Origin of the sequence: Prevotella dentalis DSM 3688 (genome assembly GCF_000242335.1) — a bacterium.
Classification (GTDB): domain Bacteria; phylum Bacteroidota; class Bacteroidia; order Bacteroidales; family Bacteroidaceae; genus Prevotella; species Prevotella seregens.
Genome location: NC_019960.1, coordinates 691433 through 749103, shown reverse-complemented (window position 1 = coordinate 749103; position 57671 = coordinate 691433). Strand labels below are relative to the sequence as shown.

49 protein-coding genes and 1 tRNA gene (2 of these 50 running past the window's edge) are annotated in these 57671 nt (G+C 55.2%); 28 read left to right on the top strand and 22 right to left on the bottom strand.

Features of this window, described 5'->3' with window-relative positions:
- Positions 1–289 carry the final stretch of a hypothetical protein gene (locus PREDE_RS03045; protein ID WP_015298421.1) on the top strand. Its footprint begins 680 nt before the window's first position, so 289 of the gene's 969 nt are visible here — the last part of the coding sequence; its start codon lies beyond the left edge, outside the window; it ends in the stop codon at positions 287–289.
- A 37-nt stretch (positions 290–326) separates the two neighbouring features.
- Entirely contained in the window at positions 327–1883 is a 1557-nt protein-coding gene (locus PREDE_RS03040) for an OmpP1/FadL family transporter (protein WP_005843441.1), read from the top strand.
- 102 nt (positions 1884–1985) lie between these two features.
- Here the strand turns inward: PREDE_RS03040 and PREDE_RS03035 are convergent, their stop codons facing one another.
- The 5 genes from PREDE_RS03035 to dnaN are packed head-to-tail and all read right to left on the bottom strand — an operon-like array spanning position 1986 to position 8288.
- On the bottom strand, positions 1986–3662 hold the full coding sequence (locus PREDE_RS03035; RefSeq protein ID WP_005843442.1) for a trypsin-like peptidase domain-containing protein: 1677 nt from the start codon (positions 3660–3662) through the stop codon (positions 1986–1988).
- Between the two features lie 10 nt (positions 3663–3672).
- On the bottom strand, positions 3673–5364 hold the full coding sequence (gene recN, locus PREDE_RS03030) for a DNA repair protein RecN (protein ID WP_005843443.1): 1692 nt from the start codon (positions 5362–5364) through the stop codon (positions 3673–3675).
- A 6-nt stretch (positions 5365–5370) separates the two neighbouring features.
- Entirely contained in the window at positions 5371–6264 is an 894-nt protein-coding gene (gene porD / locus PREDE_RS03025; RefSeq protein ID WP_015298419.1) for a type IX secretion system protein PorD, read from the bottom strand.
- 21 nt (positions 6265–6285) lie between these two features.
- Positions 6286–7152 carry a 3'-5' exonuclease gene (locus PREDE_RS03020; protein WP_005843446.1) on the bottom strand — a complete coding sequence of 289 codons (867 nt, stop codon included), beginning with the start codon at positions 7150–7152 and terminating at the stop codon, positions 6286–6288.
- Positions 7153–7160: 8 nt separating this feature from the next.
- Entirely contained in the window at positions 7161–8288 is a 1128-nt protein-coding gene (gene dnaN / locus PREDE_RS03015) for a DNA polymerase III subunit beta (RefSeq protein ID WP_005843448.1), read from the bottom strand.
- 204 nt (positions 8289–8492) lie between these two features.
- Here dnaN and PREDE_RS03010 point away from each other — a divergent pair, with 204 nt between their 5' ends.
- Complete coding sequence (locus PREDE_RS03010; RefSeq protein WP_390183293.1) at positions 8493–8909, top strand: DUF3127 domain-containing protein; 417 nt, start codon at positions 8493–8495, stop codon at positions 8907–8909.
- 277 nt (positions 8910–9186) lie between these two features.
- Here the strand turns inward: PREDE_RS03010 and PREDE_RS03005 are convergent, their stop codons facing one another.
- The 13 genes from PREDE_RS03005 to PREDE_RS02945 form a co-directional block, all read right to left on the bottom strand.
- Positions 9187–11178 (bottom strand): fructose-bisphosphatase class III, encoded by a 1992-nt coding sequence (locus PREDE_RS03005; protein WP_005843454.1) that lies wholly within the window; start codon positions 11176–11178, stop codon positions 9187–9189.
- Between the two features lie 48 nt (positions 11179–11226).
- A complete protein-coding gene (locus tag PREDE_RS03000; RefSeq protein WP_005843456.1) occupies positions 11227–12393 on the bottom strand; it encodes a glycosyltransferase in 1167 nt (388 codons plus the stop codon).
- Positions 12394–12397: 4 nt separating this feature from the next.
- A complete protein-coding gene (locus PREDE_RS02995) occupies positions 12398–13588 on the bottom strand; it encodes a glycosyltransferase (RefSeq protein ID WP_005843458.1) in 1191 nt (396 codons plus the stop codon).
- Positions 13589–13613: 25 nt separating this feature from the next.
- Positions 13614–14771 carry a diaminopimelate decarboxylase gene (gene lysA / locus PREDE_RS02990; protein WP_005843460.1) on the bottom strand — a complete coding sequence of 386 codons (1158 nt, stop codon included), beginning with the start codon at positions 14769–14771 and terminating at the stop codon, positions 13614–13616.
- 76 nt (positions 14772–14847) lie between these two features.
- A complete protein-coding gene (locus PREDE_RS02985; RefSeq protein ID WP_005843462.1) occupies positions 14848–16164 on the bottom strand; it encodes an aspartate kinase in 1317 nt (438 codons plus the stop codon).
- Positions 16165–16237: 73 nt separating this feature from the next.
- Positions 16238–16951 carry a cell division ATP-binding protein FtsE gene (locus PREDE_RS02980; protein ID WP_005843463.1) on the bottom strand — a complete coding sequence of 238 codons (714 nt, stop codon included), beginning with the start codon at positions 16949–16951 and terminating at the stop codon, positions 16238–16240.
- A gap of 31 nt (positions 16952–16982) precedes the next feature.
- Complete coding sequence (hisIE, locus tag PREDE_RS02975; RefSeq protein WP_005843464.1) at positions 16983–17621, bottom strand: bifunctional phosphoribosyl-AMP cyclohydrolase/phosphoribosyl-ATP diphosphatase HisIE; 639 nt, start codon at positions 17619–17621, stop codon at positions 16983–16985.
- Positions 17622–17633: 12 nt separating this feature from the next.
- Entirely contained in the window at positions 17634–18401 is a 768-nt protein-coding gene (hisF, locus tag PREDE_RS02970) for an imidazole glycerol phosphate synthase subunit HisF (protein ID WP_005843465.1), read from the bottom strand.
- On the bottom strand, positions 18398–19114 hold the full coding sequence (gene hisA, locus PREDE_RS02965) for a 1-(5-phosphoribosyl)-5-[(5-phosphoribosylamino)methylideneamino]imidazole-4-carboxamide isomerase (protein ID WP_174264883.1): 717 nt from the start codon (positions 19112–19114) through the stop codon (positions 18398–18400). Before hisA ends, hisF begins: the two co-directional genes overlap by 4 nt.
- Positions 19115–19138: 24 nt before the next feature.
- Positions 19139–19732, bottom strand: a complete 594-nt coding sequence (hisH, locus tag PREDE_RS02960) for an imidazole glycerol phosphate synthase subunit HisH (RefSeq protein ID WP_005843467.1) — start codon at positions 19730–19732, stop codon at positions 19139–19141.
- Between the two features lie 6 nt (positions 19733–19738).
- A complete protein-coding gene (gene purU / locus PREDE_RS02955; RefSeq protein ID WP_015298418.1) occupies positions 19739–20602 on the bottom strand; it encodes a formyltetrahydrofolate deformylase in 864 nt (287 codons plus the stop codon).
- A gap of 171 nt (positions 20603–20773) precedes the next feature.
- Positions 20774–21295: an FHA domain-containing protein gene (locus tag PREDE_RS02950; RefSeq protein WP_005843470.1), complete on the bottom strand. Its 522-nt coding sequence runs from the start codon at positions 21293–21295 to the stop codon at positions 20774–20776.
- Positions 21296–21299: 4 nt separating this feature from the next.
- A complete protein-coding gene (locus PREDE_RS02945) occupies positions 21300–22325 on the bottom strand; it encodes an HU domain-containing protein (RefSeq protein ID WP_005843471.1) in 1026 nt (341 codons plus the stop codon).
- 202 nt (positions 22326–22527) lie between these two features.
- On the opposite strand from PREDE_RS02945, the gene PREDE_RS02940 reads away from it, so the two are divergent.
- On the top strand, positions 22528–23319 hold the full coding sequence (locus tag PREDE_RS02940; protein WP_005843475.1) for a DUF4738 domain-containing protein: 792 nt from the start codon (positions 22528–22530) through the stop codon (positions 23317–23319).
- A gap of 366 nt (positions 23320–23685) precedes the next feature.
- On the opposite strand, the gene PREDE_RS02935 is transcribed toward PREDE_RS02940, so the two are convergent.
- The 4 genes from PREDE_RS02935 to PREDE_RS02920 all read right to left on the bottom strand — a co-directional run bounded on the left by PREDE_RS02935 (position 23686) and on the right by PREDE_RS02920 (position 29356).
- A complete protein-coding gene (locus PREDE_RS02935; protein ID WP_005843477.1) occupies positions 23686–25386 on the bottom strand; it encodes a putative transporter in 1701 nt (566 codons plus the stop codon).
- Positions 25387–25464: 78 nt separating this feature from the next.
- The gene (locus PREDE_RS02930; RefSeq protein WP_005843480.1) at positions 25465–26766 is read right to left on the bottom strand and encodes an NCS2 family permease; all 1302 of its coding nucleotides are present in this window, start codon (positions 26764–26766) and stop codon (positions 25465–25467) included.
- A 42-nt stretch (positions 26767–26808) separates the two neighbouring features.
- A complete protein-coding gene (gene nudC / locus PREDE_RS02925) occupies positions 26809–27627 on the bottom strand; it encodes an NAD(+) diphosphatase (RefSeq protein ID WP_005843482.1) in 819 nt (272 codons plus the stop codon).
- A gap of 43 nt (positions 27628–27670) precedes the next feature.
- Positions 27671–29356, bottom strand: a complete 1686-nt coding sequence (locus tag PREDE_RS02920; protein WP_235777462.1) for a bifunctional metallophosphatase/5'-nucleotidase — start codon at positions 29354–29356, stop codon at positions 27671–27673.
- A 271-nt stretch (positions 29357–29627) separates the two neighbouring features.
- On the opposite strand from PREDE_RS02920, the gene PREDE_RS02915 reads away from it, so the two are divergent.
- The 24 genes from PREDE_RS02915 to PREDE_RS02795 all read left to right on the top strand — a co-directional run.
- The gene (locus PREDE_RS02915; RefSeq protein WP_005843487.1) at positions 29628–30251 is read left to right on the top strand and encodes a cytidylate kinase-like family protein; all 624 of its coding nucleotides are present in this window, start codon (positions 29628–29630) and stop codon (positions 30249–30251) included.
- Positions 30252–30756: 505 nt separating this feature from the next.
- Positions 30757–30951: a hypothetical protein gene (locus PREDE_RS02905; RefSeq protein WP_005843489.1), complete on the top strand. Its 195-nt coding sequence runs from the start codon at positions 30757–30759 to the stop codon at positions 30949–30951.
- A 43-nt stretch (positions 30952–30994) separates the two neighbouring features.
- On the top strand, positions 30995–32680 hold the full coding sequence (locus PREDE_RS02900) for a hypothetical protein (RefSeq protein ID WP_005843491.1): 1686 nt from the start codon (positions 30995–30997) through the stop codon (positions 32678–32680).
- A gap of 490 nt (positions 32681–33170) precedes the next feature.
- Positions 33171–34121, top strand: coding sequence for a DUF6261 family protein (locus PREDE_RS02895; protein ID WP_244879148.1), 951 nt, complete (start codon positions 33171–33173; stop codon positions 34119–34121).
- An 841-nt stretch (positions 34122–34962) separates the two neighbouring features.
- Positions 34963–38007 (top strand): SusC/RagA family TonB-linked outer membrane protein, encoded by a 3045-nt coding sequence (locus tag PREDE_RS02890; protein WP_015298413.1) that lies wholly within the window; start codon positions 34963–34965, stop codon positions 38005–38007.
- A 14-nt stretch (positions 38008–38021) separates the two neighbouring features.
- A complete protein-coding gene (locus PREDE_RS02885; RefSeq protein WP_005843506.1) occupies positions 38022–40163 on the top strand; it encodes a RagB/SusD family nutrient uptake outer membrane protein in 2142 nt (713 codons plus the stop codon).
- 165 nt (positions 40164–40328) lie between these two features.
- Complete coding sequence (locus PREDE_RS02880) at positions 40329–41501, top strand: hypothetical protein (protein WP_005843508.1); 1173 nt, start codon at positions 40329–40331, stop codon at positions 41499–41501.
- A 41-nt stretch (positions 41502–41542) separates the two neighbouring features.
- Positions 41543–41731 (top strand): hypothetical protein, encoded by a 189-nt coding sequence (locus PREDE_RS02875; protein WP_005843510.1) that lies wholly within the window; start codon positions 41543–41545, stop codon positions 41729–41731.
- Between the two features lie 190 nt (positions 41732–41921).
- Complete coding sequence (locus tag PREDE_RS02870; protein ID WP_235777463.1) at positions 41922–42836, top strand: tetratricopeptide repeat protein; 915 nt, start codon at positions 41922–41924, stop codon at positions 42834–42836.
- 59 nt (positions 42837–42895) lie between these two features.
- A complete protein-coding gene (locus PREDE_RS02865; RefSeq protein WP_015298412.1) occupies positions 42896–44137 on the top strand; it encodes a tetratricopeptide repeat protein in 1242 nt (413 codons plus the stop codon).
- A 1-nt stretch (position 44138) separates the two neighbouring features.
- On the top strand, positions 44139–45479 hold the full coding sequence (locus tag PREDE_RS02860) for a DEAD/DEAH box helicase (RefSeq protein WP_005843516.1): 1341 nt from the start codon (positions 44139–44141) through the stop codon (positions 45477–45479).
- A 213-nt stretch (positions 45480–45692) separates the two neighbouring features.
- Entirely contained in the window at positions 45693–46760 is a 1068-nt protein-coding gene (gene serC, locus PREDE_RS02855; RefSeq protein ID WP_005843518.1) for a 3-phosphoserine/phosphohydroxythreonine transaminase, read from the top strand.
- A 28-nt stretch (positions 46761–46788) separates the two neighbouring features.
- Positions 46789–47706 carry a 3-phosphoglycerate dehydrogenase gene (locus PREDE_RS02850; protein ID WP_005843520.1) on the top strand — a complete coding sequence of 306 codons (918 nt, stop codon included), beginning with the start codon at positions 46789–46791 and terminating at the stop codon, positions 47704–47706.
- A gap of 116 nt (positions 47707–47822) precedes the next feature.
- The gene (locus tag PREDE_RS02845) at positions 47823–49070 is read left to right on the top strand and encodes a DUF1015 domain-containing protein (RefSeq protein WP_005843522.1); all 1248 of its coding nucleotides are present in this window, start codon (positions 47823–47825) and stop codon (positions 49068–49070) included.
- Positions 49071–49103: 33 nt separating this feature from the next.
- Positions 49104–49688, top strand: coding sequence for an IMPACT family protein (locus tag PREDE_RS02840; protein WP_005843525.1), 585 nt, complete (start codon positions 49104–49106; stop codon positions 49686–49688).
- Positions 49689–49757: 69 nt separating this feature from the next.
- Positions 49758–49845 (top strand) — tRNA-Ser (locus tag PREDE_RS02835).
- A gap of 377 nt (positions 49846–50222) precedes the next feature.
- Entirely contained in the window at positions 50223–51410 is a 1188-nt protein-coding gene (locus PREDE_RS02830) for a replication initiation protein (protein ID WP_005843527.1), read from the top strand.
- Between the two features lie 27 nt (positions 51411–51437).
- Positions 51438–51956 carry a DUF4494 domain-containing protein gene (locus PREDE_RS02825; RefSeq protein WP_005843529.1) on the top strand — a complete coding sequence of 173 codons (519 nt, stop codon included), beginning with the start codon at positions 51438–51440 and terminating at the stop codon, positions 51954–51956.
- Positions 51953–52630 (top strand): YggS family pyridoxal phosphate-dependent enzyme, encoded by a 678-nt coding sequence (locus PREDE_RS02820; RefSeq protein WP_005843531.1) that lies wholly within the window; start codon positions 51953–51955, stop codon positions 52628–52630. The genes PREDE_RS02825 and PREDE_RS02820 overlap by 4 nt, the downstream gene beginning before the upstream one ends.
- A 6-nt stretch (positions 52631–52636) precedes the next feature.
- Entirely contained in the window at positions 52637–53113 is a 477-nt protein-coding gene (locus PREDE_RS02815; RefSeq protein WP_005843533.1) for a Fur family transcriptional regulator, read from the top strand.
- Positions 53114–53129: 16 nt separating this feature from the next.
- Positions 53130–54413: an adenylosuccinate synthase gene (locus tag PREDE_RS02810; RefSeq protein ID WP_005843535.1), complete on the top strand. Its 1284-nt coding sequence runs from the start codon at positions 53130–53132 to the stop codon at positions 54411–54413.
- A 2-nt stretch (positions 54414–54415) separates the two neighbouring features.
- Positions 54416–55789, top strand: a complete 1374-nt coding sequence (gene hisS / locus PREDE_RS02805; protein ID WP_005843537.1) for a histidine--tRNA ligase — start codon at positions 54416–54418, stop codon at positions 55787–55789.
- A 12-nt stretch (positions 55790–55801) separates the two neighbouring features.
- A complete protein-coding gene (locus PREDE_RS02800) occupies positions 55802–56803 on the top strand; it encodes a rhamnogalacturonan acetylesterase (RefSeq protein WP_005843538.1) in 1002 nt (333 codons plus the stop codon).
- A 709-nt stretch (positions 56804–57512) separates the two neighbouring features.
- Positions 57513–57671 carry the beginning of a Fur family transcriptional regulator gene (locus tag PREDE_RS02795; protein WP_005843542.1) on the top strand. It continues 261 nt past the right edge of the window, so 159 of the gene's 420 nt are visible here — the first part of the coding sequence; the start codon lies at positions 57513–57515; the stop codon falls past the right edge of the window.

The window sequence follows — 57671 nt, the reverse complement described above, 5'->3', positions numbered from 1 at the left end:
CCGTTTCGGCCGCTCGGCGGGCATCAACGGCAACGGCCCCACCAGCAGCTATACCTCGCGTAGCAGCCGCAACCGCTCGTTTGGTGGCCGGATGCCAAGCCGGCAGATGCCCACTTACAACGATCAGGGCAGCTTTGGCCGCAGCACGCGCTCCATGTCGTCTCCCAGTTTCGGTGGCGGCAACATGGGCGGAGGGAGCTTCGGTGGCGCCCGTTCGTCGGGCGGCGGCTTCGGCGGTGGCCATTCCTCTGGCGGTGGCGGCGGTCATTTCGGTGGCGGCCGGCGTTAATTCAATACAAAATGTCATGTTAAAATAAAACGAACTTATGAAAACTCAATATGTTTTGATGGTAGCACTGGCACTCATGGCAGTGCCCATGGCTGCCCAGGAGACTTATCAGGATACCAAACTGGTGGATAACGACCTGAATGGTACGGCCCGTTATGTGGGCATGGGAGGGGCCATGGAGGCACTGGGGGCCGACATTTCGACTATCAGCACCAACCCGGCGGGCGTCGGTCTGTTCCGTTCCAGCCAGGTTAGCCTGTCCGGAGGCTTGGTGACCCAGCAGGGAGAGAAGACCTCGAACGTCTCTTACGGCAACATTAACATCGGTATCAAAGGCAACAAGACGAACGCCAGTTTCGACCAGATAGGGTTGGTCTATTCCATGCGCTCGGGCGAAAGAGGCTACCTGAACTTTGCTTTCAACTATCACAAGAGCCGCAACTTCGACCAGATTCTCACGGCCGGAAGCAGCTTGAGCAATGCCTCGCAGAATAAACTGTCGGCCGTGAAATATCCTTATGCCAACAAACTCAACTGGAACGGCGTGGATGCCAACTACGCCGAGCTGATGACACCCATCCTCGATGCCAACGGAAAGCAGACGGGCATGGACTATCTGAATGGCACGGCCTACGCATTCGGCCAGTATCAAAAGGGATATATCGGCGAGTACAGCTTCAACCTGAGCGGCAATATCAAGGACAGGGTGTTCCTTGGAGTGACCTTTGGACTGCACGATGTGAACTACCGCAGCAACAGTTACTATACGGAGAATCTGGAGAAAGGCGCAACTTCGGAGTCGTGGGAGGACTTGCGCATCGACGGCAGCGGCTTTGACGTGAAGGCGGGAGTTATTTTCCGCCCGATTGATGGCTCGCCATTCCGCATCGGCGCCTATGTAAACACACCGACGTGGTACGACCTAAGCCTCGACGGCGCCAACGACATCACCATGACTGATGCCGCCGGACACGTCGATAAAGGGAAGCATGCCAACTACGACTTCAAGGTGTTCACACCATGGAAGTTCGGCGCCAGCCTGGGCCACACCATCGGTAAGGATCTGGCTCTGGGCCTTACTTATGAGTATGCCGACTATGGAAGCATAGACAATCGCATCAACGACGGGGGCTATTATGACTATTGGGATGGCAGCTACTACGAGAATACGTACAGCGACAACGGCATGAACGACCACACGTCGGCCACGCTCAAGGGCGTGAGCACCATCAAGGCGGGACTCGAGTACAAGCCCGTCGACAACTTTGCCATCCGTCTGGGCTACAATTATCTGAGCCCGATGTTCAACAAGGACGGCTATCGCGACGGCAGTATCTCGTCTCCCGGTTCGGCCTATGCCACCTCTACCGACTATACCAACTGGAAAAGCACCAATCGGATAACCTGCGGTTTCGGCTACAGCATGAAGAAATTCTTCGTGGATTTGGCTTATCAGTACACGCAGACCAACGGCGATTTCTATCCTTTCATGAGCTATTTTGCCAACAATGCGGCCGACAGCAATATCGCAAGCGCCGTAAAAGTGAGCAACAAGCGCCATCAACTTCTGCTCACAATGGGTTACAAGTTCTAAAGGAATCATTGCTACGCGGCATAAACAAGAAAAGGACGCGCCCCAGTCGGGGCGCGTCCTTTTCTTGTTTGGGCTTCCTCTTGCAGAGGCTACGCCTATACCTTATTTATTATACTTGCTGATGAGACCGTCTGCACGGGAATCTCCCAGTTCCTTGGCTTTCTGAAGGGAGAGCAGTCCGGCCTCCTTCTGCTTGCTCTCACACTGTGCAATGCCCATAATGATATAGAGGTCGGGGTAGTCTTGGGTAATCTGCAGCCCCAGATTACAGGTCTTGATGGCATCGGCGGGCTGGTTGATGCGCAGCTGCAGACTGGCCATCTCGGCATAATAGGTGGGTTCCGTGCGGTTCAGCACAATGGCGTGGGCTATGTCGTTCAGGGCGATCTGGTACTGGTGAAGCTTCATTTCGCACCTGTACTTCGTGTAATAGAAGTCGTGCGTGCCGCGATAATTGATGAGTGAATCGTAGGCAAGATAGTCCACAAAGGCCTTGCGGTATTCGCCCGTAGCGTCGTAGGCGCGGGCACGGGCCAGCACATACGGAGCCGATGCCGGCCCTTTCTGCACGTTGACCGCCGAATCCAGCAGAGCCATGGTCTCTGCCAAGGGTGCCTTGAGCTGTATCTTGCACTGGGCAGCCTCATAGAACACTTCGCCATAGTTCCCCAATGCGGTCTTCTGCAACTCCATGAACTGCTCGTAAGCCTCCTGATATTTCTCTTGGGAAAAGAGGATTTGAGCCTGCAAATGCTTGTAGACGGGCAGGGGGGTCAGGCTGTACGCCTGTTGGGCCAGCTCCAGTGCCTTGGCCAGCGACCACTTGGTGTAGGTGGAATCAACGCCCGTGAGCAAGGCATGGTACACTGCCTTGGCATAGTCCATGTAGGCTTGGTCTTTCTTCTCCGCCCGTTTCACCTCCAGTCCATAGGTGGCATCTGCCAGGTCGAGCTTGCCCTGGCGCAGGTATTGGTTAGCGCGGGTGTTGTAGCCTTCGGTCGAAGTGGGAAACTTCTGAATGAACTCGTCGATGTAAGCCGCAACCTTGGCGCTGTCAGTCTGCTGTGCAGCAATCATGAGGGTGAGTGTGGCTTGTTGCTCATCGTCGGGCAAGGCGGTGCGTATGCCCGTTGCCCGCATGGTGCGGTCGTTGAGCGTCAGGCCGTTTATCTCGAAAGTGGTGGTGAGACGAGCGTCTGAAGAGAAAGCCTGTCCGCCGTTTTCAGGCCGCTGCATGATGCCCAACAACCGACCTGCATCGTCGACAATGGGGCACCCCAAGGCGGTGGAGCTGATGTCTACATCGTTGAAAACATAGTAGTTGTTACTGGTCATGAACTTCTCAATGCGCTGTGGAGTCAGTCTCGTGACGGTCGGTTTCTTAGGACTGTAATCCACCAAATAGACCGATGCCGGGGCCTCGTCGCTGGTGGTTATAGGCAGACTCTTGAGTGCCTTGCCCTGCACACGGAAGCGGCACACGTCGTACAGCTCGGACACGCCCAGCATGGCTTCCACCTCGTGTTGCCTGCCTTGCATGTCGATTACCACGGCCCTTTGCGCGCCATCAAAGGGATGCCACATGGCGATGGCCTCGTTGTCTTTCCCCGTAAACACGCCATGGGTGGAGCTGTGAATGGTGCCGTCGGCATTGAAAGTGGTCAATGTGAAGACGCTTTGAGCGGCTTGTTTCACTGCGGCCGGCTGGCTCCATGCACCGGAAGGAGCCAAGCAAACGGTTGCAATCAACAAGGAATATATCTTGAATCTTCTCATCATATTGGAATCTTTACTTCGTGTTTGTTGAGTCGGCATCCGAAGCGGCACTGGCCAGGAGCGTGCGGGCATTCTCCATAGCAGCCTCGGTGATACTGCTGCCGCTGAGCATTTGTGCCAGTTCGGCAATGCGCTCGTCGAGCGTCAGCATTTGCATGTGGCTCACGGTGCCCTGTGCTGTCTCTTCCTTGCTCACCTTATAGTGGGTGGTTCCCACGGCCGCGATTTGAGGAAGATGGGTAATGGAGATCACCTGCCGGTTGCTGTCGCCCATCTCACGCATGATTTGCGCCATCTTTTCAGCCACTCGTCCACTGACGCCCGTATCAATTTCGTCGAAGATAATGGTGGGCAACCTCACGGCTTTACTAATCATAGCCTTGAGCGAAAGCATGACCCGCGCAATCTCTCCACCCGAAGCAACCTGGGCGACGGGCTGGAGCGGGGTGCTGCTGTTGGCGCTAAACAAGAACGAAACTTTGTCTATTCCCGACGGCGAGCACTCCTTGACGGCGAGCCCTATGGAGAATCTGACGTTGGGAATACCCAGTGGAGCCAGTCGCTGTTGCATCTCGGCTTCTACCTTGGCAGCCGCTTTCTTGCGCACGTCGCTTAGTTCACGTGCCCGTTCCATGCACGCATTGTAGGCTTGGTCTACGGCTGCCTTGAGTTCCTGCAACCGTTCTTCACCGCCGTCAATGTTCTCCAATTCGCCATGAATGCGGTCGCGTTGCGCAATGAGATCCTCAACACTGTCCACGTGATACTTCTGTTCCAACCCGTAAATCAAGTCCAGACGGTTGTTGAGCACCTGCAGTTGCTGCGGGTCGAAGTCGACATTCTCGTTCTGTAAGTCGATTCCACGCGCCAAGTCCTTGAGCTCGATATAGGCCGATTCCAGCCGCTCGGCCGTGTCTTTGACTTCGGGAAACACCTCCTTGATGTCGTTCATGCGTCCGGCGCTCAGCTTCACCAGCTCCAATGCGCCGGCCGATTCGCCAGAGAGATTCTGCTGAGCATCGAAGAGCGCGCTCTTGATGTCCTCAACATGGCTTAGTGTTTGTGCCTGCTGTTCCAGTTCAGACTGCTCGCCGGCCAGCAGTTGCGCCTTGTCAAGTTCGGCAAACTGAAACCGCAGAAACTCCTCATTCTCATGACTCCTTGCGTTGTCGGAAAGAAAGGCCTCGTATTCACGTTGCGCCTGACGGTAGTGTCGGTAGCTGTCTGCATAGGCCGCACACAACTTTCCATTGCCGGCAATGATGTCGACGACGTTGAGTTGGAAGTCCTCTTTTTGCAGCAACAGGTTCTGATGCTGGCTGTGAATGTCGACCAACTGCTCGCCCAAGTCGCGCATTACATTCAGCGACACTGGTGTATCGTTGATGAAAGCACGGCTCTTGCCGTTGGCATTCACCTCACGGCGGATGATACAATCGGTGGGTTCATAGTCTATATTGTTCTCGATGAAGAACTCTTCCATGTTGTATCGCGCCAGATTGAAGTGAGCTTCAACCACGCATTTGCTGCATCCCGCCTTGATTTGCTTGGTGTCTGCCCGCTGTCCGAGCAACAGGTGTATGGCTCCAAGGATGATGCTTTTGCCGGCGCCCGTCTCGCCTGTAATCACGGAAAAGCCGGGGCAGAAAGCGATGTTCAGTTCGTCGATGAGCGTAAAGTTCTTGACGTAGAGTTGCTTTAACATAAAGATTTATTGCTTGATTTTCTCCCAAGAGTTGTTTTGGGAGGCATTGATAGAGAAGAGAATGTCGTAGACAGCCTCTTTCTCTTTCTGCGTGCCCTTGCCTTTGTAGATGTTGGCCAGCTCGTCCCGCTTGTAGTCTGTCCAGATTTGAGGAAGCATGCTCGACGGTTTGTTCTCATGGCTTTTCTTCAATCCGTTCTCGAGGGCGGCGGTCACCTCCGTGCGTCCGCGCTCAGCATTGTTGGCCATTTCGTCCAATCCCTTGCGGTAATAGTCGTATTGCAGTTGCCGGAACGGCTGCATGGCCCCGTCCAGATAGTCATTAATGATGGCGAAACGGTTGCGGTCGCTGTCGAACGACTTCCACCCCGTGAACTCAAGGTTCTGTGCATTGTTGGCCAAATTCATGCAACGCTGCAGCACATCCTCGCCTCCCATGGGGGCGAAGCTGTCCAGATTGAGGCCAATAAAGAGGTAAGCGTAATAGGCAAAGAGGGCCGTGAGCTGGTTGTCCACCGTTTCTTCGTTCCACTCAAGCTGGTCGAACTGGGCAAAGCGGAAGTTGAAGTCGTTGTCCGTATTGCTGTACAGCGTTGTGGTATAGGCGGAATTGTAGACAGGACGGTTGGCCTGAATGAGCGCCTTGCAGGTGAAAAGGCCTGTGGTTTGGTCGTATTTTGTAACGGTGATATTGAAGCTACAGGAGATGCGTTCCACCTTTTGGAATTGCAGATGCGTCCACTGACGGTCGTTGACAAAGGTCTGCAACGTCTGCTGCAGGTTGTCGAAGACCGACGCATCTGTACCCTGAATCTGATTGTGGTTCACCGTAATCTTGGCATCAAGCTCCTGAGCCGTGGCGGGTAGAGCCGCAAGGAGACCGATGCAGAGGGTGGCCAAGAGAGATTTGCAGTTCACGTTTTATTTCACATTCATGTTCAGCTTTGCCTCGCGCAGGCGGATGCGGGTAAGCACCTGCTTGGTGTTGAGCGTGAATTCCGACGACAATATCCAGCTGAAATAGCCCGGATCGCGGTGGAGCACATCGGTGACCACCCACCCCTTGTACTTGCCGAAGTTGAACACTTCCTGCCGACGGGGCTTGCCCTGGGCGTCGAGCAGCGGGTTTCCCTGGCTGTCTTTCATGTCTTGCCAGATGATACGTCCGGCGAAATCCACGTTGTCGTTGTTCCTTGAGAACTCGGCCAGCGTGTCCATGTCGTTGGGCAGGGCCCGGTCGGGCTCCTCGGCCGTCTCGGGATTGTACATGTCGAGTTCGCCCATGAGCACCTGATAGGTGGCCTCTGTGTCCTCGTTGGCCTGATGGGCACGGAAGTCTTCTTCCATCTTGCGCCCAGTGTAGAACTTGTAGGCCGCGGCCAGCGTGCGCTGTTCCATCTTGTGAAAGATGGTTTGCGCGTCAATGAGCCGGCAGCGGCTGAAGTCGAAGTCGATGCCCGCCCGCAGGAATTCCTCGGCCAGCATGGGTATGTCGAACCGATTGGAGTTGAATCCGGCGAAGTCGCAGCCGCCCAGTTCTTCGGCCAGATTCGCGGCCACCTGCTTGAAAGTGGGCGCATCTTTCACGCTGTCGTCGGTGATGCCCGTCAGGTCCTGCACAAACTGCGGGATGGGTTTCCCGGGATTGATGAAGAGATTCCTGCGCGCTTCATCACCGTCGGGCATCACTTTGATGTACGACAGCTGGATGATTCGGTCGTTGACCAAATCCAATCCCGTTGTCTCCAGGTCGAAGACAATCAGCGGTTTGGTAAGATTGAGCTTCATTCCGCCCCTCAATCGTTAAGCAGCAACGGCATGATGAGCATCAGCACATCCTCGTTCTTCTCCGACTGCGTGACGGGCAACACGATGCCGGCACGGCTTGGGTCGCCCAGCTGCACCTTGATTTCTTCGGTGTCGATGGAGTTGAGAATCTCGGTGAGGAAGTCGCCTCGGAAGCCGATTTGCAGGGGCTGGCCGTTGTATTCGCATACCAAAGTCTCCTTGGCGCTGGTGGCAAAGTCGAGGTCTTCGGACGAAACCTCCAGCTTGCCGGCCTCCAGACGGAAGCGCACCAGCTGACTGCTCATGCTGGCAAAGGGCAGGATGCGGCGGATGGCACTCAGCAGAGCCTTGCGGTCGATGGTGAGTTCGTTGGGGTTGTCCTTGGGAATGGCTGCATTGTAGTTGGGAAATACGCCCTCGATGAGGCGGCAACGGAGCAGCCCTTCGGCAAAGCGAATCTCGGCGGCGCGGCCGTTGAACTTCACCACCACGTCGCCACTTTCCTTGCCGAGCCCGTTCTTCAGCAGGTTGGCGGGCTTCTTGGGCAGGATGAAAGAGGCGGGCGTTTCGCTCTTGATGTCATAGTTGCGGCAGCGCACCAGCTTGTGCCCGTCGCTGGCTACAAAGGCCAGACAGTCGGCCGTGAGGTCGAAATAGATACCGTTCATCACGGGTCGAATCTCGTTATTATCGGTGGCAAAGAGCGTGCGGTTGATGTTTTCGCAGAGCACGCCGGCATCCATCGTGATGACGTGAACGTCGTCTGTGAGCGGCTCGCTCTGCGGATACTCCTGCGCGTTCTGGGCCGTGAAGTGGTACAGACCGTTCAGATAGCCCACGGTCACCTCGTAGGTGTCCAGGTTCACCTCGAACGTGAGCGGCTGTTCGGGCAGCTCTTTCACGGCGTCGAGGATGGTACGGTTGGGGATAGCAAAGTCGCCCTCGGCGTCAAATTCGTCAAGAGGCATCGAGGTCTGCATCACGTTCTCGCTGTCCGAGGCCGTGATGGTAATCTGCCCATTGTGAATCTGGAACAGAAAACTCTCGAGTATCGGCAGTGAATTCTTGCTGTTAATCACTTTGGCCAAGGTCTGCAGCCTGCTGCTAAGCGCTGTGCTGGATAAAGTAAATCTCATGAAGGTATGTCTTATAAATGTTTTCGTCTAATCCATGACAAAGATAATAATAAAAAAGGAGAAAAGAAACGCCGGCCCGTATATTTTTCTTCTTTTTTGTTTTTTAAGGTGGAAAAGTTTGCTCTTTCCCAATAAAATTCTTAATTTCGCACGTAATATGTAATTGATAACACTAATATATATCAAACAATGGCATTACAAGGAATAGAAGTCGAGGGGGTAATCATCAAGGAGTATCCGGCCAAGGAAGGCACTTCTGCGCGTACAGGCAACGCCTGGAAGTCTCAGGAGTTTGTGATTCAGACCAAGGACCAGTACCCACGGGCCTGTCTTTTCAGAGTGTTCGGCGCAGACAAGCTGGCCCAATTCAACATCCATCAGGGCGACACAGTCCATGTTTGGCTGGACATCAACGCCCGCGCCTGGCAGGACAGATACTTCAACGACATCAGCGCTTTCCGCGTGGATCACGTTGATCCCAATGCCGTGGGCGGCGAAGCACCGATGGCAACTCCGGCCAGCCAGATTTCGTCGGCTCCCGCAGCCGCAGCTCCCGCAACGCCGGCAGCCGATGCACTGGGCACCGCCAACGGTGACGCCACCGACGACCTGCCTTTCTAAATCCCCATAAAAGACATGAAAAACCGGCCCTTGGAGCAGTGCTCCAAGGGCCGGTTTGCTGTTATTGGGGTGTGACAAGCCTACGGTGTCTCTGCCAAGCGGCCGGAATGGCTGTGCGGCCACGGCGTAAAGGCGTGGCGAACAAGCCGTAATCGCACGGCCGTTCCAGCGTAATCGCAATGCCAAAAAGGCGTAATCGCGCAGCCAAAAAGGAGCAATGAAAACGCCTCCGGGGCGTGCAGGCTGCGGGCCGGCTCGGCGGAGGCGCGCCCGACGGCTATTTGCGGCCGTCGTTTTCGTTGATGTAACCGTGGCGATAGGCAAAGAGCAACTCCTCCAAGTCCTCGATTTGGGCGTTGAGTTCGTGGCCCTTGTCGGTGTCGGCCACCAGCATGCGGTGGGACGACATCTCGACAATCTGCGTGGTCGACTTGATGTCGGTGCCCCGCTGGATGGCGTCTTCGGTGCTTGTGAAAGGCTCGTGCTGCACCAGTTGGAAGCCTCGACTGTGGTACACGAGCGTGTATCCGGCAATGCCCGTCTCCTTGTGATAGGCCTGTGAGAAGCCGCCATCAATGACCATCAGCTTGCCGTTGGCCTTGATGGGGTTCTCTCCCTTGCCGACCTTTACGGGCACATGGCCGTTGATGATGTGGCGGTTGGCGCCGGTTACGTGGAACGCATCCATGATGTAGTCGCACACATCCTCGTTGTCTCTGAACAAGAAGTAGTTGCCTTTCTTCTCTTCATGTGTTTCTTTTTCCTTGATAAAGTAGCGTTCAAAGGTGGCCATCTTCGACTTGTCGAAGAGCGGACTGTCGGGCCCGCACCACAGATAGAGGAAGTAATCCGTGGCATAATCCTTTTCAACAGGGTTGGAATCCGACTGAAAAGCCGTGCGGATGAGCTGCCCGATGTCGGTCATCAGCTCCAGTCCGCTGCTCCTGTGGCCGGGCAAAGTCTCGACGGCTTTCAACTTTCCCTGGCCGTCAAGGGGCACGGAAGCGTGGAAAAGCAGGTTGTCGTTGTAGATGCCGTACATGCAGCCGTGGGCCAGCATCAGGCGGATGTGCTTGTACAGTTTCTCGCTCACGGTAAAGCTGTGGTGCAGTTTGCTGATGAGGTCGTGCTCCTCCGGCGTCAGCACGTCGGGGTGTTGCGGGTCTATCGTGGGGAATTGGCAGCTTGAAAGCTTGTACTCCTTGCCCTCGAGGCGGATAGTTCCCTTCTCATAGTCGATGAAATCGAGCAGCCGCCGGTCCTGCATGTTCCAGTTGGGGTGCTTGGCGTAGAGCTGCGCCTCGAGCTTAAACTCCATGACGGCTATGGCCTTGTGCATCTTGGCCGTGAGCCGCAAGGTCTTCTCGTCGATGTGATCGGCCCCGCCCGACAGCTTGGGCACGAACTCCGCACAGGGGTCGTCGGCGTAAACGTCCATGGCAAAGGTGGCCAGCGGCACCAGGTTGATGCCGTAGCCCTCTTCGAGAGTAGTGAGATTGGCATAGCGCAGCGACAGTCGGATGACGCTGCAAATACAGGCCTCGTTGCCTGCTGCGGCCCCCATCCAAATGACGTCGTGGTTGCCCCACGTGATGTCCCAATGGTGATAGGTGGCAAGCATGTCCATGATTCGGTGGGCGCCGGGGCCGCGGTCGTAGATGTCGCCAAGCAGGTGAAGCCGGTCGATGGCCAGCCGTTGAATCACGTTGGAAATGGCAATAATGAAGTCGTCGGCCCGTCCGGTGGCGATGATCGTGTCGACAATGACGTTGATGTAGGCCGTCTTGTTGGTGTCTTCGGTGCGCTCGTGCAGCAGTTCCTGGATGATATAGGAGAAGTCGGCGGGCAGCGACTTGCGCACTTTGGAGCGTGTGTACTTGCTGGAAACGTCGCGGCAGACGGCCACAAGATGGTGCAACGTGATGTGATACCAGTCGTCTATGTCCTCTTCGGAGGCCTTGACGAGGCTCAATTTCTGCTCGGGATAGTAGATTAGGGTGCACAATTCGCGCTTTTCCGACTCGCGCAGGGTGGTGCCGAAGAGCTCGTTCACCTTGCGTTTGATATTGCCCGAGGCATTCTTCAGGATGTGCTGGAAGGCCTCGTACTCGCCGTGGATGTCGGCAAGGAAGTGTTCAGTAGCCTTGGGCAGGTTCAGAATGGCCTGAAGATTGATGATTTCGGTACTGGCTTCGGCTATCGTAGGGAAGGTGTTGGCAAGCAGTTGCAGATAGCGCATGTCCTTTTCAATGTCATAGTGTCTCTTCATACTATAGCTGATTATAAAGTGGTGAATCCCTGATGTATGCGTGCCGGTCTATTCGGGCCAGAGCTCTGTCTTGGTCATGGCCGCCTCCAGTCTGCGGGCCTCGGTGTCGTCGCGGGGTGGAAGGGGCATGAATCCTTCGGTGAGGCCCAGCATGCGGCCCATCACTGCCATCGTTCTCGCACAGAAATCCTCTATGCCAACGAGCTGGAAGAGTTCCTTGAGGCGGTCTTCATCTACGTCGTGATACCTCGTCAGCACATAGGCATCGACCAGATGCTGCAGTGGAGCCCGGCGGTGTTCCAGCTCGTATTTGAGGTTCAGCATGCCTATGCAGAGCCTGCGTTCTTCGGTTTCGCCCTCCTTGATGTTCTCGTTGAACTTGTTGCGCAACAGGATATTGCGCGACAGTATCTTCCCGTCGGGAAGGCTGCCCGAGGCGTAGATGGTGTTGCTGGCAAACCGTTCAACGTCTTCAATAACGAGGGTGGGGGCTGCAAATTGTATTCTTTCCAGTCCTTTTTTCAATGTTTCGTCTACGTGCTCATCGGCCGCATAGAGCCATATCATGCGCCAGTCTTCCCCTGCGAGTTCTGCCAATTCCTGCCTCACGGCGGCGCAAAGCGACGAGTCGCGCAGGGCATCGTCGTCGACACCCAGCTGCAGCAGGTGGGCGACGGCCTGCTTGGAGCGGTCGGTCAGGAGCAGCCGGGCATTGGTGTCCATGACCTTGCGGTAGAGCCTCTGTATCGCCAAGCAGAAGTCGTCGAACTGAAACAGACTTGTGAGCACAGGGTTCTTGATAAGGGCCACCCGCGGATTCCAGCCCAGCCGAACGAAAGTTTCGTATTCCAGCTTGCCGCACACATGCACGGCCGAGGCCAGCCGCACCATCCGTCTTTGCAGGGTCATGAGGCGAACCGTGCGGTGCTGTCTCATCATCCAGGGCTGAAGCCCGCCCAATGGGGTGTAGACCGTGGGGATATGGAGCTTGTGGGCCTTGGCCAGCAGCTTGGCGGCACCGGCATTCCAGCATCCGAAGACGTGCACCAGATGGAACTCGGCGAGTGGGGGCAGGGCCACCCGATGGCGCGGGGCGGCCAGCGTCACTTTGGCATTGGCCTCCAGGACCTGCGCCAGCTGGCTGACGAGCTCGTGGTGGATGCCCACTTCGTCGAACTCGGCAGGGATGTAAAGAAGATAGTTGAGTTGGGACATGAACTCACAGTTTATGGGTCGTGAAGTTGAGTTTGTCGGCCATACGGTGGCGGACGAGGTAGCCCAAATGGTGCCATATCAGGCTCGCCTCGAAAGGAACAATCTTCAGGAGGGGCACGTTCTCGCCCATGGCCTTGAGCGCGCGATGGGCAAAGCAAAGGCGCAGACCCAGTGTGGCCAGCAGGGCAACCCCGGCGGCGGCGAGTATCCACACGTTGCCCGTCAGGGTGGCAACGGCGATGGCCGTCAGTTGCAACAGATAGTTGAGGTGCAGGGCTGTCTGGTCGAGATTGAAAAGCAGACGGTGACGCCGGCTGCGCAGCAGGTATTTTCGGGTCTCTAAATAGTAGATGTGGCGGTTGGTCCAGGCTTTCGGCGTGGGTTCGTCGTCTATGAGGTAGGCCTCGCTGTCCAGCACGAGGGCCGTTGTGCCCTTGGTGGCAAACTTGTTGACGATGAAATCGTATTCGCCCCAGATAAGATTCAGGTTGCCCAGATAGCCGTTCCCGGCCATGAAGTCGCTCTTTCGGAAGGCCATGTTGGTCCCGTTGGTACGATAGGCCGTGCCTTTTTGCGCCTCGCGCATCAGGTAGTGGGCAGTGTAGGCATGGGAGAATCGCTTGAAGTCTGCCGTGCCTTCCTCATACTGGTTGTAGCCGATGACCAGCCGGTTGTCGCCGCAATGCTGCCCGATGTGTTTGAGCCATTGGTCGGATGCGGGGTGGCAACAGGCCTCGGTGAGCACGATCCACTCTGTGGTCGCAGCTTTCACGCCGAGCGTGACGGCCAGTTTCTTGCGGCTCATGTAGCGGGATGAGTCGGGAATATAGGTAATGTACAGGCTGGCGTAGCACGGCTGTTGCTCGTGTTGTGCCTGAATACGCTTCAGCAGATCCCGTGTTTTGGAGTCGTGCTGCTCCACAACGACGATGACTTGATAGCCGGAAGGGTAGTCCTGCTGGAGTAGGGCGGGGAGGTGGCGCGCCAGCCGGTCGGCCTCGTCGTGCGGGGTAAGGACGATGGACAGGGGAGGGAGCGGGTGGGGAGCGGTGTCGGCGGGCTCACGGGCGGCGTCTGTTGGCTGCACTTTCTTGCGGAATCTGAAGAAAGGGGAGAGCATAGAAGTGAGAACGCCCAGCACAAGAAGTGCCAGGCTCACAAGGAGGGTTGTTCCGTCTAATGGTAATATGTTCATGTCTTGATGATATTCTCAGGCCGCGTCAGAGGTCTTCCGAGAGGTATCCTTGCGGGAGTTTTCTGCAATTGTATTGGCTGGCCATGATTTCGCCGTAGGCTCCTGCCGATCGGATAGCCATGAGGTCGCCCCGCTGCGGCAGGTTCAGGTCGATGGCCTTGGCAAAGACATCGCTCGACTCGCAGATGGGGCCCACCACGTCATAAGTGCCGAGAGGCCCGTCGCCGGTGATGTTTTCTATCTTGTGGAAAGCCTGATAGAGGGCCGGACGAATGAGGTCTGTCATGCCGGCATCCACAATGACGAACTGCTTGTACGTGCCTTTTTTGATGTAAAGCACGCGTGTAATGAGCGAGCCCATCTGGGCCACCACCGCCCGCCCCAGCTCGAAATGGAGCCGTTGTCCCGGCCGCAGCTTGAGGTGGCGGCCGTAGGTATCAAAAAAATCCTTGAACTTGGGGATTGGTTCCCGGTTGGGATGGTCGTAGCTCACGCCCAGTCCGCCGCCCACGTTGATGTTTTCCACTTTCACATGATGCCGTTCCAGCATATCCTGCAACTCGTTGATGCGGTTGCATAGGGCCTCGAAGTCACCCATGTCAAGTATCTGACTTCCAATGTGGAAATGTAGACCGATAAAGTTAATGTGGACCATGGCCGCAGCAGCTTCTATGGCTGGTTCCATGTCACGCATGGTAATGCCGAACTTGTTTTCGGCAAGGCCGGTCGTAATGTTGGCGTGTGTGTGTGCTCCCACATCGGGATTGATGCGGAAGCACACGTTGGCCACTTTGTTCTTACGGGCGGCCAGCTCGTTGATGACCTCCAGTTCGGCCACACTCTCCACGTTGAAACAAGAAATGCCGGCCGTCAGTCCCAGGTTGATTTCCCAGTCGCTTTTGCCCACACCGGCGTAGACTATCCTTGAAGCGGGGAATCCCGCATCCAGACAAGCCTGTATCTCGCCACCGCTCACGCAGTCGGCCCCGAGCCCTGCCCGGCAGATAATGTCGAGCACTTTGGGATTTGCATTGGCTTTGACGGCGTAGTGCACCACAAAATTCTCGTGCTTTCCGGCCTCGTGCCTGATGGCATCGAGTGTCCGATGCAGGATGGACGTGTCGTAATAGTAGAACGGTGTCTGCACTTTCTGGAACTTGTCAGTGGGAAAATGACCTTTCATGGTTGCTGCAGTCGTGTCGTGTGTGTTGTAGAATGCGGTGTCGGGGAAAAGGCGGCCGGCCGTGCCGGCCCTCCCTTTATTTGAAAAGCGTGTCGCTCAGATTCTGTAAGGCACGCTTCTTGTCCGAAGCCTTGATGAGGAACGAGATGTTATAGTTGCTGCCGCCATAGCTAATCATGCGGACAGGAATGTCCTTCAGGGCATCCGTGGCCCAGGTCTCGAAGCCCAGATTGCTCCAATCCAGGTCGCCCACAACGCAGATGATGCACATGTCCGAATCAACGGTCACGGTGCCATATTTCTTCAGTTCATCCACGATTTCTGTCAGATGGGTGGCGTTGTCAATGCTCATGGAAACCCCAACTTCCGAGGTGGCAATCATGTCGATGGGGGTTTGGTAGCTCTCAAAAATCTCAAACACCTTGCGTAGGAAGCCTGTAGCAAGCAGCATGCGCGACGATTTGATCTTGATGGCCACGATATTGTCCTTGGCGGCTACAGCCTTAATCTTGCCCCGCACCAGCACATTGTCGATAATTGTACCGTCCGCCCGGGGATCCATCGTGTTTTTCAACCGCACGGGGATGCCGGCATATTTGGCGGGCTGCACGCAGGTGGGATGCAGAATCTTGGCTCCAAAGTAGGCCAGCTCTGCGGCTTCCTCAAAGTTCAGCTGACGAATGGCGTCCGTATGGTCCACTATGCGGGGGTCGTTGTTGTGCATGCCGTCGATGTCTGTCCAGATTTGAATTTCCTCGGCAGGCAGGGCGGCGCCGATGAGCGAAGCCGTATAGTCGGAGCCTCCGCGTTGCAGATTGTCCACCTCGCCATAGGCATTGCGACAGATGAAACCCTGTACGATGTAAATCTGATAGTCCGGATTGTTCTTCATGACCTCGCCCAGTTTCTCCCGAATGTACTGGGTGTCGGGCTCGCCGTTCTTGTCTGTGCGCATGAAGTCCAGTGCATTAAGCAACACGGCCTTGGTACCCGTCTCCTGAAGATAGTTCACAACCATGTTGGTCGATATGATTTCGCCCTGGGCTACAATGGCTTTTTCCTCGAAGCTGGTAAACAGATCTTTGGTGAAAGAGCGCAGATAATTGAACTCGTCAAGCAGAAATGCACGGGTCTTTTCCTTATATTCATCGGTCGAATAAAGCTCTGCAACATGGCCCAGATACTTCCTTTCCAGATTGTTGATGACTTCATTGGCCCCCTCCGGATTCTTTTTGTAGAGGTAATTGCTGATTTCTACAAGCGAGTTGGTGGTGCCACTCATGGCAGAGAGCACGACAATGGTGGGTTCTCCGGACTCGGTAATCAAGGAGGCGACGCTCTTCATGCGTTCTGGGCTTCCTACAGAAGTACCTCCAAATTTAAGTACTTTCATCTTATTGCATGTTTAATTTTAATATTCGCATGGGGTTGTAGCCGCATCATGCACGAGGCACCCGGCCGCGTGCTCAGTCTTTTTCGTCCTCGGAGAGGTCGATGCGGCTGTATTCGTGGGTCACATCATAAATGTGTCCGTCCTTGCATCGGTAGACGATGCCGGGGAAGCGGTCGAGCATGCCGATGTTGTGGGTCGACATGATAACGGTCGTACCCTGCGCCGTGATGTCCTTGAGCAGTCCCACGATGTTGTTGGCCGTCTCGGGATCAAGGTTTCCTGTAGGCTCGTCGGCTATAATCATCTTAGGCTGATTCAGCAGTGCACGCGCGATGGCAATGCGCTGCTGCTCGCCGCCCGAGAGCTCATGGGGCATGCTTTCTTTCTTTTCTGCCATGCCCACGGCGTTCAGCACGTCGTCAATGCGCTGGTCCATTTCTTTCTTGTCTTTCCATCCCGTGGCCTGCAATACGAAGCTAAGGTTCTTATAAACACTACGATCGTGCAGCAGTTGGAAGTCCTGAAAGATGATGCCCATCTCCTTTCTCAAGGCCGGAACATCCTTGCGACGCAGGGCTTTCAGGTCGCGTCCCAGCACCTCCGCTCTCTCTGTCTCGTCTTCTTCGAGGTCAAGTTCACAATAGAAAGTCTTGAGCAGGGAGCTCTTGCCCGAGCCAACCTTACCGATGATATAGATAAATTCGCCCTCGTCGGCATGGAAATCGACATCTTTCAATACAAGGTTGTTCTGCTGATATACATTTACTTTCTGATAGTCTATAAGCATAATTGATGGTGAATGATAGGTTGTTTTGTGGTTATTCTTTGCTCTTGGCCTCCCTGCGGGCCTTGTCCCAGTCAGGATTGTGGCGTTTGGCCAGCTCACGAGCCACGTCCTCGATGCGCAGTCCCTTGTCGGCCAGCAGCACAATAAGATGGTAAAGCATGTCCGAAGCCTCGTAAATCAGCTTCTCATTACTGCCGTTTGTAGCCTCGATGATGGTTTCGACGGCCTCTTCGCCCACCTTTTGAGCGATCTTGTTCACCCCTTTCTTAAAGAGGCTTGTGGTGTAGCTGCCCTCGGGCATATCCTTTCTCCGTTTGTCGATAAAGTCTTGAAGTTCAGACAAGAACTCCATGGGATTTAAGCGATTCTCCTCTCCCCAGCAGGTGTCTGTTCCCTTGTGACAGGTGGGGCCGCAGGGATGAGCCTTGACCAACAACGTGTCGTTGTCGCAGTCGTTCTGGATGCTCACGAGGCGAAGAAAGTTCCCCGAGGTCTCGCCCTTGGTCCAGAGGCAGTTTCGGCTCCGGCTCCAGAACGTCACTTTCCGGGTTTCAAGGGTCTTCTCGTAGGCCTCTTGATTCATGAATCCCAGCATCAACACGTTCTTGGTAACGGCATCCTGGACGATGGCGGGCACGAGTCCGTTCATTTTATGAAAGTCGATTTCCATATCTTTTCAGTTTTAAATTCTGACATTGATGCCCTCCTGGCGCAGGTAGGCCTTGAGTTCGAGTATCTCAATCTCGCCAAAATGGAACACGCTGGCGGCCAGGGCGGCATCGGCCTTGCCCTTGACAAAGGCATCTCGAAAATGTGCCATCGTGCCGGCGCCGCCGCTGGCAATCACGGGCACGGGCACTTCGTCGGACAGTCGGGCCAGCGCTTCGTTGGCAAAGCCCTGCTTCACGCCGTCGTGGTTCATGCTGGTGAAGAGTATTTCGCCCGCTCCACGGTCGGCCACTTCGCGGGCCCAGTCGAAGAGCGAAAGGGGCGTCCGCTCCCGTCCACCCTTGACATAGCAGTGCCATCCGTCCTCATCCAACCGCGCATCTATGGCACACACACAGACCTGAGAGCCAAATTTCCCGGCTATCCGGTCGATGAGCCGAGGGTTGCAGATGGCCGAAGAGTTCACGCTCACCTTGTCGGCTCCGGCGTAGAGCAACCGTTCCACATCCTCCAAGGCGTTGATGCCGCCGCCCACGGTGAAAGGAATGTTGATTTCCAGGGCCACACGGCTCACCATGTCGGCAAAGGTCTTGCGCCCCTCAACACTGGCCGTGATGTCGAGAAACACCAACTCGTCGGCCCCGGCGTCGCTGTAGGCCTTACCCAGCTCCACCGGATCGCCGGCGCTGCGCAGCCCCACGAAGTTGGTTCCTTTCACCGTTTCGCCGTTTTTCACGTCGAGACAGGGAATAATGCGTTTGGCCAATCCGTTCCTATTCATAGTCCCAGTGCATTCAAATTGATTTTATCCTCGTACCACGCCTTGCCGAAGACAACCGCCGGGATGCCCGCCCGGTCGAGATTCACAATGTCGGCGTTGCAGCTGATGCCGCCGCTGGCGATGAGGTGCAGCTGCGGATAGCGGGCCATGATTTGCCGATACAGGGCCGTGGCCGGGCCAGCCAGCGTGCCGTCTTTGGAAATGTCGGTGCACAGCACATTCTGCACGCCGGCCTCTACATACTTTTCGAGGAAAGGAAGCAGCTCCTCTGCCGAGTCCTCTTGCCAGCCGTTGATGCTCACCCTGCCGTTTCTCACGTCGGCTCCGAGAATCATGCGTTGCGCGCCGTAGCGGTCGAGCCATGAGACGAAGAGCTCCGGCCGAGTCACGGCAATGCTCCCGGCCGTCACCATGGCTGCTCCGGCCTCGAAGGCTTTCTCAATGTCGGCTTCGCTTTTGATGCCTCCACCGAAGTCCACCGTGAGCCGGGTGGCCGCGGTGATGGCACGCAACACACGCTCGTTGACGACGTGGCGCGACTTGGCCCCGTCGAGATCTACGACGTGCAGACGCTTAAAGCCCAGCTGCTCAAACTCCTGTGCCTGGGCAACCGGGTCTTCATTGTATATCTTTTGCTGCGCATAGTCCCCTTTGGTCAGGCGCACACATTTGCCGTCGATGAGGTCTATGGCCGGTATCTGTTCTATCTTCATCATACAGGAAAGTTCCGATGTCGTTTATTTCATGGAGAGGAAATTGTCCAACAGACGCTCGCCCACCTTGCCGCTCTTCTCCGGATGGAACTGGGTGGCCCAGAAATTGCCTTGGTGCATGGCCGCCGAGTAGGGTAGGATATAGTCGGCACGGGCTATGGTCTGTTCGCATACAGGCACATAATAACTGTGTACGAAGTAGACGAAATCCTGAGGTTTGATGCCCTTGAACAGGGGGCCGCGCGTGTTATAGAGAGCATTCCAGCCCATGGCTGGCACTTTCTCCTCGTGACATTCGGGACAGAAACGCTTCACCTCGACCGGGAACACGCCGATGCAGTCCACGTCGCCCTCCTCGGAGTGGCGGCAGAGTAGCTGCTGCCCCACACAGATGCCCAGCACGGGTTGGCGCAGCTCACGGATGAGCTGGTCCAGGCGATGCTCGTGCAGGTAGCCCATGGTGGTCTTGGCATTGCCCTGTCCAGGGAAGAGCACATGGTCGGCACGCTGCAGCCGTTCCGGGTCATCCGTGATCTCCGGTTCGATGCCCAGCCGCCTCAAAGCGTTGACCACCGAGAAGATATTGCCCGCATTGTATTTGACGATCGCTACCTCCATGTAGGCTTAACTGAAGATGATGGTCTTATTATTATAGGTGAGAATCTTGCGCTGGATGTGCTTGGTGACGGCACGCGACAGCACAATCTTCTCCAAATCCTTGCCTTTGAGCACCAGCGACTCGGGTGTATCCTTGTGCGACACACGCATCACGTCCTGCTCAATGATGGGGCCGGCATCGAGGTCGGCCGTTACATAGTGGCTCGTGGCACCGATAATCTTCACGCCGCGCTCCCATGCCTGGTGGTAGGGTCTGGCTCCGATGAAGGCAGGAAGGAAGGAGTGATGGATGTTGATGATGTGGTGCGGGTATTCTTTGATAAGGTCGTCGCTCACGATTTGCATGTAACGGGCCAGCACGATGAACGTCACTCGCTCTTTCTTCAGCAGCTCCATCTCGGCAGCTTCAACCTCGGCTTTGTTGCTGTGGTCTTTCTTGATGGACCACACGTGGTAGGGAATGTCGAACTGTTCAGCAATGTATCGCAGGTCCTCGTGGTTGCTCACGATGCAGGGAATGTCGACATTCCACTCGCCGGCTTTGTATCGGGCCAGCAGGTCGTAAAGGCAATGGCTCATCTTGCTCACGAAGATGGCCATGCGGGGACGCTCGTCATTAAAGTAGAGATTGAACGTCATCTGGTATCTCCGGCAGTACAAGGTCTCGACATATTCTTGTATCTTATCCCGCGGGATGAGAAATTTCTCCAGCTCCCACTCTATGCGCATGAAGAACATACCGTCTTCTCGATCCACGTATTGGTCCAAATAGACGATGTTTCCCTTGTTGTCTGTAATGAACTTGGTCACTTCCGAGATGATGCCCGGCTTGTCCGGGCAGTGTAAAAGCATAACAGCTGTTGGCTTCATTTGCATTCTTTTGTTAGATAAGACTGTGCAAATTTACACATTATCTTTCACAAATAGGCAATAATGAAAGAAAAAAGGTGGATATTGCTTGCAAGTTATAGCCGCAGCCCACCGTGCAATGCTTGTTCTGAAAGCGGCTGACGGCACCGGCAAGACAGTTTGCAAAGCGACTCAATCGGTGAGTTTGAGAATCACGGAAGTGGCTCCAATCGTGAAGAGGGCCCCGTCCTCGATGACGCGTGTCTCGCGATCGCCCAGGATTTCATTGTCTACAAAGGTGCCGGTATTGCTGGGACCGTCGCGCAACACGTATTTCAAGCGGCCCTTTTTGTCGCGGCTTACGTTCAGGATGCAGTGGGTCATGTCAACGCTTGGGTCGTTGGTTTCGATGGGACAATTGATGCCTGAGCCCTTCATGTAGCGGCCAATCACGTTGTCGCCCATTTGCAGCGGAATCAGCTGCTTGTAATGGAACACGTTCTCGATGACGAGAATGTAGCCCACTCCGTTGCTTTCTGCCGTCTCCTCGGCATTCTCTTCCTTTTGCGTCTTGCGCAGTTTGGAGGTGCCGATGCGGATGCCAAACTGCTTGTTGCAGCTGGGGCACACGAAGACAAGCGACTGGCCGACTTGGTATTTGGTCTCGTCAAAGGTGATAAAATTGTCACATTTGGGGCAGCGTACGCGTTTCATCGTCTTAGTTTTTCATGACCCAAGCCTCTGCAAACTCGGACTTCTTGTTGAGCATATAGAGCTGACGGTAAGCCTCTTGCCGGGTTGCATAATGTCCGTAGACCACCTTGGCCCCACGGGTTCTGACCATCATTTCGGCCCGGTCGTAGCCCCGGCGGTGCAGGTCGGCCACGTAGGCGGCCGCATTCCTGCGTGTCACGCGGCTGGCCAATACTATAGTATAAGGTGTGGCTGCCGAGTCGACAGTCGGGCCCACCGCCTGTTTGCCCATGGCGACCGGCACTTGACTCACGGCCTCCTTGACGGTTTCTTCGCCTGTGGTCACGTTCTTGGGCATGATGCGCAGCAGCAAGCCGGTGTCCACCTTGCTCTGCACCAGGACCGTATTGTTGTTCGACAGCGGAGCCGGAACCAGCAGGAACACCAGCAGGGCTATGCAGGCCACGGCCATATTGCGCCAGATGGCAATCTGCAGGGCATGCCGTCTGCCATCCTCCAAGGGCTCTTCTTCTTCAGATGTTTCGACCGTACTGACCATATCGGCGGCCTGTGCCGTGCGGACAGGCAGTTCAGTCAAGGCCGTTGCAGCGGCCAACTCGCTCTCCAACTGGGGCACACTCTTCAGCTCGAAGCTGTCGAGCCCGTAGAGTCCGGGGGTGAGCAGACCTGCCTCGCAGGGCTCAAACTCGTAGCTGCCACGCTCGCCCAGCCGCAATACACCAATGTCGGACAGCTCATAGCAGCCGTCATTCTCCAGATGCTGGCGCAGCTCGCGCACCTCGTCCTCTATGCGGGTCACGGCATCAGGGTAGCTAATGTCGTAGGCCTCCACATACGACTGCGCCAACAACGAGTCGTTCAGCGTGAGTTTAGGGTTGAATCCAATCGTGCGCAACGGCGGGAGGAACAGTCCGTCCGCCTCGTCTCTCCGCGCGTCAGCATAGTGCGCCATGAATCCTCCGAAGTCGGGGATGATGACGCAGTCGTTGCTGAGCAGCAGGATTTCTATGTGCCGATCCAATTCAATCATACTCGTGCAAAGGTAATAAAAAGCAAGAGAAAGGCCAAGTGTTTGCCGGTGAAAAATCCTCGAAGAAAAAATAATCCTGCCGTTTGTGCCCCGTTTCAGATTAAATAATTAACTTTGCTGGCAATAGTTGGAAGTGGCGGATGGGCCGCGAACCGCTTGCCGGGTTACCAGGTCGTCTGTCCGACTATGCATAAAACATGATATGAAGAGGTTATACATTGTTTTGGTGGCTTTCGTGACGGTGTTGAGCTCGTGCCGCGACCGTTCCGCACGCACACAGCCCCCCGCTGAAGACCGCAACGCCAAGCAGATGCTGCAAGGTGTTTGGGTGGACGAAGACGTGCAGGATGTGGCTTTCCAGGCCAAAGGCGACACCATTTTCTATCCCGACTCCACCAGTCAGCCGGTATATTTCCAGATATTCAAGGACACACTGGTGCTGCATGGAGCCAACGATGTGAAGTACCCCATCCTGCGTCAGACACGCCATCTTTTCGTGTTTCGCAACCAGAATGGCGACGAGGTGAGGCTGGTGCTCAGCGACAATCCCGACGACAAGATGTTCTTCTCGGGCAAGTGTCCGATGGCGCTCAACCAGAACCGGCTCATCAAGCGCGACACGGTGGTGAGCTTCGGCAGGGAAAAATACCACTGCTACGTGCAGGTGAACCCCACGACCTACAAGGTGGTGAAGACCTCTTATAACGACGATGGCGTGGCCGTGGACAATATTTACCACGACAATATCATCAATCTGAACGTTTATCACGGCTCTGTCAAGCTCTTTGCGGGCGACTTCCGCAAGCAGCAGTTTGCGGGCAAGGTGCCCCGGGAAGCACTGAGCCAGTCCATCCTCAGCGACCTCACACTCCGCTCTGTCGATGAATCGGGCATTCATTATGTGGCTTCACTGATGATTCCCGACAGCATGAGCAGCTTCGAGGTGATGGTCACCGTGGGATTCGACGGCCGCATGAGCATGCGCGTTTTCTGACAGTCGCGCACATGGGCCTTGCCCGTGGCTCTATGGCCACGGACTCCTTGTTCGGTATTTCTTGTATTTTCTCTTTAGTTTTACGCCGTAAACGCCTCACGTTTACGGCGTAATGTCTCTGCGTTTAAGCCGTTTTGATGCTGCGTTTGCGCCGCTTTCGTTTTAAGGTTACGCCGTTCTCATTTTAAGAATACGGAAAACTTCTTAGACCACGACACACTCTACAGCACGAGTTACCTCGAACATGACGTGCAATGTACTGGTCATGTTGATTTTGATTTTAAAGTATTGGGAAAACAAAAAAAGGCGGCTCCGACAACCGTAACAAGAACAACGGGGTTGTCGGAGCCGCCCTTGGGGCTTTGTTTATCCTCCGCAGAAGAAGAGGACAACGATTTGGGCTGTGAAGATGCGCAGGAACATGCTCAACGGGTACACAGTGGAGTAGCCCACGGCCGGGGCATCCTTGGTGCAGCTGGCGTTGGCATAGGCCAGTGCGGGCGGGTCGGTGTAGGTGCCAGCAATCATGCCCATGATGGTGAAATAGTTGAACTTGTACTTCAAACGGGCAATGGTACCCATGATGAGGATGGGGATAATGGTGATGAGGAAGCCCGTGTAGACATACTTGAGGCCGTCGCCCGCCACGACCGTCTGCCAGAATCCGGCGCCGGCCTTGATGCCGACGCTGGCCAAAAACAGCACAAGGCCTATCTCGCGAAGCATCATGTTAGCCGAGGTGGTGGTGTAGGTCACCAGCTTGAGACGGTAGCCGAAGCGGCCGATGAGGATGGCAATGATGAGCGGGCCGCCGGCAATGCCCAGCTTCAACGGCACGGGCATGCCCGGAATGGCAAGGGGAATGCTACCGAAGAGGATGCCGATGACGATGCCTATGAAGATGGTGGCGATGTTGGGAGCGTTGAGACGCTTCACCGAATTGCCCATCATGTCGGCCACGCGGTTCACATTCTCTTCGTGGCCCACGACCATGATGCGGTCGCCCACCTGGAAATGGTGGTTGCGACTGGCAAAAAGATCCATACCTTGACGGGAGATGCGCGTCACGTTGACCCCATAGACACTGGAGAAGTGCATCTTGCCGAGGGTCTTTCCGTTCATCTGAGGATTGGTGACGACGATGCGACGCGAAACCATGGGCTGCCTCTCCATGTTGCCGCGGTCGTCCCATGCCACGTCTATCTCCGGGCCGATGAAAGCCTTGATGGCCTCGGCGTCGGCCTCGGCACTCACGATAAGCACCTCGTCGCCGACGTTGAACACCGTGTCGCGGGTGGGAATGCTGAGCGCGCCCTCGTGGTTGATGCGGGTGCACACCATGTCGCGGTTGAGAAATTCCGAGATTTGCAGCAGCGTTCGGTTGGCAATATAGGCATTGGTCACCCTGAGCGTCATGACGTGCGGCTTGGCGTGCGGGTTCTCTGCCTCGGCTTCCGAGAGCTTTTCCTCCTCTTCCTGGAGGCGCGTCTTGGTGATGTAACGGATGGCGATGGTCGCCCCGATGATGCCCAGCACACCCAGCGGATAGGCGCAGGCATAGCCGTTGGCAATCTGTGGAGCGTCTCCATTGCTGAATACGGCCCCCAAAGCCTCGTTGGCCGCACCCAGTCCCGGCGTGTTGGTAACGGCTCCATAGAGGGTGCCCACCATCATCGGCAGGTTGATGGGATTGCTCGTGTCGAAGAAGATGTAGTAGCAAGCAAACATGACGAGCACGTTGAGCAGAATGGTGACCGTGGAAAGCAGGTTGAGCGTAACGCCTCCCTTGCGGAAGCTCTCGAAGAAACCGGGGCCCACCTGCAGGCCAATACAGAACACAAAGAGAATCAACCCAAAGTCCTGCATGAATGTCAGGGTGGGCGTGGGGGCCGTGAAGCCTACGTGTCCGGCCAGAATGCCGGCAAAAAGCACAAAGGTGACGCCAAGCGAGATGCCGCCAATCTTGATCTTGCCCAGCAGTACACCGACAGAGATGACAAGGGCATAGAGCAGCGCAATGTGCGCCACGGAGTCTTGGGTCGTGAAAAGTTTAATTAACCAATCCATGTGAAAATTTAGTGAATTTGACTGCAAAAATACGAAGATTAACGCAGATGGCAAAGCCCGAAAGCCTAAATTGTGACGCTATGCAAACACAAAGTTCAGGACAAAGAGCACCGAAAGCACGACAAGCGTCCAGTTGAGCTCGGACCACTTGCCGATGCAGAGCTTCAGAATGACGTAACTGAGAATGCCCAGGCAGATGCCGTCGGCGATGCTGTAACAGAGCACCATGGTTATCATCGTAATGAAAGCAGGGAACGCTTCGGCCACATTGCTCAGATTAATCTTCTTCATGGAGTCGAGCATCAGCACGCCCACCAGCACCAATGCACCCGATGTGGCCGGACTTGGAATGAGCAGGAAAACGGGGGAGAGCAGCAGGGAGAAGATGAACAACAGGCCCACGACGAAGCTCGTCACGCCCGTGCGACCGCCCTCGGCTATGCCCGAGGCGCTCTCCACATAGGTGGTGATGGTGCTGGAACCCAGCATGGCTCCGCAGGTGGTGCCGATGGCATCGCTCATCATCGCCTCCTTGACGTGAGGAATGGTGCCGTCGGCCTTGACCACACCCGTCTTTTGGGCCAGCCCGACGAGGGTGCCCACGGTGTCGAAGATGTTGACGATGAGCAGGGAAATGACTACAAGCAGTGTGTTGGTGTTGAGGAGGCTGGCGAAATCGAACTGGCAGAAGATGGGGGCAAGGCTATGGGGAACCGAGACGGGGAACCAATGCTCCGGTATGCGGGTGACGCCCATGGGAATACCAATGACTGCCGTGGCGATGATGGCGTAGAAAAGGGCACCCTTTACCCGGCGGGCCATGAGGATGCCGCTAAGCATGATGGCGATGATGCCAAGGATGGAGGTGGGCGTGAACTCACCGAGACCGACGAACGTGCCCTCCTTGGGGACGATGATTTCGGCATTCTTCAGTCCGATGAAGGCAATGAACATGCCGATGCCACCCGAAATGGCGTAGCGCAAATTCTCAGGAATGGAGTCGAGAATCATCTCTCGAATGTTGAAGAAAGTAATCAGTAGGAAGATGAGTCCCTCAATAAACATGATGGCCAGAGACTGTTGCCAGGTGTAGTGCATGGCTTGACAGAGGGTGTAGGCAAAGAAGGCGTTGAGACCCATACTCGGTGCTTGGGCAAACGGCAGCTTGGCCATAAAAGCCAGCAACAGCGTGGAGATGGCAGCTGCCAGCGCGGTGGCGGTGAAGAGGGCGCCCTTGTCCATGCCGGTGCTGGCCAGGATGGTGGGGTTGACGGCAAGCACATAGCTCATCGTGAGAAACGTGGTGGCTCCGGCAACAAGCTCTGTGCGGAGTCGGTTTGAGGCGGGATTGAATCCTAATGCTTTCTCAAAGAATTTCATAACACTATATAAAATTGAACGAATGGATAATCAGGTGTATGGTCAGTCCTGGTCGGACACGACATGGTGCTGGGCCAGCCAGGCATCAATGAGCCGGCGGGCTATGGACAGTTTTTGCGGGATGCGCGGCAGTTGGTCATAGCGAAACCAGTTGCCCTTGGAGAGCTCGGACTTCTGCAGATGGATGTCGCCCGCCACATAGTCGGCATTGAAGCCCACCATCAGGCCGCATGGGTAGGGCCATGGCTGCGAGCCGAAATAGCGGAGGTTGCTTATCGTGACACCCGTCTCCTCCATGACCTCGCGTGCCACGGCTTCCTCGAGGGTCTCTCCGGTTTCGACAAATCCGGCAACGAGCCCGTAGAAGTCGGACTTGAAGTTGCGGGCATGCACCAGCAGCACCTCGTCACCGCGATGGATAAGCACGATGACGGCCGTGGCCAGTTGCGGCCACACTTCCTTGCCACACTGGGTGCACTTCTTGGAAATATTGGTGGACATGCGCATGGGGGAGCCGCAAACCCCGCAGAAACGGGTGTTGCGATCCCAGTAGAGCAGTTCCTGACACTTGCCGGCCTTGAGGTACAAGGGGCGGGGCAGGTGGAAGAACGATTCGCGGAGCCCCATGAACGTATAGCCGTGGCGGGCCAGCGCAGGGTCGGTCACCGTGAGCTGTTGCGGATCGTCAATGCTGAAAGTCCTTACTTCGGTGCCGTCGGACATGGGGGTAATGTCCATCACGTGGGTCCATGGCTGGATGCCGACGGGTGGTTCCTCGGCACAAGGTATGGTGAAAGCTCCGTCGGCCTGTTTCTCCAACAGCAGGTCGGTTTTACAAAATACGAAATAAAACCTGCGCATGTTAACGTCTTGTTTCTTAAAAGAATGATGAATGCGGAAGAAGTTATCGGTCGAACAGAAGACAGCGGTCGCGCTCGGCTGCCGGCCGTACCCAGCTCTCGGGCACGAAACGCCAGTTGTGGTTGGGCTTGGGATCCATCACTCCGGCCCTTTCGATCTCCTGCATCAGGTAGTGGCGCTGGTCCTTGTCCGACCGCCACACGATGCGGCTTTCCAGGCTGTCTTGTGGAATCCCGGCACCTCGGGTGAGCAGCTCGCCGCCGCCGTTGCCTCGGTAGCTGTTCACGGCCACGCGGTACCAGGCATCCTCATGGAAAGGCGCACCGTTGCTCATGCGGAGAATGTGCACTTTCTGCCCATCGGGGCGCGTAACGTTGACCTCGTAATCAATGCCGGCTGCCGCATCAAAGTTGAAAGAGAAATTCTTGAATCCCATGCGCTGGGCATCGCCCTGTGTGGTGGAGTCGAGCAACAGGAGGTGGTCTTCCGGGCGCTTCATGGTGTTGACCCATTGGTCGTAGCTCATTTCCAGATGCTTGCGGATCTCGCGGCCGGTGAGCCGCATCACGTAGAGCTGATTCTCAAATTTGTAAAGGCTGAACATGTCGCTTACGCGGACGGAGCCCTGCCGGATGCTGTCATTAAAGGAGAGGGGCGCATTGAACGAGACGTCGGCCCCAGTGATTTTCAGCTGCAGGTTGAGCACCAAATCGTTGAAGGCTGAGTTGCCGAAATAGCTGTCGCGCGTGTAGATGGAGTGCTTGAATTCTCCTATCCGGCGGTCGACGTAGCGGTTCACTTTGTCGGTGAAATATTTGAAGTGGGTGGTGAAAACGGTGTCGATGGGTTCGTGGGTTACGTCGTGGAGCGTGCCCCGGCATTGGGTGATTTGCCAACGGCCCCCTTGCCGGGTGAGCGAGAGGGTAGCCTCCGCCACGGCCATGGCGTTGTTGGCCGGGTTGAGACAAAGCACCTGACGGCCCTCGGCGTTGGTCACGTAGTCGTTGTAGCGGGTATGGTCGTGCCCGAACAGCACCACATCGAAGCCCGGTACTTCCCGGGCCACTTTCAGGGAGGCATCCTCCATGTAGTCGGGCGTGGTGATGCCGCCCTCACGTCCCGAGTGAAACAGACCGACAACCACGTCGGCTTTCTCTTGCTCGCGCAGCACCTTGACCCATCGGCGGGCCGAAGCAGTCATTTCCTCAAAGCGCAGCCCGCTCCACAGCGGCTTGGCCAGCCAGTTGGGAATGGCAGGGGTAAGCATGCCGAGCACCCCGATTCTGACCCCGTTGCGTACGAGGACGGTATAGGGCTTGACATAGGGCCGGCCCGTGGCGGTGGAGACAATGTTAGCGCCCAGAACGGGGCACGTGAGCTCGTTGAACCATTTGTCGTAGACCCGGTGCCCGGGCTCTATGTCGTGGTTGCCTACACCCTGGGCGTCGTAATGCAGATAGTTCACCACGTCGGATGCGATGTTTCGCTCCAGCGTGTCAATGTAGTTGGAGTAGTAGGAGACCGGCTGCCCCTGAAGAATGTCGCCGTTCTCGAGCAGTATCAGTCGGTCGCCATAGCCGGCCCTGAGCCGGTTGACATAGCTGCTGACGCGGGCCAGGGAGCCCGGTCTGGGTTTGCGTGCAATGAAATCGTAGGGGAAAAAAGCACCGTGCACGTCGGTGGTCTCAATAATCTTCAGTTCGATCGTCTTGTCTTTTGCTTCTGCCATATTCGCGTGTAGCAAGGTCATTGCCAACAGGCAACACAAGAGTGTTGGTTTCATGTTGAGTTCTGTTTTTTGATTTATTGCCTGAAACAGCCGTGCAAAGGTAATGGTTTTCACTGGAAATCGCAGGATTTCCTTGCAATATATGAGCAGACTCGTGTGACAAAAACCGTTTTTCGGCAGATTTAACACTCGTAGACTTGCAGCTATTGCCGAAAAAACCTATATTTGTGAGTGACATATAAAAGATGTGGCTTACTTAAAACCAACGACTATGAACTTACATGAAAATTTTGTGATTACCATCAACCGCCAGTTTGGAACCGGCGGTCATGAGATTGGTATGGAGCTGGCCCGGCGGCTTGGTGTGAAGATGATAGACAAACAGATTCTGCGGGCCGTGGCCGAAAAGTTCCATCTGACGGAGCAGGAGGCAGAACTGCTGGAGACCCAACGCCCTTCGTGGTGGGAGGATTTCACCATGTTCTATCAAGGCTTCATCAAAGTGAACGAGTATGTAGTGAACCCACGCGACATCACATCGCGCCAGCTCTTCTACGCCCAGGCCCGCGCCATGAAAGAAATTGCGGCCAAGGAGTCGTGTGTGGTGATAGGGCGGTGTGGTTTCGACGTGTTCAAAGAGCATCCAAACCGGCAGAGCATCTTCCTCCATGCCCCGCTCGATGTGCGGTTGAACCGCATCATGAAGAAATATCATGTGGATGAAAGAAAGGCCCGCGTCATGATCGAGGACAACGACTACACGCGTGAGCTCTATACCAAGCTCTATACCGGCACCGAACGCTACGATGCCCGCAACTACGACCTGACGCTGGATGTGTCGGCATTTGGCGTGAATGGCGCGGCAGACTTCCTGATGGGCTATATCGGCGCCTGAATCCTAAATGCCCCGGCCTTTGGCCGGGGCTCTATATTGAACGGTGCGGACGGGGATGCACACCGCACGTTTCCCTATATATATAAACTGCGGTTATGGTTTTGATTCTGTCCCTTTTCTCTCTTTTATCCTTTTACTTTTTACTCTTTTTTCTTGCTTGTTTCCCAAACATTCACTACCTTTGCACCGCATTTGTCACAAAACATGTACACCATTAAGAGATACAACAGAGCTGAAGAGGCGCAGGGAATCGCAAAATTTCCTGCAAATTTTTCGTCGAATTGTTTGGTAGTTCCAAATAATTTGCTACTCTCTCTCTCTCTCTCTCTCAAGCCACTGGCGTAACCTCTCTCTAAAACATACACGCGTACGCGCGCGAGGTGAACCGCGCGCAACCCCAATAGGCAAAGGAATCCCCGGAGTTTCCCTTGCCCAACTTTTCGTGCCCTTTAGTCAAGTACAAATAAAAGGATTTTATTTACTTTTTATATAAACATAACAGCAAATGAAAAAAGAAATCAAGCCGGTCAGGCAAATGACCGTAGCCGGAAAGCGGACTTATCTTCGTCCGATGTGTGAATGTTTCCAAGTGGAAGAAAACGAATTTATCTGTACCTCTGTTTATCCACAAGCTCCGCAGTCTGAGGAAGAAGAGTGGGATCAGGATGAAGAAGTGCCTGGAGGCGAGTGGGAACTGTAGTCTATGGCGTCCACTACAAGTATGAACGACAACTCTCAAAGCAATGAATAAAAGATTTCTAAGATTGGCCCTGACTGTTTTGACCGGTCTGCTGCTGACCGCCTGTGGAAACGACAGTCAGCCCGATGCCCCTGTGAAAGAGGAGAAGCAAAGTGCAGCCACATTTTCGATAAACATAGCCTCGTACAATGATGAGGAGGAAATCACCCGTTCCTCCAAACTTGAGGAGACGCAGAGGCAGGCTATCGACTTGGGCAACGGACTCGAAGCTGAACTGAGTATTGAACGAGACACGATGCAGAGCAACACGCATGCAGCTCAGACACGCGCTGCCATGCCCAACCAGCACTACACCATCTATGCCATGCAGGGAGGCAGCCGCGTGGGCGATGTGCTGAAAGGTACAGTGAGCGGCAGCGGCACAAGCCAACACTTCACGCCCGATGCCGGCTACAAAGACAGACTGCTTCTTCCGGCAGGAACCTACACCTTTGTCTGCTACAACGACAAAGTGTCCGATGACGGCACACGCCTCTCCGTGACTCGCGCCAACGCAGGGACGGCTCTTATCGGCACCACGACGGCCACCATCAGTGGTGTGCGCTACAATGTTCATTTCGTCATGAAGCATCAAGCGGCTCGCGTGCGTGTGAAGATGATGACCTATTGGCCCATCCAGAACATCAAGGGTAGCTTACAAGGTAACAACGTCAACGAGCTAGCCACCTATCAGGCCGACCCCACGGCCACGCCCACCTATTCCGCCCCCGCCACATTCAACGAGGCACTGACCTATCCTGACGATTTGGTAGAAGAACCCTATGGTACAGGAGAAAACGGCAGGGAATATGGCAGGTATTATTCAGAAACGCAGAACTATCAATATGTCCTGCCCAATACCAATGCCAACCAGCTCTCGCTGAAGTTTACTTCCGGTGAGCTCTACCGTGATCCCCAACACCACAGCAAGTCGCTGGTGGGCTACCTGCACAACATTACCACCTCGAAGCCTCTGCTGGCCAATGGCAGCTATGTGCTCCGGGTCGACATCTACTACAAAGCCAATTATTTGTTTGAAGACGGCGTTGTCCGCACCTACGTCAACCGTGGTACGCATACCCCTATCGCTGCCGTCTTGAAAGATAATGATGGAACAGCCCATTCCGGTACAGCCATCGCACTGCTCATTGCAGCAGAACAAAACTGGTCCACCACCTATCCGCAACAGGACACTCCCACGATGACCACCAATTTTACCACCCATGCAGCCGCCATGGACGGGGAGTCGCAGACGTGGAGCAATTTCTACACTCCAGATGGCACGATAAAGGCCCTTAGCACCAAATATCCTGCGTTCTACTATGGAGCCAACTTGTTCGATTCGCGTGACGCCACAGGCCAGATGACCACGCGTCTGGGAGCTAATCTTAGTCGATGGTATATTCCCTCCTTTGGCGAGTGGAAATTGGCGGCCCACGTGCTGGGCTATCTTGACCTGAGCAATGTCAACGACTGGGGCGATTACACCAATGGCTGGGACTATCAGATGTACAAGGTTTTCTTTCTCCAAGCCGGCGGACAATATTTCCCGGTCAATTATTCCTGGGCTACGGCAGAAACGACAGACTCTTATGCCGGCTGGGCTGCCAATACGGAGACTCAAGGATTTAGATTTGGTTGGACGGGCAAGTTTAACACGCTGTTCATCCATCCATTCATCCATTTTTAAGCATCCTACACCCTTCTGCTGTCATTTCTATAACGGCAGCAGGAGCTTTCTCTATTCAAGAAAAGATGGCTTTGCGGATACACAGAGCGTGTGTCCCTACGTCAACACCCGTTTTCCAACATTGGGAAGACCGGAAAATAAGAAAAAACGGTCGTCCCAATGCTGGGAAAACGTAAAAAAGAGAGAAACAGCGTTTCCCAATGTTAGGAAGATCTAAAACCGACGAAAAACGGCTTTCTGCAGCTGATAAAACGTTGAACCGACGAAAAAACGGCCGTCAGCAGTTGATGAAACGATGAACCGACAAAAAAACGGCTGTCAGCAGCTGATGAAACACAGAACCGACAAAAAAACGGCCGTCAGCAGCTGATGAAACACAGAACCGACAAAAAAACGGCCGTCAGCAGCTGATGAAACACAGAACCGACGAAAAGATGGCTGTCAACAGCTGATGAAAGACCAAAAAACCCAAATCTTTTAAACTTGAACGATGATGGAATTGAGAAATGTAAGAAAAGGACAGCTCCAGCACATGGAGCACTATCAGTTTGCCGACCGCGTGCTCACGCTCTGTAAGGAGGCGAAGACCGAGAAGCTCACCGCCGTGCTCGGGCCCCTCGAGACTGCCGTGGCCGAGGAGGACAAGGCCCTGAACCAGCCCCGCACGGAGCCCAACACGCAGAAGATGCGCGAGGCCGACGAGCGGCGCGACAGGTCGTACCAAGCCCTGCGGCTCGCCGTGGCCCTACACCTGCACAGCACGGACGCGGCCACGCTGGCCGCCGCCGAGGCCGTGAACCGCGTGATGGAGGCCTACCCCAACGTCACGGCATCGAACTACGACAAGGAGACGGGGCTCATCCGCAACCTCGTGGCCGACCTGGGCACGGACGACGTGGCACAGCACGTGACGAAGATCGACGCCGACCTGTACGTGAACCGGCTGGAGATGGACAACACGGTGTTCGACAAGCTCTTCCACGCGCAGCTCAAGACGGGCGTGACGGCCGGCGCGTTCGACGTGAAGCAGCTGCGGGCCGCGACGGACCGTGCGCTGTCGGCCGTGCTGCGCCGCGTCGAGGCGCTGGACGAGCTGGAGCCCTCGGCACCCATCGCCTCGCTCATCACGCAGTACAACAACTTAGTGGACAACCGCCGCACGCTCTTGGCCCACCGCGCGGGCACGTCGCAGACGGCGCGCGACCGCCGGCGTGCCGAGCACGAGGCGCATCTGCGGCCGGGTTTCGCCGCGCTGGAGCAGCAACTGGGGCTTGCGGCCGGCAGCCTGTCGTTCACGGGCAAGACGGAGGGAACGGGCGCGAAGCGGCACTACGAGCTTGCCGTGGCGGGTCAGACCACGCCCGACGGCCAGCCCAAGACCATCTGGGTGGGGCAGAACAAGAACGGCTCCCTCTTTGTGTACGAGAAGGTCGAGGGGTGAAGCGCGTCGCATTCAAAAGACAACAACGTGTCGCATGGATTCAAAAGACAACGACATATCGCATGGGTTCAAAAGACAACGACAAACAACAACAAACAACGCTGCGCCACGCTATAAATGTTGTTACCCGTTGTTTTCAGTTGTCTTTAACCCACCAATGACAGTTGTATGAACGGAAACGCACGGGGTGCCGGCCATCCCTTTACGCAGACAAAGTAACTACAATACACCTCTATATTGTGTTTTTATAATATCTCTTTTTGCGCGGACTGTGTCGTGAGACACGGCCCGCGATTCTTTTAGACAGAACAACAGAAAGGACATGTAGCTGCGCGGTAGGGTTTTAGACATAACTACATATTTGAACATATAGCTGCGCGATGAAAAAGGACACCCAGATGCCATGCATGGTATTTTCTCACAGATTGCACAGATTTCTCAGATGCTGCGCGATGAATGCGCGTGCGAGGTTGATGTAGGGGCCGGCCTCCGTGCCGCCCCGCACGCCAAAAACCATACTGAACTCCTGTGCCATTCCTCCGCGCAGCCATATGTTCAATATGTAGTTCTGTCTAAAATCCTACTGCGCAGCTATATGTTCAAATATGTTGTTCTGTCTAAAAACCCAACGTGCAACTGTTTGTCCTTTCTGTAGTTCTGTCTAAAAATAACGCGGTGTGTCTCACCGACAACGAGCCTTTTTCTACGTTTATGGCAAAAAACATGTCTAAAATGTTTTGTTTTTCATTAATAATGCTTACATTTGCTGGCATTATAGCGACTACCTAAGACAAAGAGGACAAGAGAATATATCATATATTAAACCAAAAAGCAAACATTTATGTATCCAACAATCAAAAGAACCTCTATGGCACTGTGCCTCGGTTTGTTCTGCACGACGGCCTTTGCGCAGCAGAAACAAATCAGCGGCGTGGTCAAGGATGCTTCCGGCGAGCCGATGATTGGCGTAACGGTTATGGCCGACGGCCGTGTCGCTGCAGTGACCGATCTGGACGGAAATTTCACCGTGAAAGACGTAAAGCCCTCTACGCGTCTCACCGTCAGTTATGTGGGCTATCGTGAACAGAGCGTCACCGTGGGCAACCAGGCTTCGTTCGACATTACGATGGCGGTGGACAATCAGCAACTCGACGAAGTGGTGGTGGTGGGCTATGGCACGATGAAGAAGAAAGATCTCACCGGCGCGGTGGCCAGTGTGCGGGCCAGCGACCTGGCTCAGGTGGCGGCTCCCAATGCGCTGCAGGCCATGCAGGCCAAGGTGCCGGGTGTGGATTTGCAGCAGAAAGACGGTCAGGCCGGTGGCGGCATCAGCATGAACCTGCGCGGCAACCGCTCGCTGCTGGCCAGCAATTCGCCGCTGATTCTGGTCGATGGCGTGGAGTATGGCTCCACGCTCGACATTCCTGCCAGCGACATTGAGTCGATGGACATTCTGAAAGACGCTGCCTCGACGGCCATCTACGGTACGAAAGGCGCCAACGGCGTTATCATCATCACCACCAAGCGCGGCAAGGCGGGCCGCACGTCGGTGAGTTTCAACGGTTATGTGAGCTTCAACAGTGCCACGGGCATCACCAAGCCGATGTATGGCGACAAGGAGGTGCAGCGGCTTGTAGACGCCCGCGACTACAAGAAGATGCTGCAGGGCGGCGACTGGACAGCTGCGCAGCGCACGACGACGGTCACCGATGTGCTCGGATTGAAACTGGACGACGGCACGCTGACCGAAGACATTTACAAGGACAAGAGCTATACCGACTGGCTCGACATGATTCTGCAGAACAGTGTGTCGCAGAACTACGAGGTGTCGGTGCAGGGCGGCGGCGAAAAGACGAACTTCAACATCTCGCTGGCCGACATGATAGACAAGGGACTCATGCAGGGTGACGAATTCCACCGCTACACCGGCCGGGCCAATGTGGACCACCACATCAACAAGATTGTCAAGGTGGGCGCCAGCCTCTCCTATGTCTACAAGAGCAACGACAAGCGCAACGGCGGTGTGTACAACCAGGCCCAGAAGATGACCACCATCACGCACGCCTACCTGACAGACGGCCGTATCAATGCCCAGCCCAACCCGTGGTACGCCGCCCACTGCTCGCCCCTCTTGGACGAGAACGGCAACTATCAGCGCAACATTGAGACCTCGCGCTTCTTTGGCAGTGCCTATGCCGAGATAACGCCTGTGAAGAATCTGGTGTTGAGATCGCAGTTCACGCTTGACCGCACGACCTGGCGCGACGGCCTTTACCAAGACTACCAGAGCCAGGGACGCTACCAGGCTCCCACTACGACCTATATCAAGAACGAACGCCAGACCAGTACCAAGTACGTATGGCAGAATACAGCCAACTACAACTTGTCGCTCAATGCACAGCACGACTTCACTTTCATGCTTGGTCATGAGATGACGCAGAAAGTCACGGAGGGCAGCAACATCTACGGTTCTGCCGGTGCGGAGCATTATTATCAGAGCACGTTCTATGACGTAAGCAAGATCATCAAAGCCGACGGGACGTCTTCCTATGTGAAAAGCAACATGGTGTCGTTCTTCGGCCGTGTGAACTACTCCTACCTCTCGCGTTACCTGCTTCAGGCATCGCTCCGCACCGACGGTTCCTCCGTGCTGGCCAAGGGCCACAAGTGGGGCTATTTCCCGTCTGTGAGTGCGGGCTGGCGCATGTCGGACGAAGCCTTCATGCAGGGCACCAAATCGTGGCTCGACAACCTGAAGCTGCGTGCATCGTGGGGGCTCTCGGGCAATGCCGCCATTGATGAATACCAGACACTGGCCGCCATCACCTCCATTGTTCCCAATTCTACCGACAAGGCACCGATGACGATGGCCAACAGCGACCTGACATGGGAAAAGACCTCAGCCCTCGATTTCGGTCTTGACTTCTCGTTCCTGGACAGCCGCATCTACGGAAGCGTAGACTTCTATTCAAGCCATACCTACGATTTGCTCTATTATAAGATAGCACCGATGTCGTCGGTATTCACCAGCCAAATCAACAATGTGGGCAAGACCCGCGGCCATGGTTGGGAGATAGCCTTGGGCGGTGTGCCTGTGCAGAACAAGAATTTCCGTTGGGACATCAACGCCACGGCAACTTTCGCGCGTGACTATGTGGACGAATTGACGGCCGGCATTAGCCAGTATGTCGATGGCATCAACCTACTCAAGGTAGACGAGCCGGTATCGGCCTACTACACCTATGAAGTGGACAAGTGCTGGAAAGTGGGCGAGTTCGACACCTATGTGGAGCAAAACTATACCAGCCAAGGCAAAACCTTTACCAAGCCTTATTCGGATTATGGTTCGCCCGGTACGCCAAAGGTGATCGACCAAAACGGTGACGGCGTGATCGATGACAACGACAAGAAAGTCTACAACCGCTCTCCCAAGGCTATTCTGGGTTTGAACACATCGTTCAATTACAAGGACTTCTCGCTGAGCATCCAGACCATGGCCCGCTTGGGTGGCTACATGTCGTATGCCGCTTACGGTCTTTACACCTATGATGGATCCAACTGGGGCGACCTCGACTACTGGACACCCGAGAACACCGGCGCGCTGATTCCGTCTCCCGGTGCCGACAGCAAGGGTTCAGGCCCGGCTTACAAGAATGCCATTGAGATGCAAAAGGCCGACTATTTCAAGATTAAAGACATTACCTTGGCCTATCAGCTGCCCAAGTCGGTGCTGCGCAAATGTTTGATGAGCAATGCCCGTATCTATTGCTCCATGAAGAATTTCTTCACGTTCAGCCATTTCAACGACTACGACCCGGAGCGTGGCGGTGCCATCAGTTTCCCCTTGCAGAAGCAGGTGATCGTCGGGCTTAATGTTACATTCTAAAAAGATTACTCAACATGAAAAGATTTATCAATATATTGATGACGGTTGCCGCCTTGGGTGTAACGGCAACTTCTTGCTCTGATTTTCTGGAGGAAGACAACAAGACCGGCGAGACTGCCGACCTGACCTACAACACCTCAACAGGCATCGACGGCCTCGTTTCGTCGGCTTATGCCTATTCGCGCGGCTGGTGGGGCAAGGAGCCTTCGCTGGGATTGGCAGAGATGGGCTCCGACCTTTTCTATTATGGTTACGACAACAAGCAGAAAGGTCTTTGCAGTTACGACATGACCTCGGAGAGTCTGGGGTTTGAGTCGACTTCGGGCACCGATGCCGTGAACAACAATCCCTGCCTTGACCAGTATTGGGAATTGTTCTATGCGGGCATTGATGTCAGTAACAACGTGCTAAAATATGTGGTTAAAAACGAGAACTTGAGCGATACCAAGAAACAGGCCTATCAGGGTGACGCCTATTTCCTTCGTGCGCTCTACTATGCCCAGCTCGTGGCCCTCTGGGGGCCTGTGCCCTATAATGGCGAGGCCATCACCGCTTTGAATTACAAGCCTCAGCGTCAGCCGGAACCTGTGATTTACAAGCATATCCTCGATGACTTGAAAGAGGCGATGAACCTTTACAAGTCGGCCAATGTGATGACACAGGCCAATGCCACGGGCGAAGGCCGTGCCTATTACTATTCGGCAGTGGCTCTCTACGCCCGTGTGGCCCTCTATGCGGCTTCCTGGCTGGGGGCCAACAGTGTGGAGGGCTACGGCAATCTCTATACCGAAGCGCTTCAGGCATCGACGGACGTCATCAACAACTCGGGTGCATCGCTCTACAACCGCTATGCCGACACGTGGAATATGAACAACGAGGAGCACAACTCCGAGTGCCTGTTCCGTGTGCATTATGGCAACACATTGTCGTCGGGCTTCGACAACTGCGTTCCTTATCGTTATTACAAGAATGGCACAGGCACCTTTAATTCATTGCTCACCCGCAAGGGATATTCGAGCAACGGCGGTAGTGCGACCAACCTGATGTTTGTCTCCATGTGGAACAATGGTGCCACGGATTTGGGTGGAAACGGCCAGAAGACGACCAATGTGTTCTTCCGCTGCACGGATGCCAAGAAGGCATATATCAAGAGTGCCACTACGAATGGCAATGTGGAGGTGGGAAAATACTACTCGCCCTACGGCCGTGGCTTTACCCGTTACCTGCCGTCGCTCTATCTCTGGAAGATTCTCGATGAGGTAAAGGGCACCGACCAGCGATACAACGGGACGTTGCTGACGAGCTATCGCATTCCCAAAGAACTGGCTGGCAATGCCAAGAACTATCCCAATATGAGCGATCAGGAGTTTGTGGACTATGACGATGCTTATAATACCGACGGCAACTACTTCAATGGTGGAGGTGCTGCCATCGTGTACAGCCTGACCGACGGTAATTCTGCCGAGGGACAGGCCGAGCAGGCTGCCGCCAAGAACAAGTATCGCATCCAGTTTGCCAGTGGGGGCGACATTCCCGTGTACACCTCTTCCGATCCCGCCAAGGCCCTGCCTACAGAGGCTGCCAAGAAAGTGTCCGACGTGTATGGAGACGCCCGTTACAACTCTTATAAGATTGGTGGATGGTGCTCGTTCCCCGGTATCAAGAAGTTTTTGGACGACCAGTATGATACGAACTATCCCACTTTCGACGTTTCCTACCGCGACATCATGGTGCTGCGCCTGGCCGAGATGTATCTCATCAAGGCTGAAGCCGAGATGCAGACGGGAGCCAATGCCAATGCGTTGGCCACCATCAATCAATTGCGCACGGTTCGCGCCATCAGCGGCAAGGACAATACCATCAGTGGTACAGTCACTATAGAGACCATTCTGAAAGAGCGTGCGCTGGAGCTCTGCGGCGAATATCAGCGTTGGTTCGACCTGAAGCGCACCCACACGTTACTCGAGCACGTGAAGGCTTACAACGCCCAGGCTTCAGCCAATGTTGCCTTAAAGCATTATTATCGTCCTATTCCGCTCAGCGAACTGGAGACTGTGACCAATCGCTCAGACGAGTCGTTCAATCAAGATGCCAACGGAGTGCTGCAATACACAGCAGCTTCTGCCAACATGTGGCAGAATCCGGGCTACAACTAAATACTTGAACTTTTCAAGGGGTGCGGTCGCGGGTAACCGTGCCGCATCCTTTCTTTTTAGCATGTCGATGTTATGAATGGATATTAATTCTTAATATTCTATAATGAATTTGCCAATAAGGGCAAATCTCCCTAAATTTGTTTTACTTTTTTGAATAATTAGCCTATGGAAAAGAAACGTTACGCATTATTCGTTCTCCTATTATTTCTTGTTACCGGTAATGGTTGGGGGCGAGAGGTTTGCGATACGCTGACGCGTGTCGGATTGGGACTGAAAGGTGAAATCGGCTTTGGCAACGCATACGTTCAGTTCTCAGGAAAGGTATTTCATTCTTCTGCAACTTACAATGGTTTTGCGGCACCGGGTGGAGCCAGTCGGTCCATACAGCTCAGTAAAACCAAGCAAGCGGGCATCTTCACGGCTGCCAGCGGTGGCAAATTGAAGTCGGTTTCCATTACCACAATACCTACAAGTATATCGAAAGTCTCGATCAATGTCTATGCCAGCAATACTCCATACTCTTCGTTGTCGGACGAGCTTTATGATCCCAAAGGGAAAAAATGTGGGAAATTGTTGGGGACGGCATCTTTTTCATCCGACCATCTGACCTCAACGATTTCTGCAAATGGAGATTATACGTATCTTGGCATCAGGCCGGCGGACGATTCCAATGCCAATTATCTTGAAAAGATTGTTGTTGTTTGGGAAGTGGACGACCCCTTGGAACTTGCTGTTTCGACTGCAGGTTATGCCACTTTGTATAATGGTCAGAGTGCCTTGCAAGTTCCTGCAGGTGCGACGGCCTATACGTTCAAGGTGAGCCACGGCGAGCTTGTCGTGAGCAAAACTTATTCGGCCGGTACTGTTCTCCCTGCCGGCGAGGCAGTTGTGGTGAAAGCCAATCCAGGTAAATACTTCTTTGAGACTGCTGAGACGGTTGAAGAGAAAGATGCAGACAACGTGCTTTTCGGCACGGATCAGGATGAAGTGTTGCCCGCGGATGCAGGAGCCCGCTACTATATGCTTTCATTGAATAGCGACAAGACTTCGGAATCTGTGGGCTTCTATTGGGGTGCCGACGATGGTGGGGCTTTCACAAATACTGCCCATCATGCTTATCTCAAGCTGGGAAAGGCGCAGACTGCCAAGGCGGCCTATGTCTTGAACCATGTTGTGACAGCTCTGGCCGGCCCCATGGTGAATGCCGGCGGTATGGAATCCTCCAGCACTGCGACTTTTAATGCGAAGGCATTCCGCTATAATCTTCATGGTGTTCGGGTCGGTTCTTCCTATCGGGGAATCGTCGTACAGAATGGGCGGAAGTTTATTGTCCGTTGAATTTCCATGCACCAATTATTGTTTTCTAAAATCATCAAGTCATGAAAACATATCAGAAGCCTGAAATTACGGTCTATTACATTGAATCTCCTGAGGGCATCATGGCAGTTTCTGGCAACCTGACGATCCATGAGGAGCGCGGAGACAATTGCCAGCTCAGCAAGGAGAACGACATGTCTACGTCTTGTTTTAAAGTCGTGGATGAGGACTTGTGGGATGAGGATAAGTAATTTCTGGTATCCTCTCTCTATGCAACGATGGCTCTTCGCAGGCATGCTCCTTTTTTCCCTCTCTATTCATGCGCAGGGAGAGAGTAGCCATGATTCTGCACGGGTACTCAATGAGCAGGTCGGATTGCTGCTCATAAATCTGAAAGCTACCCGTGACACAGCCACGTACTATACCACTTTACAACAGGTAATGCAGACTGCATTGCGCTGTGATGCCTATGACAGCCAGGCTGGCAGCAATGGTCGGCCGACTGCCCAATACCGTCATCAAAATAGGAAACGGCTGGATCCCTATCGCCGCAAACTCATGGAGGCCGCACTCTATTATACCGCACATAGTCGCAATAAGGAGGCATTGCATTGCTATGACCTCTACTTGGGCACCTCCAACAGCCGTTTGTTTGAAGGTGAGCAAGACTCTTTTCGCGGACAGGCTGCCTACTATGCTGCGTTGTTGGCCTATGGAGGACATCAATATGTCCGTGCCAACAGCTATGCAGACATAGCCATCCGTGACACCAACTTTGCCCGCGATGCTGCGGAAATCAAGGTAGGGTGCATGCGGGAAATGATGGTGACGCACAACGACTCGGCCCGCTATCTGATAGCTCTGCTGGAGTTGCACGACAAGGCACCGCAGAATCCTACCTATTTTCACATGCTCTTGGAGTATTTTTCTTCGGCTGGCCATGAGAAAGAGTTGGAGCAATTTGCTTATGACGAGGTTCGCAAGGACAGCACCGACTTGTTGGCGTGGTTGCTGCTGGGCGAAGTCAAGATGAAGCGGCAGCTTTGGCCCCAGGCCGTCAAAGCCTATAAACGGGCGATAAGTTTGGCCCCGGATGATGTCGGTGCAATTTACAATTTGGGCGTGTGCCATAGTGCGATGGCCCAGCAGATGATGACGGATGACGAGTCTGAAGTGTCGGATTCATGCAGAGCTTTACTGGAGACGGCGCGCCAACAATTGGAAAGGGTAGGGGCGTTGGACCCCGAACAGGAGCAGGTAGAATGGGTGAAGCCGCTCTATCAGGTCTATCTCAAGTTGGGAGATCGGGAAGGACTGGGTAGGTTGACCTCCCGTTTGCGACGGGCACAACAGTAAGAATCGCTTTCTAATTCAACAGGATAAACAAATCAAGCAAGAAGAAAGGCAAAATATAAATGAACTATCAAGGATTCTGGAAATGGCTGTCAGGCTGTTGTTGTGTCTTTCTGTTATGGGCCATGCCCGTGTCGGCCTATGCCCAGAAAAAGGAAATAGCTACAGCCCGGGAGTTTGTCAAGAAAGGAAATAACTTGGACAAGGCTGAACAGATGATGCGGAAGCTACTGCAAGATTCTGTCAACAGACGGGACGAGAGAATTTGGGCAACCCTTTTCGATGCTTTGCGCAAGCAATATGAACAGGGTAACGAAAAACTCTATCTGAAGCAGAAATACGACACGGCCCAGCTCTTTACCGTTGCTTCCAAGCTCTTTACTGATATGGCGACTTATGATTCCATAGAGGCTATTCCCGATTCCAAGGGCCGTATCAGGTTTGTCCGTCGCAAAGGCAACGCAGAACTGCTCAACACGCTGCGTCCCAATTTGTATCATGGAGGAATCTTTTTCATTCGCAAACAGAAGTTTCCCGAGGCTTATCAGTTGCTCAATCAGTATGTGGAATCTGCCAATCAGCCACTTTTCGGGGGTTACCGATATGGCGAGACCGACCGGCGACTGCCCGAAGCGGCTTATTGGGCTGTCTATTGCGCCTATAAACAGGGCGATGTCAGAAAGGTGTTGCACCACACCTATATGGCCCTCAAAGACACCTTGCACCGTGAGCCGATGCTGCAATATCTGGCCGAGACCTATCAACTGGATGGTGATACGGCGAGATATGTCGAAATTCTGCACGAGGGTTTTGCCAAGTATCCGCTTTCGCCGTATTTCTACCCACATTTGATAGACTATTTCTCTCAAAATAAGGACTGGGCGGAGGCTTTGGCATTGACAGACAAAGGACTGGCTGTTGACAGCACAAGCATCGTCTTTGAACTGACTAAAAGTACTATTCTGCTCAACATGGGGCAGTACGACCAGAGCTTTGCCTTGAGCGTGTCGCTGCTTCATCGCTGCGACAGTCTTGCCGGAGCTTGGCTCAATGCCGGGCTGGCCAAGTTCAATCAGGCTGTGGCTCTCGACAAGGCTACACTCCAAACATCCCGTCGCTGGGAAAGCATTTACAAGCTGTATAGGGAGGCACTCCCTTATTTGGAAAGATACCGTAAGGACAGGCCTTTGGAAAAAGAGAAGTGGGGACTCCCCCTTTACACCATCTATCTCAATCTGAATATGGGCGAACGTTTTGACGAGATAGACAAACTGATGAAGAATAATACATTTAAAAGCCAGTGATATGCAAATAGAAGACATCATCAGCAAGCAGAGGCTGGAGTTGAATGAGATGCAACAAGCCGTAGCCCATGCCATTGTCAACGATACTCAGGACGTGGTGGTACTGAGCCCCACAGGGTCGGGCAAGACCTACGCTTATCTGCTGCCCTTGCAACAACTCTTCGATTCACGGAGCGATGAGGTGCAAGCCATAGTCGTAGTGCCCGGTCGCGAACTGGCCCTGCAGTCGGCCACCGTGTTGAAGAATCTTGGAACGGGGCTCCGAACCTATGCCTGTTATGGCGGTCGTCCCACCATGGATGAGCATCGCGAGCTTCGACAGGTGAAGCCACAAATCGTCTTTGGCACGCCGGGGCGTCTGAACGACCATATTGTCAAGGGTAATATCCAGACCCGTCATGTGTGCTGTGTAGTCATCGACGAGTTCGACAAATGCCTGGAGATGGGTTTTCAGGAAGAAATGGCCACCCTGATGGTGCAGTTGCCACGTGGTGTCCGCCATCTTCTTCTTTCTGCTACAGCCAGTGACCAGATAGCACCTTTCCTGCAATCGGTTCCGTCTGTCCCAGGCAGTCGGCGTACTGTTTCCACTCTCGACTATCGTCCTCACGACGAGCAGACTTCCGACCGAGTGTCGGTCTATGCTGTCCATAGTCCGATAAAAGACAAGCTGGAGACACTTTCGGCCTTGCTTCGCCATGTGGGTGGAACCAGCAGTATTGTGTTCTTGAATTATCGAGACTCCGTGATGCGCACAGCCTCTTACCTTGCCGAGCATGGTTTTTCGGTGATAGCCTTTCACGGCGGACTGGAACAGAAACAGCGCGAGGAGGCCATCTATAAGTTCTCGAATGGCTCCGTCTCTGTGTTGGTGAGTACCGATTTGGGCAGTCGTGGCCTCGACATTCCCGACATAGAGAACATTATTCACTATCATATTCCCGAGGGGCAGGACGGTTATATCCATCGGGTGGGGCGCACGGCCCGCTGGAACAAGACAGGGCATGCCTATTTTATTCTCAGTGAGGGCGAAACGATTCCCGATTATGTGGATGCCCAGGTCCTCGACTGCGTGCTTCCCTCCGATCTTCCTGCTCCCGCGCAGCCCCGCATGGCTACGATTTATATAGGCAAGGGCAAGAAAGACAAGCTTTCAAAAGGCGATATTGTAGGGTTCCTCTGCAAGAAAGGAGGGCTCAAATCCGACGAGATTGGTCGTATTGACGTGAACGAGCACTACGCCTATGTGGCCGTTCGGCGGGAACGTCTGGGCAGTCTTCTTAGACAAGTGAGTGGCGAGAAGATCAAGGGATTGCGCACGGTCATCGAGGAAATCAGGTGACGCTTTCTGTCCATGTGCCCCTCATGGTGGTCTGCCGGGGCGTTCAGGTTTCATAAAAAAACGCATTATGTCCTGTTGTGTGTCAATATGACATTAATTGATTCCGCTGAATAAATACTTGCTAAATTATTTGTTTAATTCAAAGAAAAACTGTAAGTTTGCATCAATAAACCCAATACAGGAAATCGCGTAAACCTTTTAAATAGAATTAAAATGAAGAAGTACAATTTTAATGCAGGTCCTTCAATGCTTCCACGCGAAGTGATTGAGAACACCGCAAAGCAGATTTTGGATTTCAATGGGTCGGGCCTCTCCCTGATGGAGATAAGCCATCGTGCCAAAGATTTTCAGCCTGTGGTCGATGAGTCGGTAGCCCTGATTAAGGAATTGCTTGACATTCCAGAGGGTTATTCCGTAATATTCCTTGGTGGTGGCGCTTCGTTGCAGTTCATGCAGATACCGGCAAACTTCCTCATTAAGAAAGCGGGCTACGTCAATACCGGCGCTTGGGCCAAGAAAGCCCTAAAAGAAGCTAAGCTCTTTGGCGAAGTGGTCGAGGTTGCTTCTTCTGCCGCTGACAACTACACGCACTTGCCACATGGTTACGCCATTCCGTCCGATCTCGACTATCTCCACGTTTGTACCAACAATACCATCTACGGTACGGAATTGCACGAGGATTTGGAAGTTCCTGTTCCTTTGGTTGGCGACATGTCGTCCGACATTATGAGCCGCCCCGTAGACGTTTCCAAATACACCGCTATTTATGCCGGAGCACAGAAGAACATGGCCATGGCCGGTGTCACGGTAGTGATTGTTAAAGACGACATGCTGGGCAAGGCTCCCCGCGAGTTGCCGACGATGATAGACTATCGCACACATGTCGAGAAAGGCTCCATGTTCAACACGCCCCCCGTTGTCCCCATTTATTCGTTGCTCGAAACCATGCGCTGGGTGAAGGCTCAGGGCGGCGTGAAAGAGATGGAACGCCGCGCCAAGGAGCGTGCAGAGCTCGTCTATGGCGAGATCGACCGCAACAAGCTCTTCCGTGGCACCGTGGCCGAGTCCGACCGCTCGCGTATGAGCATCTGCTTCGTCATGAACGACGAGTACAAGGAACTGGAGAAACCGTTCCTCGACTTTGCCACCGAGCGCGGCATGGTGGGCATCAAGGGCCATCGTTCTGTGGGTGGTTTCCGTGCCAGCTGCTACAATGCGCAGACGCTGGAAGGTGTCAACGCACTGGTTCAGGCCATGAAAGACTTTGAGGCCCTGCACTAATCACGAATCAAACCTAATCCATAGAACGATGAAAATACTGATTGCAACAGAGAAACCCTTTGCTACCGAGGCCGTAGAGGGCATCAAGAAAGAGGCTGTGGCCGGCGGTCACGAGGTGGCTCTGCTGGAAAAATATACAGAGAAGTCCCAGCTTCTTGAGGCTGTGGCCGATGCCGACGCCATGATTGTGCGCTCTGACAAGGTTACCCCCGACGTGCTCGATGCTGCGCGGAATCTGAAAATTGTGGTTCGTGCCGGTGCTGGTTACGACTCCATCGACACGGCTTATGCCAAGGAGAAAGGCGTTGTGGTGGAAAATACACCCGGACAGAATGCCAATGCCGTGGCCGAACTGGTCTTTGGTCTGTTGGTCTACACCGTGCGCAACTTCTACAATGGCAAGTCGGGTTCCGAGCTGATGGGCAAGAAACTGGGCATCCTCGCCTTTGGAAACGTGGGGCGCAACGTTGCCCGCATTGCCAAGGGCTTCGGAATGGAGGTCTATGCTTTCGACGAATATTGCCCCAAGGAGACCATCGAGGCCGCCGGCGTGCATGCCGTGGCTACGCGCGACGACCTGTTCCGCTTGTGCGACATCGTGAGTCTGCACATTCCTGCCACGGCCGAGACCAAGAGCAGCATCAACTATGAGGTGGTCGGCCTGTTGAAAAAGGGAGGCATCCTCATCAACACCGCCCGCAAGGAAGTCATCAATGAGCCCGAACTGCTCAAGCTGATGGCCGATCGCGCCGACCTGAAGTTCGTTACCGACATCATGCCCGACGCCGATGCCGACTTCCGTCGGTTCGAGGGCCGCTACTTCTCCACACCGAAGAAGATGGGCGCCCAGACCTCGGAGGCCAATACCAATGCCGGCATTGCTGCCGCCCGCCAGATTAACGCATTCTTCAAAGACGGCGACACCAAGTTCCAGGTCAACAAGTAATTGTTGCGTCGTCTGCTGATTATCTTTTTGATTCCTATTTGCAGGGGCACTCGTTTGTGGGTGCCCCTGCAAACGGGATTCTTGGAACACACAAGCATCATTCATCCCTCGATACTATGGCTACAATCAAACCTTTTCGGGGCATCCGTCCCCCCAAGGACCTCGTGGAGCTGGTGGAGTCGCGTCCCTACGACGTGCTCGATTCCGAAGAGGCCCGCGCCGAGGCCGGCGACAACGAGAAATCGCTCTATCACATCATCAAACCCGAAATCAACTTTGCTCCCGGCACGTCCGAGTACGACCCGCGCGTCTACCAAAGTGCCGCCGACCATTTCCGGCTTTTCCAAGAGAGAGGCTGGCTCGTGCAGGATGCCGCAGAGCATTATTATATCTATGCCCAGACCATGAACGGGCGGACGCAGTACGGCCTCGTGGTCGGAGCCTGTGTGAACGACTATCTCACGGGCGTCATCAAGAAGCACGAGCTGACCCGTCGGGACAAGGAAGAAGACCGCATGAAGCACGTGCGCGTGTGCGATGCCAACATTGAACCCGTATTCTTTGCCTATCCCGACAATGCCGTGCTCGACGCGCTTCTCATGCGTTATGCCGCTACCGAGCCCGAGTATGACTTCGTGGCGCCCGTCGACGGCTTCCGCCATCGGTTCTGGGTAGTCTCCGATACGCAGGACATAGACCTCATTACCGAGCAGTTCCGCCGGATGCCCAGCCTCTATATTGCCGACGGACACCATCGCTCGGCGGCCGCAGCCCTCGTGGGGGCAGAGAAAGCTCGGCAGGGCGCTGCCCACACGGGGCAGGAGGAGTACAACTACTTCATGGCCGTGTGCTTCCAGGCCAGCCAGCTGACCATCCTCGATTACAACCGCGTGGTCAAGGATCTCAACGGGCTTTCGCCCGATGCTTTTCTGAAAGCACTGGCCCAGGACTTCACGGTCGAAGCCAAGGGCGAGGCGGAATACCGCCCCCGACAGCTGCACGAGTTCGCACTCTATATGGACCATTGCTGGTACAGCCTCACGGCCCGGCCCGGCACTTACGACGACAGCGACCCCATCGGGGTGCTCGATGTCGACATCTCCAGTCGGCTGATACTCGACAAACTCATGGGCATCAAGGATTTGCGCTCCGACAAGCGCATCGACTTCGTGGGTGGCCTGCGGGGTCTCGGCGAGCTGAAGCGACGGGTGGACAGTGGCGAGATGCGCTGGGCACTGGCCCTGTATCCCGTGTCCATGCAGCAGATTATGGACATTGCCGACTCCGGAAAAATCATGCCACCCAAGGCCACATGGTTCGAGCCGAAGCTGCGTTCGGGACTTGTCATTCACAAACTCAGCTGAATTTCTACTGGCGGCAGTTTGCCGCCTGTCCACATGGAAGATACGTTCAAGACGATTGCCGCCCCGGCCCAAGGTTACTACACCGAGAAGCGAAGCAAGTTTTATGCCTTTGCCCATCATGTGGAAACCTTGGACCAGGTGAAAACCATTCTCGACGGCTACCGCCGCCAGTACCATGACGCCCGCCATTGCTGCTATGCCTATGTGATGGGGGCCGAACGCTGGGACTTCCGGGCCGTGGACGACGGCGAGCCCTCGTCCACCGCGGGCAAGCCCATACTGGGACAAATCAATGCCCGCGAACTCACCGACGTGCTGGTTTGCGTCGTCCGTTATTACGGCGGCGTGAACCTGGGGACGGGCGGACTCATCACGGCCTACCGTGCTGCGGCCGCCGATGCCCTCGACCACAGCGTGGTGGAGGAGCGGCTGGTGGAGGAGTTGGTGACCTGGCGGTTCTCTTATCCCATGATGAATGCCGTGATGCGGGTGGTCAAGGAGATGCAGCCCCGCATCATCGGACAGACATTTGACAACACCTGCGAAATCCAACTCTCCATCCGCAAAAGCCTGGCCGGAGAGCTGCGAAGCAGACTGGAAGCCTTGAATTTCGGATAATTTAGTTTTAAATAACGTTAATTCCTTCCGCCGCTTCTCCTTTTTTCATTACCTTTGCACCCGCAATCAGGAAGGTTGGCAGAGTGAACGATCGCGCTGGACTCGAAATCCGGTATACCCTTTTCGGGTATCGGGGGTTTGAATCCCTCACCTTCCGCAAGGGAAAAACAGCTTCATAAAACACTATGAGGCTGCTTTTTTCGTATGGCATCTTGGCCATCGGACTGCCGCCTGGGCAGCGGGGCTGGCTTGGCGTGCGCTCTTCCCAAATTCATGGCGGCGCATCCGCCCTGCGATTGCACCGTCATCGCGCGGCCATTACGGCGTTGTCGCGCGGCCGTTGCGCCGCAATCGCGAAGCCGCTGCACCGTCGTCGGCCCGGGCGCGGAAGCCTTGCCGTGCATATACGGGCCTTTTTCATTATCTTTCGGGCCGTTTTATTTTTAGTCTTCATCGCTTGGCAATGTCGTAAAATGTTCCTATCTTTGTAGGCATCTCCACGAAAGCGCGGTTAAAAACCATTTAATTAAAAGCATGGAAGGCGAAAGACCCACCACCAAATCCAGTGTCGTCAGGGCAGGCAAGGCGACAGCCCACAATGCCAATTTCGGCAAAAGAAAGAAGCGCGACATTAAGCGCAACATCCCGACAGAGCTCATTCCCATCGAGGAGGAGACGTGGCTTTTGCAGCCCATTGCCGTGACGATGATGCGTCATGACTATTCCCTGATCCAGATTCGCATCTTGGTGACCATCGTGGAGTACATGCAGTCGAAGCTACACAACATTCTAAGCAAGGACCGCAACGAGCCGGAGATCTTCTCGGACGCGGAGCTCGACAACGACGGACGCCTTGAAATCAAGACCCTCTTCAAGACCTTGGGCGTGGATCCCAACCATTACCCGCAGCTTCGGCAGAGTCTGAAGATGCTGGCCGCCATTCCCGTGGAGATACCTTACAAGACGATTGACGGGCGAAGCTACCTCAAGGTGACCAACCTCTGCGACGTGTACATCCCTGAGGACGCCGGCATTTACGAGAAATACGCCGTGCTCAAGATAGACCGCACGGTGGCCAAGCGGCTCGTGTCGCTCGACCTGGGCTATCACCGGCTGGGCAAGCAGATTGTGTTTGCCTGCCGCAACCGCTACACCCAGCGCATCTACATGTTCATTGAGAGCTGGCTCGACAAGGGCGGTACGGTCATCAAGACCGTGGAGTTCCGCAAGATGCTGCGCCTGGAAACCAACTACCGTAAGTTCAGCGACTTTGTGCGCCGTGTGCTCGAGCCGGCCAAGGAGGAACTTAAGTCGCTCGCGGAGAATGGCTTCTGCGACTGCTACTTCGACTACGACAGGCGCTACGACAACGGCCAGCGCGGCGGCGAGCCCGATGCGCTGGTGTTTCATATCCACCGCCCCAAGAACAAGCTGAACAAGCAGCTGCAGGACGTGACCGACATGCAGCGCAGCCAGTTTGCCGACATGCTCATCCGCTACTTCGGCTTCGAGCCGGCCATGGCCAAGAACATGAGCGGCCGCATCACCCCCGACAACTATCAGGGGGCCGTGTCCAAGCTCGTCGACCTGCGCAACCGGCTGCGCAGCGACCTCACCATCCACGACCGCGCCGCCTATACCTACCGCGTGCTGGACAATCTGTTCCGCGGTGTGGCGGACAGCAGGGCCTTTGACCCGCAGAACAACGCCAAACAAGCATAAAATCTACAATTCAGAAACAACAGGAATATGAAATCGAGAACGTCAGATTGGTTTGAAATCAAGATCAGATACGACAAGACACAGGAGGACGGCAACCAGAAACCCGTGACCGAACAGTACGTGGTGGATGCCTTTAGCTTCACCGAAGCCGAGGCCTCCATCACCGAGGAGATGTCGGCTTACATCAGCGGAGAGTTCAAGGTGACCGGCATGAAGCCCGCCCCCTACCACGAAATCTTCTTCAGCGAGAACGCCAAAGACGACAAGTGGTACAAGGCCAAGCTGCAATTTATCACCATCGACGAGAAGACCGAAAAGGAGAAACGCTCCAACGTGAACTATTTGGTGCAGGCCGCAAGTCTGCCCGGAGCAGTGAGAAACGTGGAGGAGGTGATGGGCGGCACCATGATAGACTACGTCATTTCTGCCATCAGCGAGACCCTGTTGATGGATGTGTTCGAGCACCGATTCGGCGGCCAAAAGGCCGAAGCCGACGACAAGCCCGAATACGAACAGGCAACAGAACCAACCGAACCGGAGGCATGATGCAGACAGATGTTGCGGAAAACCTGAAACGGGTGCTCGGCGAACTCCCACACGATGTGCGGCTGGTGGCCGTCAGTAAGTTCCATCCCAACGAATACATTGAGGCCGCCTACAAGGCCGGCCAGCGGGTGTTCGGTGAGAGCCACGAGCAGGAACTGAAGAAGAAATGGGAGACACTGCCACGCGACATCGAGTGGCACTTCATCGGTCACCTGCAGACCAACAAGGTGAAATACATCGCACCCTACATCGCCATGATAGAGGCGGTGGACAGTCTGAGGCTGCTTCACGAAATCAACAAGCAGGCAGCCCGCAACAACCGCGTCATCGACGTGCTGCTCGAACTCCACATTGCCGAGGAGGAGACCAAGTACGGCTTCTCGCTCGACGGTTGCCGCGCGCTGCTGGCCTCGGGCGAGTGGCGCACGTTGGAGCATGTGCGCATCTGCGGGCTCATGATGATGGCCAGCCATGTGGACGACGCTTCGCGCATCCGCAGCGAGATGACGCTGGCCGCCAACTTCTTCGACGAGGTGAAACGCGACTATTTTGCCGACGCCCCTTCGTTCTGCGAGCGGTCGTGGGGCATGAGCCACGACTACCGCATTGCGGCCGAATGCCGCTCGACGATGGTGCGGGTGGGCTCGCTCATCTTTGGCCCACGCATTTACTGACGCCCCATGCTCGACCACGCCCGCCACATTCTCGACAGCTATCTGGAGGCAACGGCCAAACGCCACACTCCCGAACGCTATGCCATCCTGGAGGCCATCTACCAGCTGGAGGGCCATTTCACGGTGGAAGAACTCAACGACCTGCTGGAGAACCACAGGTTCTTCATCAGCCGGGCCACCCTCTACAACACGCTGCGGCTGTTTCAGCGCATTCACCTCGTGGTGAGACACCGGCTGGCCGACAAGACCAAGTACGAGGCAGCCCTGCGCAACGACTCCCACTGCCACCAAATCTGCACCATGTGTGGGCAGATTGTGGAGACCGAGCTGCCCGCCGTGGAGCAGGCCATCCACGATGCACCGCTCGCCGGATTCCGCAAGGAGGGGTTCACCCTCTACCTTTACGGCATCTGCGCCGGCTGCCAGGAGAAGTTGCTGAACCAGCGCATGCAGAACGAAAAGAACAAAACAGACAATACATAAAACTTACAGATCACGTATGAATACAGCTAAAGTTGATGTCCTGTTGGGACTCCAGTGGGGCGATGAAGGCAAGGGAAAGGTCGTGGACGTCCTGACGCCCAGGTATGATGTCGTGGCCCGCTTCCAGGGAGGACCCAATGCCGGTCACACGTTGGAGTTCGAGGGGCAGAAATATGTGCTCCGCAGCATTCCCTCGGGCATCTTTCAAGGCGACAAGGTAAACATTGTCGGCAACGGCGTGGTGCTGGCTCCCGACCTGTTCATGGCCGAGGCCAAGGACCTGGAGAAGAGTGGGCACGTGTTGCAGTCGCGGCTGCACATCTCGAAGAAGGCCCATCTCATCATGCCCACCCACCGGCTGCTCGACCGTGCCATGGAGGCTGCCAAGGGCAAGGACAAGGTGGGCACCACGGGCAAGGGCATCGGCCCCACCTATACCGACAAGGTGAGCCGCAACGGTTTGCGCGTGGGCGACATCCTCGACCGCTTCGACGAGAAGTATGCCGCCCACAAGGAACGCCACCTCAAGATGCTGGCCTCTATGGGCTGGACCGACCTGGACGGTCTCGAAGAGGCCGAAAAGGTATGGATGGAGGGCGTGGACTATCTGCGCGGCTTCCACCTCGTGGACAGCGAGCACGAGCTGAACCGCATCCTGCGGAGCGGCAAGAGCGTGCTCTGCGAGGGCGCCCAGGGCACCATGCTCGACGTGGATTTCGGCAGCTATCCCTTTGTGACCTCGAGCAACACCGTGTGTGCCGGAGCCTGTACCGGCCTGGGCATCGGCCCCAACCGCATCGGCAACGTGTATGGCATCATGAAAGCCTACTGCACACGCGTGGGCGCAGGCCCGTTCCCCACGGAGCTTTTCGACGAGACGGGCCGGCTCATCCGCGACCTGGGACACGAGTACGGCGCAGTGACCGGCCGTGAGCGCCGCTGCGGCTGGGTGGACTTGGTGCAGCTGCGCTACAGCATCATGGTGAACGGCGTGACCGAACTCATCATGATGAAGAGCGATGTGCTCGACGGATTCGACACCATCAAGGCCTGTGTGGCCTACCGGCTGCCCGACGGCACCGAGACGCGCGACTTCCCCTACGAGATAGACAACGTGACGCCCATCTATAAAGAACTGCCGGGCTGGAAGACCGACATGACGCGTTTCACCAGCGAAGCGCAGTTCCCCCAGGCTTTCAAAGACTACGTGGACTTCCTCGAGGCCGAGCTGGAGACCCGCATCGGCATCATTTCCATCGGGCCCGACCGCGACCAGACCATCGTCAGACAATCAATGTAATTATGGCAAACAACAAGACCTCCATCCCAAAGGGTACCCGCGACTTCGGCCCCGAGGAGATGGCCAAGCGAAACTATATCTTCAATACCATCAAGGACGTGTATGCCCTTTATGGATTTCAGCAGATCGAGACCCCGGCCATGGAGACCCTGCACACGCTCATGGGCAAGTATGGCGACGAGGGCGACAAGCTGCTCTTCAAGCTGCTCAACTCCGGCGACTACCTCAAGGGCCTCACCGACGAGGACCTGCTGGGCCGCAACACGCTGAAACTGCAGACCCGTCTCTGCGAGAAAGGACTGCGCTACGACCTCACGGTGCCCTTTGCCCGCTATGTGGTGATGCACCGCGAGGAGCTGCAGCTGCCGTTCAAGCGCTATCAGATACAACCCGTGTGGCGGGCCGACAGGCCGCAGAAAGGCCGCTACCGCGAGTTCTACCAGTGCGATGCCGACGTGGTGGGTTCCGACTCGCTGCTCAACGAGGTGGAGCTGATGCAGATTGTAGACACCGTGTTCCGGCGGTTGGGCATCCGCGTGCAGATTAAAATCAACAACCGCAAGATACTGACAGGCATTGCCGAGGTCATCGGCGAGGCCGACAAGATTGTGGACATCACCGTGGCCATCGACAAACTGGACAAGATTGGGCTCGACAACGTGAACCAGGAGCTGCGCGCCGGCGGCATTCCCGACGAGGCCATCGGGAAGCTGCAACCCATCATTGCCCTGCAGGGCACCAACGAGGAGAAACTGGACGTGATTGCCGAGGTGCTGAAAACGTCGGAAACGGGACTGAAAGGCGTGGAGGAAACCCGCTTCATCCTCGACACGCTGAAAGCCCTCGGACTGGTCAACGAGGTGCAGCTCGACCTCACGCTGGCCCGCGGACTCAACTACTACACGGGCGCCATCTTCGAGGTGAAGGCGCTCGACACGCCGATGGGCAGCATCACCGGCGGCGGCCGCTACGACAACCTGACGGGCATCTTCGGCATGCCGGGCCTCTCGGGAGTGGGCATTTCGTTTGGCGCCGACCGCATCTACGACGTGCTCGATGCCCTCGACCTCTATCCCAAGGAGGCCGTGGCCTCGACGCAGCTGCTGTTCATCAACTTCGGCGAGCGCGAGACGGCCTACTGCCTGCCCATCGTGGGCGAGGCGCGCAAGGCCGGCATCCGCACGGAAATGTATCCCGACAAGGCCAAGATGAAGAAGCAGATGGGCTATGCCAACGCCAAGGGCATCGGCTTCGTGGCCCTGGCCGGTGACAACGAGATGACCGAAGGCAAGGTGACGCTGAAGAACATGGCCACCGGCGCGCAGAAGCTCGTGAGCGTGGAGGAGCTGATACAGGAGGTACGGAGCCAAGGATAAAAACAACTGCGTATGAACTTCAAAATCGTTTTAAGGGTCGTCTGCATGGCGGCCCTCCTTTTTCTGCTGACGGCGGACAAGAGGCACACCACCATTTTCATCATCGGCGACTCCACGGCCGCCGAGAAAACCCATCCCGACCGCAATCCCGAGCGGGGGTGGGGCATGGTGCTGCAAGGATGTTTCGACGACGAGGTGACCGTGGACAACCATGCGGTGAACGGCCGTTCGTCGAAGAGTTTCATGGACGAGGGCCGCTGGGACAAGGTGCTGGCCCGGCTGAAGCCCGGCGACTACGTCATCATCCAGTTTGGCCACAACGACGAGAAACCCCGTCCCGACCGCCACACCGAGCCGGGCTCCACCTTCGACGCCCACCTCGCCAAGTACGTGGAGGACACGCGGGCACGGGGAGGCATACCGGTGCTGATGAACTGCGTGGTGCGCCGCAACTTCCTGAACCGGGTGGATTCGACCGACGACGAGTCGCTGCGCAACACCACCTTTGCCGACGAGCAGGTGAACTCGGACACGCTGGTCGACACCCACGGGGCCTACAAGGACGTGCCCCGGCGGCTGGCCCGGCAGCTGGGGGTGGCTTTCGTGGATGCCAACCGCATCACCCACGACTTGGAGCAGGGCATGGGCATTGAGGGTTCCCGTCGGCTGCACATGTGGTTCCGACCGGGCGAGGTAGAGAGCATTCCGCAGGGTCGCCACGACAACACCCACTACAATGTCTATGGCGCCCGCATGGTGGCAAGTCTGCTGGCCGACGCCCTGGGCCGCGAAATCCGTCCGCTGCGGAAGCACGTCGTGCACTATGACTACGTGGTTTCCCGGCAGGGGCGGGGCAATTACATGACGCTGGAAGAGGCCGTGGCGGCCATTCCCCAAGGAGCCAAGGCCAAGGTGCGCGTGCTCGACGGCACGTGGACCATCGCCCGCAGCCGCATGCAGGGCAAGCGCGTGCAGTTCGTTTGTCGGCCCGGGGCGAGCGTCTTTTCCAAATAGAACGGCAAAATCTCCGCAGGGTTTGGAACTATGAGAAACACTGCGGAGCTTTCCTCCCCCCGGCCTTTCCTTTGTCGTTTCGTGGGCCCCACGAAGGCTTCCCGACCATTCCTTTGTCGTTTTGTGGGCCCCACGAAGGCTTCCCGACCATTCCTTTGTCGTTTCGTGGGCCCCACGAAGGCTTCCCGACCATTCCTTTGGCACTTAGTGGGCCCCACGAAGGCTTCCCGACCATTCCTTTGGCGTTTCGTGGGCCCCACGAAGGCTTCCCGACCATTCCTTTGGCGTTTCGTGGGCCCCACGAAGGCTTCCCGGCCATTCCTTTGTCGTTTCGTGGGCCCCACGAAGGCTTCCCGACCATTCCTTTGTCGTTTCGTGGGCCCCACGAAGGCTTCCCGACCATTCCTTTGTCGTTTCGTAGGCCCCACGAAAGTCTCCCGACCTTTCCTTTCATGGTATTTCCGTAGGGGCTGGCCTCCGTGCCGGCCCGCACGCCCGTCAGGCCGTTCCTCCGCCTCCACCCCCATCGGGCGTTCGGGACAAACGGAACCACACTTTCCTCCGAACCCTTGCAAGACCGTTCGGCGCGGCGCCCCCCATACCATAAAGAGTGTAAAAAAGTACTTGTTCGCTTGCGAAATAACAGGATATTCCGTATCTTTGCACCGTAGTTGTAAACACTACAAGATAACAAGTTAAGACAAGAAAAATGAAGCAGGAAGCATACGACAGACTGGTGGACTGCGGGCTCCGCCCGTCGATGCAGCGCATCGCCATCATGGACTATTTGCTCACACACCACACGCATCCCACGGTGGAAGACGTTTATCAGGGTATCGTCAAGGAGATTCGCACGCTGAGCCGCACC

What these genes read in the sequence shown, in the direction of transcription:
- PREDE_RS02995 (WP_005843458.1), bottom strand. Translation starts at nt 13,588, where the DNA reads ATGAACATATTACCATTAGACGGAACAACCCTCCTTGTGAGCCTGGCA.
- PREDE_RS02905 (WP_005843489.1), top strand. Translation starts at nt 30,757, where the DNA reads ATGAAAAAAGAAATCAAGCCGGTCAGGCAAATGACCGTAGCCGGAAAG.
- dnaN (WP_005843448.1), bottom strand. Translation starts at nt 8,288, where the DNA reads ATGAGATTTACTTTATCCAGCACAGCGCTTAGCAGCAGGCTGCAGACC.
- PREDE_RS02920 (WP_235777462.1), bottom strand. Translation starts at nt 29,356, where the DNA reads ATGGCAGAAGCAAAAGACAAGACGATCGAACTGAAGATTATTGAGACC.
- PREDE_RS02870 (WP_235777463.1), top strand. Translation starts at nt 41,922, where the DNA reads ATGCAGACTGCATTGCGCTGTGATGCCTATGACAGCCAGGCTGGCAGC.
- PREDE_RS02915 (WP_005843487.1), top strand. Translation starts at nt 29,628, where the DNA reads ATGAACTTACATGAAAATTTTGTGATTACCATCAACCGCCAGTTTGGA.
- PREDE_RS03005 (WP_005843454.1), bottom strand. Translation starts at nt 11,178, where the DNA reads ATGAAGAGACACTATGACATTGAAAAGGACATGCGCTATCTGCAACTG.
- nudC (WP_005843482.1), bottom strand. Translation starts at nt 27,627, where the DNA reads ATGCGCAGGTTTTATTTCGTATTTTGTAAAACCGACCTGCTGTTGGAG.
- PREDE_RS02945 (WP_005843471.1), bottom strand. Translation starts at nt 22,325, where the DNA reads ATGATTGAATTGGATCGGCACATAGAAATCCTGCTGCTCAGCAACGAC.
- purU (WP_015298418.1), bottom strand. Translation starts at nt 20,602, where the DNA reads ATGAAGCCAACAGCTGTTATGCTTTTACACTGCCCGGACAAGCCGGGC.
- PREDE_RS03020 (WP_005843446.1), bottom strand. Translation starts at nt 7,152, where the DNA reads ATGAAGCTCAATCTTACCAAACCGCTGATTGTCTTCGACCTGGAGACA.
- PREDE_RS02825 (WP_005843529.1), top strand. Translation starts at nt 51,438, where the DNA reads ATGAAATCGAGAACGTCAGATTGGTTTGAAATCAAGATCAGATACGAC.
- serC (WP_005843518.1), top strand. Translation starts at nt 45,693, where the DNA reads ATGAAGAAGTACAATTTTAATGCAGGTCCTTCAATGCTTCCACGCGAA.
- hisA (WP_174264883.1), bottom strand. Translation starts at nt 19,114, where the DNA reads ATGAAGATAGAACAGATACCGGCCATAGACCTCATCGACGGCAAATGT.
- PREDE_RS02940 (WP_005843475.1), top strand. Translation starts at nt 22,528, where the DNA reads ATGAAGAGGTTATACATTGTTTTGGTGGCTTTCGTGACGGTGTTGAGC.
- lysA (WP_005843460.1), bottom strand. Translation starts at nt 14,771, where the DNA reads ATGAAAGGTCATTTTCCCACTGACAAGTTCCAGAAAGTGCAGACACCG.
- PREDE_RS02880 (WP_005843508.1), top strand. Translation starts at nt 40,329, where the DNA reads ATGGAAAAGAAACGTTACGCATTATTCGTTCTCCTATTATTTCTTGTT.
- PREDE_RS02900 (WP_005843491.1), top strand. Translation starts at nt 30,995, where the DNA reads ATGAATAAAAGATTTCTAAGATTGGCCCTGACTGTTTTGACCGGTCTG.
- PREDE_RS02800 (WP_005843538.1), top strand. Translation starts at nt 55,802, where the DNA reads ATGAACTTCAAAATCGTTTTAAGGGTCGTCTGCATGGCGGCCCTCCTT.
- PREDE_RS02985 (WP_005843462.1), bottom strand. Translation starts at nt 16,164, where the DNA reads ATGAAAGTACTTAAATTTGGAGGTACTTCTGTAGGAAGCCCAGAACGC.
- PREDE_RS03000 (WP_005843456.1), bottom strand. Translation starts at nt 12,393, where the DNA reads ATGTCCCAACTCAACTATCTTCTTTACATCCCTGCCGAGTTCGACGAA.
- PREDE_RS02830 (WP_005843527.1), top strand. Translation starts at nt 50,223, where the DNA reads ATGGAAGGCGAAAGACCCACCACCAAATCCAGTGTCGTCAGGGCAGGC.
- hisS (WP_005843537.1), top strand. Translation starts at nt 54,416, where the DNA reads ATGGCAAACAACAAGACCTCCATCCCAAAGGGTACCCGCGACTTCGGC.
- hisH (WP_005843467.1), bottom strand. Translation starts at nt 19,732, where the DNA reads ATGGAGGTAGCGATCGTCAAATACAATGCGGGCAATATCTTCTCGGTG.
- PREDE_RS02840 (WP_005843525.1), top strand. Translation starts at nt 49,104, where the DNA reads ATGGAAGATACGTTCAAGACGATTGCCGCCCCGGCCCAAGGTTACTAC.
- PREDE_RS02865 (WP_015298412.1), top strand. Translation starts at nt 42,896, where the DNA reads ATGAACTATCAAGGATTCTGGAAATGGCTGTCAGGCTGTTGTTGTGTC.
- PREDE_RS02875 (WP_005843510.1), top strand. Translation starts at nt 41,543, where the DNA reads ATGAAAACATATCAGAAGCCTGAAATTACGGTCTATTACATTGAATCT.
- PREDE_RS02930 (WP_005843480.1), bottom strand. Translation starts at nt 26,766, where the DNA reads ATGAAATTCTTTGAGAAAGCATTAGGATTCAATCCCGCCTCAAACCGA.
- PREDE_RS02935 (WP_005843477.1), bottom strand. Translation starts at nt 25,386, where the DNA reads ATGGATTGGTTAATTAAACTTTTCACGACCCAAGACTCCGTGGCGCAC.
- hisF (WP_005843465.1), bottom strand. Translation starts at nt 18,401, where the DNA reads ATGAATAGGAACGGATTGGCCAAACGCATTATTCCCTGTCTCGACGTG.
- PREDE_RS02860 (WP_005843516.1), top strand. Translation starts at nt 44,139, where the DNA reads ATGCAAATAGAAGACATCATCAGCAAGCAGAGGCTGGAGTTGAATGAG.
- hisIE (WP_005843464.1), bottom strand. Translation starts at nt 17,621, where the DNA reads ATGGAAATCGACTTTCATAAAATGAACGGACTCGTGCCCGCCATCGTC.
- PREDE_RS02850 (WP_005843520.1), top strand. Translation starts at nt 46,789, where the DNA reads ATGAAAATACTGATTGCAACAGAGAAACCCTTTGCTACCGAGGCCGTA.
- PREDE_RS02820 (WP_005843531.1), top strand. Translation starts at nt 51,953, where the DNA reads ATGATGCAGACAGATGTTGCGGAAAACCTGAAACGGGTGCTCGGCGAA.
- PREDE_RS03040 (WP_005843441.1), top strand. Translation starts at nt 327, where the DNA reads ATGAAAACTCAATATGTTTTGATGGTAGCACTGGCACTCATGGCAGTG.
- PREDE_RS02895 (WP_244879148.1), top strand. Translation starts at nt 33,171, where the DNA reads ATGATGGAATTGAGAAATGTAAGAAAAGGACAGCTCCAGCACATGGAG.
- PREDE_RS03035 (WP_005843442.1), bottom strand. Translation starts at nt 3,662, where the DNA reads ATGATGAGAAGATTCAAGATATATTCCTTGTTGATTGCAACCGTTTGC.
- PREDE_RS02890 (WP_015298413.1), top strand. Translation starts at nt 34,963, where the DNA reads ATGTATCCAACAATCAAAAGAACCTCTATGGCACTGTGCCTCGGTTTG.
- PREDE_RS02950 (WP_005843470.1), bottom strand. Translation starts at nt 21,295, where the DNA reads ATGAAACGCGTACGCTGCCCCAAATGTGACAATTTTATCACCTTTGAC.
- recN (WP_005843443.1), bottom strand. Translation starts at nt 5,364, where the DNA reads ATGTTAAAGCAACTCTACGTCAAGAACTTTACGCTCATCGACGAACTG.
- PREDE_RS02885 (WP_005843506.1), top strand. Translation starts at nt 38,022, where the DNA reads ATGAAAAGATTTATCAATATATTGATGACGGTTGCCGCCTTGGGTGTA.
- PREDE_RS02810 (WP_005843535.1), top strand. Translation starts at nt 53,130, where the DNA reads ATGAATACAGCTAAAGTTGATGTCCTGTTGGGACTCCAGTGGGGCGAT.
- PREDE_RS02815 (WP_005843533.1), top strand. Translation starts at nt 52,637, where the DNA reads ATGCTCGACCACGCCCGCCACATTCTCGACAGCTATCTGGAGGCAACG.
- PREDE_RS02980 (WP_005843463.1), bottom strand. Translation starts at nt 16,951, where the DNA reads ATGCTTATAGACTATCAGAAAGTAAATGTATATCAGCAGAACAACCTT.
- PREDE_RS02845 (WP_005843522.1), top strand. Translation starts at nt 47,823, where the DNA reads ATGGCTACAATCAAACCTTTTCGGGGCATCCGTCCCCCCAAGGACCTC.